Raw genomic sequence first — 46,120 nt, forward strand, 5'->3', positions numbered from 1 at the left:
GGGGAGACCCCGCGGCGGGTTCCGGCGCACCCCGCGACTGCTGTGACGCGGTCGCGTCAGTACCAGGCGCCCGACCCGCCGGCGGCGCATGGGCCCGTCCATCCGCCGTCCTCGGCCGGCGTGCCGGCCGTCTCCCGCCGGGAACGCCGTCGGCGGGAGCGGGAGCGGGAACGGAGGGCGTCGATCCGACGGGCCGCGGCCTGGGTCTGCGACCCGCGCTGGATCGTCGTCCTCGCCGTCCTGGCGGCGCTGGTGCTGGTCGGTATCGCGATGGTCAACATTCGTTGATCCCGATGCCCTCGCCCGGCGGACGGGCGCTGGTCACCGGGCCCCGGCTCGCCGGCCGCCGCGCCGGGTATCGCTCACCCGGGTTCCAGGAGCCCGGCGAGGCCCAGCTGGCCGGGCGTCGCTCCGCCGGCTCGGGCCGGCCGGCGTTCGCGGGCGCCGGCCGCTGGTCGGCGGGATGCGTCGGCCCGCTCCGCCGCGCGCCGCGGACCATGGCGGTGCGCACCGCGGCGCCGCGCATCTGGACCGTGCCGAGCACCATCTCGTCCACGGGGACGGTGAGACCCTGCTCGACCAGGGCCGATGCCGTCGCGCTGTCGCCCGCGCGCAGCACGTCCCGCACCCGCTCGAGGATTCCGCGCAGGGTCGCGATCTGCTGGGCGCAGCTGGGTGCCCCGAGCTCGGGAAGCCACTCCGGCCACGGATGAGCTGTAATCTCGTCGTCGGGCACGCCCAGTTCGCGTGCGAGCGCGAGCTGTGAGATCCGGTCGGGGGTTACGCCTCGATTCTCCCAGCGCCAGATCTTCTGCCGCTGAGCGGCCATGCTCGCGACGCCGAGCTCGCGGGCACGGACGGCGACGATGCGTGCCACAGCTTCGTAGGACCAGCCGTGTAGGGCGCGAAGCCGCCGCAGGGGGTGACTGGGCTGGGCCGTCGATTCCGTGAGGGAAAGGGGATGTTCGGTCGGTATGACGAACAATCGTCTCACCTTTTCTTCTGTGCCCCCGCCCTCCCATCGCGCTACGCGGTGCGCTGCCGCCGCTGAACTGCCGCACCTGGTCGTCCCCGACAAACGACAGGTGCGCGGCGGGCCGCGGTCGACGGCACCGGCCGGGCCCAGACAGGAATCGCCCCGGTGGCCGTCGACGAGCGACTTAAAACAACGGACACACAATACCATCCGCGATCACGGCCGGATTCGTTGTTTCCCTCGCGTTGCCCTCCACCCGCACCAGGTTCGCTCCGTCCCCGCACTGCTCCGGGCAGCGCGGCGCCGGACCGTCGGGGGTCTGCGCCATCATCTGCGGCTGTGAGCGCTGAGGTTCTTGCCCCGCCCGGCTTCGCCGCACGTTTTCGTCGGCCGTACGCGGTGGTGGACGTCGAGACCACGGGTCTGTCTCCGACGAGGGACAGGGTGCTGTCGATAGCGGTCGTCCTGACCGCCGCCGACGGCACCGTCGAACACCGCTGGTCAACCCTCCTGGATCCCGGATGTGATCCCGGCCCCGTCCATATTCACGGTCTGACCAGGCAGCGCCTGGCCGGGAGCCCGACGTTCGCCGCCGTCGCCGACGAGGTCGCCGGCCTGCTCGCCGGGCGGGTGCTCGTCGCGCACAACGCGGCCTTCGACTGGCGGATGCTCGCCGGCGAGGCCATGCGGATCGGGACGACGCTCCCGGTCGAGTGGCGGCTGTGCACGCTGACGTTGGCCAGTCGGCTCGGCCTGGAGCTGCCGAGCCTGCGCCTGGCCTCGCTCGCCGCCTACTGGGGCGTCGTCCAGCGGCGGGCCCATGACGCGCAGGACGACGCCGAGGTGCTGGCGGCCTTGTTGCCCCGGATCCTGCAACGTGCCGCCGACCAGTACCTGGAGCTGCCGCTCACGCGCTGCGGCGTCGACCGCGACGGCGTCACGGTGCGTCCGCCGCGCTTCGCCGCCGCGGGCCGCACGCCGCCGTGCCGTTATCGAAACCCCGGGCGGCTCGATCCCGGTGCGGCGCTGGTCCAGGGAATGCGCGTCGCTTTCAGCGGCCCCACGCGGACGGAACGCGGCGAGCTCGTCGGCCGGGCGGTCGCTGCAGGCCTGCATGTGACGGAAACCGTGAGTCGGCGCACAAGTCTTCTGGTGACCAATGACGCTCGCAGCGTGACACGGAAGGCCCGCACCGCCGCGTTGTTGAACACACCCGTACGAGGAGAGGAAGATTTTCTGGAATTGCTCGCGGCCGTTCGCCCAGGAATTCTCGTCCCGGCTGCCCCACCCGTTCGTCGTGACCGCCGGCCGCGGCGCCCGACCCCGGACGCGTGACGGCCGGGCGAGTCCGTGGACTCGCCCGGCCGTCACCGCGGGGCTGCTCGGTCGGCGGTGAAGGTCAGTGCCGAACGGAGGTGTGGCCCCGGCTGTGCACCGCACGCCAGACCAGCAGGGCGACGATGGCGCCGATGATCGAACCGATGATCCCGGACGGCTGCAGCGCACCCTCGCTCAGGTCATGCCCGAACAGCACGTAGCCGAGGAGACCACCGATGAAAGACCCGACAATGCCGAGCAGAACGGTTCCCGGGATTCCCATCGGGTCGCGCCCGGGGACGACCAGCCTCGCCACGGCGCCCGCGATGAGACCGAGAACGATCATGCTGATGATGAACCAGAGCACGTTGACCGCCTTCGTTGTGAGGTGAAACCCGTTACCGGGGTGCCGTCGCGCACATTTCTGGCGTGAAGTGCATCCGTCGAGAAGTGCGTCCGGGTGATTTGCCGACCGGAGGTGCTTTTTCGCCCTGCGCCGTCAAAAGTCTGGTACCCGGCGCCCTGGGCGACAAACACGCGCTAACGCGCGAATGTGATCCTCGCCCGACATGGCCGCCCTGCCGGGGTGGGAAAGCCTGGCGGGACGCCGGCTGCGTCCGCCGGCGGACGTCGTCCGCCGGGCCGGGCGTCCGCCAGACGCTCGGCGGGGATTCAGTCGTGTCCCTGGGTGACGAGGCGCGGGGGCGGTGGAACTCCGCCGGCCTGCGCTCCCGGCTTCTCGAGCCGGCGGAGCAGGTCCTCGGCCCACCGCACGACACCCGGCAGGTTCACGCCGTAGGCCCGCCAGCCGTCCGGCGTGGGCTGCCGGTCACCGGTGGGGGAGTCCAGGGCTTCCCGTCGCGCGTGGCCGGGGCATGGGCCGTCACCGGCCAGGCCCCCGTCCGCGGTGGGTTCGCACAGGTGGGGAACCAGCTCGGTCAGCCCGCGTCGCAGCAGGGCCGTCGCCCCGCGGGTGTTGCCGCGGGCCGCGTGGACCAGCCCGACCACGACCTGTGTCAGGCCTCGCCACAGGCCTCGCTCGGCCGCCGGAGCGGCCTTCCACGCTTGTTCGAGGACCTCGTGTGCCTGGAAGTACAGACCGGCGTCCAGCAGGTCCTGTGCGGCTCTCAGCGCCGCGCGCGGTGACGCGGGGAGGTCGTCCGGCAACGGTGGGACCCCGGCGGCTCCGTGGGGGAGAGGCCGGCCGAGCGCGTCGCGGGGCCGCGCCGTCGGCCGGAGGCGCCGCGCCGCGCCGGGGGGCGGGCCGGCTGTCATCCCGGCATCGCGATCAGGACGGCGATCAGCACCGCCAGTACCAGCGCCAGCACGGCGAGGGCCCAGACCCGGGCCGGCGGAAGACCGGCTCGCCAGCGCGGATCCGATCCGCTGGCACTGTCGGCGCGGACGTCGCCGCCGGTGCCGTCACCGGCGTCGCCTGTGGTGCGGACCGCGCCGGCGGTGTCGACGGCACCGCCGGTACTGCCTGGGCCGGGAGTGCTGACCGGGTCTGTGGGGCCGGCGGGGCCGGCGGTGCTGACTGGGCTGGTGACGGGACTGAGGTCGGCGGCGGCGGCGGCAGTGGTGTCCTGATCTTTGGTGAGGACGTCGGTGGACGCCTCGCCGGCGACCGTGCCGGCCATCGGGGGACCGGCCGCTGCCGGGTCGGTACCGCTGTCCTTACTGGCCTCCGGATCCGCCGCGGTGCCGCCGGCGCGGTTTGTGTTCGCCGCCGGCGCTCCCGCCGTGAGATGGCCCGCCCGAGGCTGGACCGTCGTGGGCTGGACCGCTGTGGGCTGATCGGCTGTGGGCTCGGCCGTCGTGGGCTGGTCCAGGGTCCGCTGGTCGTCGGCGTGATCACCGGGCCCGTCACCGGCCACCGTCGGTGACGGGCTGTCCAGGATGACCTCGAGGCCGTGATCGTCGCCGGTTGGGTCGGGGCGCCGGTTCGTCCCGGAGGTCCGGGACGGCGTGCTCGGGCCGGTGGCCGCCGCTTGGACCTCGTCGTCGAGGAACGTCGGGATGCCGGCCCGGGTGAGCCAGCCGGGGCCGCGGGCGCGGGCCATCGCCCCGGCCAGGCTGAGCGCGAACGAGCGGGCGGTCTGCGGCCGGCGGTCCGGATCCTTGGCGAGTGCCTGCTCGACGACCCGGGCGACGGGCTCGGGGATCCCGGCCAGCGGGCGTGGCGTGACGGTGAGGTGGTGGCGGGCCCACGCGTCGCTGGTCGCGGGCCGGACGAGGAAGAGCGGTCGGCGGGCCAGTAGCTCGTACAGGACGACCCCGAGCCCGTAGACGTCGGTCGCGGGGCTCAGTGAGCTCAGCGTGAACTGTTCGGGAGCCATGTAGCGCGGGGTGCCGATCGCCGAGCCCGGCGGACCGCCCGGACCATTGACACCGCCCAGCCCGCCGACGCTGCCCAGCCCCCCCGTACCACCCGGAGCACCTGTACCGCCCAGAGCACCCACACCCCACAGGGCACCGGGACCCGGTGCCCTCGGTGTCACCCGCAGCGTGTGGGCGATGCCGAAGTCCGTCAGCTTCGGCACTCCCAGCGCGGTGAAAAGGATGTTCTCGGGCTTGATGTCGCGATGGAGGATGTCCCGGGCGTGCACGTGCTCCAGGGCCGCCGCGGTGACGAGCGCCATGGCGCAGGCGGCCTCCAGCGAGAGGCCGGTGGTCGCCCGCACCCGCAGGCTGCCCCCGTCGAGGAGTTCCATGACGATCAGGGCCAGGTCCGCGTGGGCAATGTAGCGGTACACGCGGACGAGGTGCGGATGGTCCAGGCCGGCCAGAAGGAGCGCCTCGGACTCGGCGTCGAGTGCGACGGCTGAGGCGGGCCGCAGGACGCCGGTCACGCCGAAGGTGGCGTCCTCGTCGACAGCGAGCGGCATGACCTTCACCGCGACGCGGCGGTGTGCGTCGTCCTGGGCGGCCAGCACGACGCCGGAGGAGCCGCGGCCGAGCTCCGCCGCGAGAGCATAGCCGGGCAGGGCCGCCGCGACGACGTCCCGGTCGACGATCATCTCGCCGCCCCGCTCGGCGCCGCCGTGTTCCGCGTGGCCCCGCTTCGCGTCGCCCGGTCCCGTGCCGTCCCGTTCCGCGTGACCCGTGCGAACTGGTTCCGCGCGGTCCCTTTCTGCGTCGTCTCTTTCCGCGCGGCCCGGTCCGGCGTGCTGTCCCCGCACGGGCCGTTCCAGGCCGCTGCCCGCCTTCTGGTCACCGGTGTGGACCTCCCCCGAGGAATAACGGGCCCGCGCGCCGCTCGGCTGGCGCCGCCTGCCCCCGGCGTGCGCGCGGGCGCGCGGCGGGGCAGTGGCCGTCGCAGTGGCCGGGATCGGGCGATACTAGGCCTGATCAGCCTATTCTGCGTGTGTTCGGGCAGTGGCGGCACCCGCGGTGCGGCGGCTGTCCTAAATGCCCGACACCGCGCGTGGGTCGTGGTTCGACATGTGGTCCAGGTCACCTGGCAGGGTCGGGCCGCCGACGACCGTGTCCCGGTTGGACGGGTCTGGCGGCGGCTCCTCCGGCCCCCGGACACCGGGCGGAGGCGACCTGCCGAGGGGGGACACGTGAGGCGGTGCGCCCAGCCGACCGGGCGCGGACGGCCGGGCCGACTCCGGCCGGTCGGGGCCGTCGCACCGGATCGCGGTCAGCGCCGCGCGCGACACCGGTCGGGCGGCCGCGGCGTCGGGCTGTTCCGGTCCGAAATCCTGCGGCCCGTAAACCTCCGGCCCGTGGACCGTGAGATCCTTCTTTCTCGCGTTCTTCGCCCGGTACATCGCCAGGTCGGCGCAATGAAGCAGGGCCTCGGCCGAGGTCGGGCCGGTGTCCGTACCGACGGCGACCAGGCCCACGCTCACGGCGATCGTGTAGGTCGTCCGGGCCAGGCGGACGGGGGCCCGCACGGCTTCGGCCAGCCGCCGGCCGACCGCCTCGGGGTCTTCCCCGTCCGACTCGAGCAGGATCGCGAACTCGTCACCGCCGAAGCGGGCGACCGTGTCCGCGGCCCGGACCTGCGCGCTGAGCCGCGCCGCCGTGATCTTGAGTAGTTCGTCGCCGGCCGCGTGGCCGAGACCGTCGTTGACGTCCTTGAAGTCGTCCAGGTCGCAGAACAGGACGGCCAGCCTGCGAGGACGGCATTCCCGGGCGGCCAGGGCGCGCGTGAGCCGGTCGGCGAACAGCGCGCGGTTCGCCAGCCCGGTCAGCGGGTCATGGAAGGCCTGGTGATGCAGTTGCCGCTGTTTCTCCTCGACGCGTGCCAGCAGTCGGACGTTGTCCACCATCGTGATCATCTGTCGGACGAGAGCGAGGACGAGCAGCGCCAGCAGCACCCAGATCTCCTCTCGCTGACCAAGGTCGCCCCTGTCGGACTGGAGAAGGGTCCCCGTCCCGGCCACGATCAGCGGGAGATAGGGCAGGACCGCGTGCCACCAGCGGCGGCGCGGCCGGCTCCAGAACTCGGCCACCGGCTCGGCGTCACGGGCCCGGTCGGCCGGCTCCCGGCCGACCGGGAGCCGGCCGCCGCGACCCCGAGCTCCGTCGCCGTCGGCACGCGCCCCGAGGGAAGGCCGGTTCCCATCCTCGGCGCCCGCTCGGGCGGCGGCCGGCCGGAGCAGCGCGGCCAGCATGATGATCAGCGCGGCGACGGCGAAACCGAGGTCGATGATGCGCGGGACGTCGGTCCGCCCGCGGGCCTCCGCGTAGGCGTACGCCGACGACGAGAACGAGAACACCATGATTCCGATGCCGAGCATGGCCAGGCTGTGCGGTGATCGCGGCCGGCGGAACGCGGCCGTCAGCACGACGATGACGCTGAGCAGCCCGGCGACGAGCGGACTGACTACCAGATAGGGCAGGCTGGGCGAAGCCGCCGGCGCGAGCACGACGCTCTGCAGGACCAGTATCCAGAGCAGCAGCGCCACCGCTCCGACGACGATCAGGCTGTCGAGCATGGTGATCAGCAGCCATCGTCGGTCCCGGCCGTCGCACCGTCCGTGCAGGGCCAGGTCGTAGGGCTCGGACGGCATGCACAGCAGGCCCGCGAAGCCGGCACCCGCCGGGATCAGGTACAGCATGGTCGCGGGCGTCAGCCTGGGGATCGGCCCGCTGTGGTTGAACACGATGTCCCGGCCGATCGCGCCGGAGGCCACGCCGAGGGACAGCACCATCGCGCCGACCAGCAGCCTCCAGGCCCGCTCGGCGCCGCGCTCGCGCATCCCGGCCCACACGCAGGCGGCCCCGCCGACCATCAGGCAGCCGGTTTCGACGACACGGACGAGCAGGAGCTCGGGGCGTCCGTGCAGGATCGACATCGCGAACACGGTCGCGGCGATGATCACAAAGGCGGTGATCGTGGCGCTTCGGAACGCCTGGTCGCCCCCCTGCCCGGCGCTGTACGCCCAGCCCGAACGGATCCGGGCCTCGCCCTCTGAACGGGCCCGAGTCCGGCCCTCCGAACGGGTGGGAGTCGTGCGTTCCGAACGGGTGGGAGTCTCACCCTGAGGTGCGCCGTCCATAGCTGAACCGTCCGAACGCTCGCGCGGGGATCCGGAGGAACCCGGGGGTGGGCGAACCTCCGATCGCGCTGAACCGGCGTCCAGCCCGACCGGGGGTGATCCGGCGCCGGTCCGACCCATTGCGGGGCCATGGTATGTCCAGCTAGCCTAAAGGGCATGTTCAACTACTTTAGGTAAGTGATTTGTCGCGGAGTCCAGTGGATGTCACCAGTTGCCGATAGGTCGGCAGCTCCTGGTCGCGACGGTGTGGGCGGTGAACGGCCGCGCGGGACACATTCCCGGCCAGGGACACTGGACACATGTCCGCCACTCTCGTCGCCACCGATCTGACCGTGCTGCGGGGCGGCACCGTCGTCCTCGAAGGGGTGTCCCTGACCGTCGCCCCCGGTGATCGCCTCGGTGTGGTCGGGCCGAACGGCGTCGGCAAGTCGACGCTGCTGCGGGCCCTGGCCGGCCTGGTACGGCTCGACGGTGGACGGGTCGAGCTCTCGCCGCCCACCGCCCTGGTCGGGCTGCTGCCCCAGGAGCCCGACCGGCGCCACGACGAGACGCTGCGCGAGTACCTCGCCCGGCGCACCGGCGTCGCGGCGGCCCAGCAGGCGCTGGACGCCGCGACCGAGGACCTGACGGTCGGCGTCGCCGGCGCGGACGACGGATACAGCCTGGCGCTGGAGCGGTGGCTGGCGATCGGCGCCGCCGACCTGGACGTCCGCGCCGAGCAGGTCATCGCCGATCTCGGGCTGCCCGCCGCGGCACTGGACCGCCCGACGGCGACGCTGTCCGGCGGCCAGGCCGCGCGCGGCTCGCTCGCGAGCATCCTGCTGTCCCGCTTCGACATCACCCTGCTCGACGAGCCGACGAACGACCTGGACTTCGACGGTCTGGAGCGGCTCGAGCGGTACGTCGAGCAGATGTCGGGCGCGCTGGTGGTGGTCAGCCACGACCGGGAGTTCCTCGACCGGTCCATCGACGCCGTCGCAGAGATCGACCAGCATCAGCACGGCGTCACCCGTTACGCCGGCGGCTGGGACGCCTACCTGGAGGCGCGGGGCCTGGCCCGGCGCCAGGCCCGGGAGCGCTTCGAGCGGTACGCCGACCGGCGGGCCGGGCTGGTGGAGCAGGTCCAGCGCCAGCGTGAGCAGTCGGTGCGGGGGGCCGTCCGGGCGAAGCGGCGCTCGCCGGACTCAGACCGCTCGGCGCGCGGCGCGCGGATCGAGGCCGCCACCAAGAGCGCCGGACGGGTCCGCACGCTGCAGACCCAGCTCGACCGGATGGAGCGCGGCGACGAGGCGGTGGCCGAGCCGCGCAAGGAATGGCAGCTGCGCATGTCGATCGCCGCCGCCCCCCGGTCGGGCGATGTGGTGGCCACGCTGGACGGCGCCGTCGTCGAGCGGCCCGGCTTCCAGCTCGGCCCGGTCGACCTCACGGTCGCCTGGGCGGACCGGATCGTGATCACCGGCCGCAACGGCGGCGGGAAGAGCACGCTGCTGGCCGCGCTGCTCGGCCGCCAGCCGCTGACCGCCGGCCGGCACTCGCTCGGTTCCGGCGTGCTCCTCGGCGAGGTCGACCAGGCGCGCACCCACTTCCGCGGCGAGTCGACGGCGGCCGACGTCGCCGAGGCGGCGACCGGTTCCTCCCCGGCCGACGTCCGGACGCTGTTCGCGAAGTTCGGGCTGGGCCCGGACCAGATGACCAGGCCCGCGTCGTCCCTGTCGCCCGGCGAGCGGACCAGGGCGGCGCTCGCGCTCCTGCAGGGCGCCGGAGTGAACTGCCTGGTCCTCGACGAACCGACGAACCACCTCGACCTGCCCGCGATCGAGCAGCTTGAGCAGGCCGTCGAGGGGTTCGAGGGGACGCTGCTGCTGGTCACCCACGATCGGCGGCTGCTGGAGGCCGTGCGGGTGACCCGGCGCCTGAGCGTGGATGCCGGGCAGGTCACCGAGGCCCCCGCGTGACACCGGCGGGGCGGGTATTTTCGGGCGGAGCACGCCAGCCGCACAAGCCGGGCATCGTGCCGCCGGGCATAAGGATGTCGGGTACCGGGAGGTCGTCGCCATGAGCGGTGTCGAGCTGCTCGCCGTGGCGCTGGTGATGGCGGTCGGTGTCGTCGGTGTGGTCGTGCCGGTGATGCCCGGCCTGCTCCTCGTCTGGGGCGCCGGCGTGTGGTGGACGATCGCGGACGGCGGCGGCGCGGGCCGCTGGGCGGTGCTCGCGGTCATGAGCGCACTGTTCGTCGCCGGCGCACTGGCCAAGTACGTGCTGCCGGGCCGGGCCGCGTCGGCCGCCGGCGCGCCGTTCTCGACGATGCTCATCGGCGCGGTCTGCGCCGTCATCGGCTTCTTCGTGGTGCCGGTTCTCGGCCTGCTCGTCGGCGGGCTCGCGGGCATCTACCTCGCGGAGCTCACCCGCCTGCGCGACGCCCGGCGAGCCACCGCCTCGACCTGGGCCGCTGTCGTCGCCTTCGGTGTCGGGCTGCTCGTCGAGCTCGGTGCGGCCGTCGCGATGGCCGCGACCTGGGGCGTCGGCGAGCTCGTCAGCTGAACCCGTAGTCATCCGGGCCGGGTGCGCGGCGTGGGGAAGCCCGGCGCCGGAGAAAAGGGAGGCGCGCCGGGGAACTGTGGTTCGCGATGGCGGAAAGTGGCGTGTCGCGATTCATTCTATTCCCCGGCGCTGTCATCCGATGGTCGTGTGAAGCGACCGGATAAGTGGTTCAGTCGGCGGTTCGTCTGATCACCAGTCCCAGTCCCAGTCCCAGTCATCCTTCTTCCGGTGGTCCTTATCCCACCCGTCTTTCTCCCACTTGTCGTCCTTTCGCCACTCGTCCTTATCCCACCTGTCCTTCTCCCACTTGTCGTCCTTATCCCACCCGTCCTTCTCCCACTTGTCGTGCTTCCGGCAGTCCTTCTTCCTCCAGTCCTTGCCGTCCCAGCGCTGCTCGTGGTGGCATCCCTTGTCGTCCCAGTCGGTGAAGGCCTGCGCGGCGCCGGCACCCGGGCCGAGGCCCAGGGTCACGGCGGCGGCGCCGGTGGCGACCAACGCGAGGATCCTACGTGGCGCGGACTTTCCCATCATTCCCCCATCGCCGGTATCGGCGTGCGGCTGCCCCGCACCCAAAAAAGGGTCTCGCCACCCGGCGATCCTCCTAAACAAAGAATCTAGGTGCCATGAAATTATGGAGATTTGACCACGGCTGATTCCGGGTCGTGTCGGTGGCGGTGGAATCGGTCGCCGTGTTGCCGCGAATGGGTTTTCGTGGCGGTGGTCGGCATTCCGGCGGGCGTTGTCGGGCAGCCGGGTGTCGGGTCGGGTGCGGCTCTGGCGCCGCGCTATCGATCACCACCGGTGCCCGCCGCCGGGGGGCCGATCTCGCCCCGCGCGACAGTTACCGGGCTGTGGCCGCCCGGGTCGGGGCCGGAGTCACTCGACCCACCAAGCCGACGATGCCTATCGTGCCTGTCGGGAAGGTGGTCTGATGGACGTTGATCCGCTGGTGACGCTGGCCGGGTTGCTCGTGGGGTTCGTGGTGGGGCTGACCGGCATGGGCGGCGGCGCGCTGATGACGCCGATCCTGGTGCTGCTGTTCGGCGTGCAGCCGCTGGCCGCAGTCTCGAGCGATCTCGTCGCCTCGGCGGTGATGAAGCCCGTGGGCGCGACGGTGCACCTGCGCCGGGGCACCGTCCACCGCGGGCTGGTCGGATGGCTCGTGCTCGGCTCGGTGCCCGCCGGGTTCTGCGGTGTGCTGGTGCTGCGCGCGCTGGGCGACGGGGCCGCTGTGCAGGACAGGATCAAGGTCACGATGGGGGCCATCCTGATCGTCGCCGCGCTGGCGATGCTGGCGAAGGCGGAGATCGACCGCCGCCGGGGGCCCGGCAGCGCGGATGCCGCCGCGATCATCGTCCGGCCGCTGCCGACCCTGGCCATCGGCGTGGTCGGCGGCCTGGTCGTCGGCATGACCTCGGTCGGCTCGGGCTCGCTGATCATCGTGCTGCTGCTCTGGCTGTACCCGTCCATCCGGGGCTCCCAGCTCGTCGGCACCGATCTCGCCCAGGCGGTCCCGCTGGTGGCCGCGGCGTCGCTCGGGCACCTGATCTTCGGTGACTTCCAGCTCGGGCTGACCGGCTCACTGCTCCTGGGCTCCCTGCCCGGGGTCTACCTCGGCGCCCGGGTCTCGGCGGGGACGTCCACCAGCCGGGTCATCCGCCCGGCGGTCGTCGTGGTGGTGTCCCTCAGTGGCCTCAAGCTGGTTGGGCTGCCCACGGAGGCGCTGGGCGCCGTCCTGGCGCTGGTGGCGGTCGGCGTCGCGGGGTGGGCCGTGCGCCGCCGCGCAGCGGTGCCCGACGTCGCGGCAGACATCGAGGTGGGCATCGCGGCAGGCGCCGTGCCCGGCGTCGCGGCGGGTGAGGCGCCCGGCGCAGATGAGCCCGTCCCGACCGGGCTCGCGGGCGGGGCCGACGGCCCGTATCCGGCTCTGTCCCGGGGTCAGCCCTGACGGGCGACGCCGGTCAGCCGCGGGCGGTCGTCGCGACCTGGCGCACGGCGGGCAGGACGTCGCGGGCGAACGCCTCGATCGTCTCGGGCGTCGCGAAGTCGGTGAACTGCAGGTAGAAACGCTCGACGCCAAGGGCCGCCAGCTCACCGAAGTGCTCGGCGAGCGTGTCCGGGGTTCCGACTACCAGCCCGCCCCAGTTCCCGAAACGCTTCCGGGCCACCGCCGTGACGTCGTCCAGCTCCGCGCCGCTCGCCGCGAAACCGACCGGGTGCTGGGTCGACAGCCGCGCGCCGCCGGCGAGGGGACGCAGCTCGGCGAGGTCGCGCAGCCCGTAGGTCGGGCAGTTCCACCAGTCGGCGTGCCGGGCGACCATGGGCATTGTCAGCTTCCGGCCGGCACCGCCCAGCAGCAGCGGGATCCGTCCGTTGACCGGCACCGGGTGCTGCAACGCCCCGCGCAGGGTGAAGAAGCGGCCCTCGTGCGTCACCTCCTCGCCGCCGAACAGGGCGCCGAGCACCTCCAGGTACTCGGCGAGGCGGGCGGCGCGGGTCGGGTTGTCCTCGACCGGCAGGCCGAACCGCTCGAGCTCGGCCGGCGTGGAACCCCAGCCCAGGCCCAGCTCGAAGCGTCCGCCGGAGAGATGGTCCAGGCTGACGGCCTCCTTCGCGAGCACCGCCGGATGGCGGAACGACGCGCACAGCACCAGATGGCCGACGCGCAGCCGGCTGGTGGCCGCCAGCGCGGCCGTCGCGGTCGTCATCGCGTCGAAGCTGTCGCCGGCGGGCAGCCCCGGCGGGGCCAGGTGATCCATGAACGCGACGCCGTCGAACCCGGCCGCCTCCGCCGCCCGCACCCGGTCCAGCAGCCGGGGGAAGTCCATCCGCAGCTGGGGGAGGAACAGCCAGGCCTCGGGCAGCCCCCGGGCCGGGGCCGTTGGGGCCGGGACTGTCGACGTCGATGCTGCCGGGGCGGTCGGGTCACCGGAGACCATGGGTAACAACCTGGCAGAACGTGGCGCGACTCACCACCGGAGCCCCACACCGGGGATCCGGGCTCAGACCGAGGTCGGGCTGAGCGGCCATCCGGGCAGGTTGCGCACCGCCGTCCAGGCCAGCGCCGCGCCGGCGAGCCCGTACGCCAGCGGACGCGGCAGCGGCGCGGGGTGACCACGGTCGAACGCGCGGGCCTGCCGGACGACGAGGGCGACCAGCAGCGGCGAGCACACCAGGAGGAACAGGTTGTCGCGGGCGGCCGCGGCCGGCATGCCGTGCAGCAGGTCGTAGGTGAGGCGCAGCCCACCGCAGGCCGGGCAGTCCAGCCCGGTGACCGCCCGGACCGGGCACCGCGGCATCACGGACGACGGGTCGTGCGGGTCGGTGCCGGCCAGGTAGCCGAGCCCGGCGAGCAGGCAGCAGCCGGCACCCGCCAGCACCAGCCGCCGCCGGACGCGGGAGGCCCACGGTCCGGTCGTGGCCATGCCGTTCCCTCTCGCCTCCGGTCGGCGGGCGCCGGCCCGCGCGGCGGTCAGTCCCGCAGCGGACGGCCGTACTGGTCGCGGACGTTGCCCGTGAGTATCATCACGCCGTCCACCAGCGCCCAGACGCCCAGGCCGCCGCAGGTGAGGAGCTGGGCCACCGCGATGCCCGTGCTGCCGAGGTAGAAGCGTCCGACGCCGAAACAGCCGGCGAAGATCTGTAGCAGGCCGGCGACGATCTTCTGCTTGTCCGAGTAGGGCTCACCGGTGATCGGGTGCCGGCCGAAGGGCGCGGACTGGTCGAAACCACCCGGCCCGTAGCCGCCGGGGTACCCGGGCGGCGGCCCGTACCCGGGCGCGTAGCCCGGCGGGGGCGGGTATCCCGGCGGCGGGCCGTAGCCGGGTTCCGGCTGGCCAGAGGGGAACCCGCCGGTCGGGGGCCCGTAGCCGGGGTCGGGCTGGCCGGGCGGGTATCCGCCGGGTGGTGGTCCGTAGCCGGCGTTCTTCGAGAGGTCCGGACCGGGTTGGCCCTGGCCGGGATAGCCCTCGCCGTAGCTGGGCGGCTGTCCTGGCGTGGTCATCGGCGTTCTCCATCCGGATACCGGCGCTCGGGTTGGCGCGCCCGGGCGATGTTGTGGCTTCCGGAAGATACAGCTCGGCGGAATCGCCGGACCGGCCAGCCTTGCGTCGGATGGCGGACATCCCGCCCGCCGCATCGTGCCGCTCGGCGCGCCGACACCGGTCCAACGCCTGTCCGGTACCGGCCGAGCGCCGGTGCGATGCTGGCCGTTGCGCCCGTCCCACCGCTGCTGGCTAGCCGCTCGTGCGGGCGCCTCCACGCCGGCCGGCCGAGCCCGCCCGCGCCGGCGGGCCGCCGTGGTCCGCCCGCCCACCGGGCACCCGGCGCTCCGCCTTCGGCCCGACGGGCAGCACCGTCACACGGCTCAGGCTCGACGTCAGCCGCCACACCCGCCCGTACCCGTGCCGTGCGCGGAGGTGGTGGTCGAGGTCGCCGGTGGTTGGGAAGACGGCGGTGCACCCCAGGTCGTCGCGTGGGCACTGGTACAGCGTCATGGCTGGTCCTCCTACCGGGTGATCGGTCGTTGTTGGACCTGAAACCGGCCGGCAACGCGCAGCTTCGACGCTACGTCCCCGCCCCGGCGACCGCATGCCGCGCGGGGCAGACTGGAGACATGGCAAACGCGCCCCATGATCCCACTGACGCCCTCGCCGCCGCGGCCACGGGGGACCCACTCGCGGCGAGGACGGGGCGGCCGGCCGCCCCGTCCGCCGCCGAGTCCGAGGTCGTGGATCTGTGTCGGGACCTGCTGCGCTTCGAGTCGGTGAACCGCGGGAACGGCGACGGCCACGAGCGGCCCATCGCCGAGTACGTGGCCACCAGACTGGCCGAGGTCGGGCTGGAGCCGGTGCTGCTCGAGTCCGCGCCCGGCCGCACGAGCGTGGTGACCAGGGTGGAGGGCACCGACCCGTCCCGCTCCCCGCTGCTCATCCACGGCCACCTGGACGTCGTGCCCGCCGACCCGTCCGAGTGGCGCGTGCATCCCTTCTCGGGCGAGGAGGCCGACGGCTGCCTGTGGGGGCGCGGCGCCATCGACATGAAGGACATGGACGCGATGACGCTCGCCGTCGTGCGCGACATGGTCCGGTCGGGCCGGCGTCCGCCCCGTGATCTCGTCGTCGCCTTCGTCGCGGACGAGGAGGCCGGCGGCACCCTCGGCGCGCGGTGGCTGGTGGACAACCATCCCGACCACTTCGCCGACTGCACCGAGGCGATCAGCGAGGTCGGCGGGTTCTCCTACACCGTCTCGGACGACCTGCGGCTGTACCTGATCGAGACGGCGCAGAAGGGCATCGCCTGGATGAAGCTGACCGTCGCCGGCCGGGCCGGCCACGGGTCGATGATCAGCGAGGACAATGCGGTGACCAAGCTGTGCGAGGCGGTCGCCCGGCTCGGTCGGCACCAGTTCCCGATCGTGGTGACCCCGACCGTGCGCGTCTTTCTCGACTCGATCGGCGAGGCGCTGGGCATCGAGCTCCCCGCGGACGACCTGGAGACCACGATCGCGAAGCTCGGCCCGATCGCGCGCATGATCGGGGCGACGATCCGCAACACGGCGAACCCCACGCAGCTCGCCGCCGGACACAAGGTCAACGTGATCCCCGGCGAGGCCGTGGCCTACGTCGACGGGCGCTACCTGCCCGGGCAGGAGGAGGAGTTCCTGCGCCAGGTCGACGAGCTGCTCGGGCCGGAGGTCCGGCGTGAGTGGGTGGTGAACGACCAGGCGCTGGAGACCGGGTTCGACGGCCCACTGGTGGACGCGATGGCCTCGGCGCTGCGCGCGGAGGACCCGGCCGCCCGGGCCGTCCCGTACATGCTCTCAGGCGGTACCGACGCGAAGTCGTTCTCCCGGCTCGGCATCCGCTGCTTCGGGTTCTCCCCGCTGCTGCTCCCGCCGGACCTCGACTTCGCCGGCATGTTCCACGGCGTGGACGAGCGGGTGCCCGTCGACGCCCTGCGGTTCGGGGTCCGCGTCCTGGACCGTTTCCTCGCCGCCTCCTGATGGGAGCTGACCCGCGCCGGCGTGCGAACCGCCCTGCCAGGCGAACCGGCCCGGCTGGCGAACCGGCCTGACGCGCGAACCGGCCCGGACCTGATGGTCCGGGCCGGTTCGTGGGCCGCGCGCACGGGCCGGGAGGTCAGGCGGTGCGGACGGGGGATGCGGACGGGCCGTGCGGTCGGGGTGGACCCCGGGATCAGGCGGTGCCGGTGGAGGCGCTGCCCGACGCGGCGCCGTCCGGACCGAGATGGGCCGACTCGGCGCCCGGCGCCGGGTTGCCGGCCGGCGCCTTGCGGGCCTTCGGAACGGCGCCAGGCTGCCCCGCCGGCCGGGTCGCCGCCGAGGGGCCTCGGGAGGCCCAGTCGTCGGGCAGCGTCGGCATGAAGCCCTCGCCCAGCCGTTGCAGTGCTGACCGGGCGAAGATCTGCTGCGTGGTCACCGTCCGCTCGGAGCGGCCCCGGCCGATGAAACTGACCGTCCAGTGCAGCAGGGTCGTCACCCGGTGCTTGAACCCGATGATGTAGACGAGGTGCACGGCGAGCCACATCAGCCAGGCGACGAACCCGCTGAGCTGGACGCCCTTGATGCTGGCCACGGCGCTGAAGCGCGAGATCGTGGCCATGCTGCCCTTGTCCTTGTACTCGAAGTTCCGCATCGGCGGGCCACCGCGCAGCCGGGTGCTGATCGTCTTCGCGGCGTACTTGCCGCCCTGGATCGCGACCTGGGCCACACCGGGCAGCCGGTCGAGGGTGGCCATGTCACCGACGACGAACACCTCGGGGTGCCCGGGCAGCGTCAGGTCGGGCTGCACCTGGATGCGGCCCGCCCGGTCGAGGACCGCGCCGGACTGCTCGGCGAGCTGCTTGCCGAGCGGGCTGGCCGCGACCCCGGCGGCCCAGATCTTGCAGACCGACTCGATCCGGCGGCGCGTGCCGTCGGAGTCCTCTACGTCGATGCCGCGGGAGTCGACGTTGACGACCCTGGCCCCGAGCTGGATCTCGACGCCGAGCTTCTCCAGCTTGGAAGTGGCCTTGGCGGCCAGCTTCTCGCCGAACGTGCCGAGCACCGACGGGGCGGCGTCGAGGAGGATGATCCGCGCCTTCGTCGTGTCGATGCGCCGGAAATCCTGCCGAAGCGTGCGGTGCGACAACTCGGCGATCTGCCCGGCCATCTCCACACCGGTCGGCCCGGCGCCGACGACCACGAACGTCATGTAACGCGCGGCGTCGGCCGGATCGGGTGTCGTCTCGGCCACCTCGAACGCGCCGAAGATGCGCCCGCGCAGCTCCAGCGCGTCATCGATGCTCTTCATACCGGGTGCGTGCTCGGCGAAGTGGTCGTTGCCGAAATAGGACTGACCGGCGCCGGCCGCGACGATGAGACTGTCATAGTGCTGTACGTCCGTGCGCCCGAGCAGGTTGGACGTCACGGACTTCGTCGCGAGGTCAATGGACACGACCTCGCCGAGTTCCACCTTCACGTTCTCCTGGCGGCGCAGTACCTCACGCGTGGTCGGGGCGATCTCCCCCTCGGACAGGATGCCCGTCGCGACCTGGTACAGCAGCGGTTGGAACAGGTGATGTGTGGTCTTCGCGACGACAGTCACCTCGACGGGCTCGCGCCGCAGGGCCTGCGCGGCGAACAACCCGCCGAAACCCGAGCCGATGATCACGACCCGGTGCTTTTGGTGTTCGTCGCTCGTAGCGGTCACAATCGCTCCCCACGTGCCGATGGGTGTCTGACGGAAGTGGTGCACGGTCCGTCCGCCTCTCCATCTTCCGCCGTGAAGCCGGGGGGAGATCGTGTTGATACTCACGTCACGACGCGCGGCCTTCCGGACGGCCGGCGGCACACTCGTCCTGAAGTGTTGTGTCTATCCGGGCCGGGCTGGTGGCCGACGGCGTCAGGCAGGCCTTTCCGGACAGCCAACGGCGAGCATCAGGTCGGGAGATATCCCGGCAGACCGCCCGGACGGCGCCGCCGGCGTAGCACCACTCGGCGGGTCCCATCGGGGTAGATGCGGGAGCGTTCGAGCTCCCAGTCCCCGAACTCGGCGTGCAGGGTGAGGATCGCGACCGCGGTCCGGCGGTCGGTGCCCGGCGGCATCGTCAGCCGCTGGTACTCGAGCTCCCTGTCGGCCAAGGCACATGCACCTCCTGGTCGCCGGCCCGGTGTGCCGGCCGCCCTGCCGCCCCCGCGCGGCTTCGTCCGGCGGCCGTCATCCGGTCGCCAGCCGGCTCGCGCGGGCGCGGACCTGTTCCGCGAACCCGCGCCCACCTTGACGAACGACGGGTGTCCCGTGGGAAAACCTTGGCGTAACGGCTCATCGAGCACAAGCCATCATCAGCCGCGGGCCCGGCTTGGACGAGGCGGAACCGGTCAGCGAACGCGGGAACGGTCAGCGAACGCGGGAACGGTCAGGGAACATAGGACAGCGTGAACGCCAGTGTCGCGTACACGGTCATCGCCGCGGTCGAGACGGTGATCACCAGCATCCACACCTCGCGCCGTGCCGTCACCAGCGCGGCGACGAGCAGGAACGGGAAAGCCCCGTACAGGTATCGCTCCGACGAGTCGAGGTTGCTGCCCGTCAGCACCGCGGCGAGCACCAGGGCCGACCACACGGAGTAGGACACCGGCAGGGCACGGGCCATGACGACCAGCGCGACGAGCGCCAGCAGCAGCCAGGGAACGTGCAGCGCGGTGCCGAGCTCGCCGTGCAGGGCGCCCTTCGCCGCGTCGATGACGGTCAGCAGCGGATTGGCCGTGCTGCCGTGGCGGGCCGCGTCCCGCTGCATGGTCAACGGAGCGAGGCCGTCGCCGTGGATGGCCGCCGACCACAGCAGGTAGATCCCCGCCCCGGCCACGGGCGCGGCGACCGCGCACAGCCGCGCGAGCGCCTCCCGTGCGGCGGCGCGCGGTGCCGACGGGGCACCGAGGTCTTCCGGCTCAGCCGGACCGAGGCGGTCCGGCTGCGGGGCACCGAGGCGGTTCGGTGGTGGGGCGCCGAGACGCCGGGCCAGGGGTAGCGGCAGCCCCCGCGCGGCCTCGATCGCGACGGGGACGGCGAGAAGCAGGCCCAGCGGCCGGCACAGGCCGCCGAGCAGGCCGGCGACCACCGCCAGCTCCCAGCGCCGCGTCCGCGCGCCCAGGAACGCCGTGACGGCCAGCAGCCCCGCCAGGGCCTCCGCGTAGCCCATCACCAGGACGAACGCCGGGGGGGCCAGCGCGGAGATCCAGATCACCCGTCGCACCGTGTCGTCGTCGAACCCCTCGACCCGCGCGATGCCGACCAGAGCGAGGGCGAACACGACAGCGATCAGGTTCACCAGGACGAGCAGCACCTGGCCGCCGTGGCCGCCCAGGCCGGGCAGGGCGGTGAAGAGCCGGACCAGCAGGGGGAGCAGCGGGAAGAAGCGGCGGCTCTCGGCGCCGGCCGCGTCGTAGCCGTTGTCGGCGATGTTGAGGTACCAGCCGGCGTCCCAGCCGAGCAGGTCGGTGGTGTCCAGCGTGGCCCCGTTGTCACCGGCGACGGTGTCCGCGACGAACCTGGTCAGCGCCAGCGCCGCGCCCACCACGGCCCGCGCCGCGATCCAGGCGATGAGCACGTCCCGCAGGTACCAGCGCTGCGCCCAGGCCATGGCCGCCTGGGCTCGGGTCGGCGTGCCCGCGGATGTCGCCGGCCGGCCGTCGGTGGCGCCGTCCGGGCCGCGCGCGGACCTGCGCCGGCTGCCGCGGGCGTAGAGGCGTTCCTGGAGCGGGCCGGTCCGCCCGACCGGATCGAGGGCCGGCCCCGTAGCAGTCTCGAGCGGTTCCGGGGCTGCTGTGGCCGGTGTCGGTGCCGGTGTCGGTGTCGGTGTCGGTGGTATCGGAGCCGACGGCTCGGACGGCTCCGACGGCCGCGGGGACCACCGGTCAGACGTCCACCGGTCAGGGGCCCATGAGTCCGGTACCCATGCCGTCGCCTGTGGGCCCGGTCCCAGCGGGTCCAGTGCCTGCGGGTCCAGTGCCTGCGGGTGTGGTGCCGGCGGAGCTGCCGCCCACGGACTCGCTGTCCACGGACTCGCCGCTGGCTCGTCCGCGATTGGCGGTCCCGCGGACGCCGGCTCCGGCGACTGGCCCGGCTCCGGCGAGGCGGGGGTCGGCGTCGACGGGGTGGGCAGGTGCAGCGCCGGGTAGCTGGGACGTCCCGGCTCGAACCAGGAGCTCCCGGAGGTCGGCGCGTCCGCCCGGTGCGCCGCCGGCGGGACGGAGTACGCGGGCGGTGCGGGGTGCGTGGGTGGCGCGGTGGGCTCGGCGGGCCGTGTGGGTTCCGCCGCGCCGGACGAGGCCTCGTACGCCGGCCCGGCGAGGTAGACCGGGCCGATGCGGGGGCCGTCACCGCTCCCGGCGCCCCCGGCCGGCCCCGGTGGGGGCACCGCCGGCCCTGGCGGGAGCACGGCGGGCAACGCCGCCGGGCCCCCCTCCGGGTGCGGCGGGCCAGCGGCGTCCGCCTCGCCCGGAGCGGGCTCGCGCCGGCCCGGATCCGGTCGACGTCCGCCCGGGTGCCAGCCGCGCGGGGTGGTCACGACGCCCGGAACCGCAGCAGGGCGTAGTTCTCGTAGACCCGTGCCGGCAGACCCTGCTCCATCACCTCGTCGGCCACCGGCCGCTGCGTCTGCAGTGTCGCCCGGACCTGGGTGCACAGCTCCTCGTAGGTCCGGTAGGCGCCGGAGCCGGCCATGAACACGGTGTTCGTCCCGGCCTCCGCGATCGCCCGCTGGGCGATCGCCACGCCGTTGGCGGACTCGTTGCGCTCCTCGTAGTCGACCCAGTCGACCCGGTCCGGGGCGGCGTAGGTCGGCACCACGTACACCTTGAGCCAGGACGGCACGGTGCGCGCGAGGCCCGGCCCCAGCTGGTCCGGGCACACCAGCAGGATGTCGCCCGGCCTGGACAGCCGGGTGAGGACGTCCGCGGCCTCGCCGGCCTGGGACCGTTCCCGCCGGACGTCGCTCGTCCCGGCGATGACACCGACGAGCGCAGCGACCGCGACCACGCCGTGGAACACCCGGCGGTCGGCCAGCATCGTCGCGCCCAGTCCCACCACGAGCAGGAACGGGACGAACGCCGTCGCGGTGTACCGGTCGGCCCACGCGTTGCCCACCAGCTTGCCGGCCGCCACGGCGACGATCAGCGTCCCGGTGGCCAGGAGGAACAGCGTGCGGCCCGGCTCGAGGCCCTTCAGGTCGAGCAGGACGAACCGCCCGCCCAGCGGACGGCCGGCGATCCCGGCGGCGACCAGGCCGGTGATCAGGAACAGCAACAGCCGGCCGAGGGTGGTCGGCCCACCGGCCCACTGCCCGTACGCGTGGCTGACGGCGGCGAAGCTCGCCGGCTCGCCCCAGGGCGTCCCGGTGTGGGCGAGCTGGGAGCGGAAGTTCGGCAGCCACGGAGCGAACACCAGGCCGCCGGCGATGATCCCGATCATTCCGGCGAGCGGGCCGCGGGGGTGCCAGGTGGGCACGGCCCGCCGCGCGCCGCCGGCGGCGTCGGCGAGCAGCTCGGGCGCGGCCGTGGGCTGCTCGGACGCGTCCGCCGGCGCCGGCGCGGCCGGACGGCGCCCGCCACGCGAGTGTGCCCCGGACCGCCCGGCGCGGCCGCGCCGGGCGGTCCGCGCCGCCGCCACCCGGGGCCGGACGACGACGAGCCCGACCAGCCACGCACCCACGGTCACCAGCAGGTAGAGACACCAGTAGTGGGTCAGGGCCAGGCATCCCGACGCCACGGCCAGCAGCACCATGTTCTTCACCGACGGCACCCGCAGCACCCGCTCCAGGGCCAGCCCGCCGAGCGCCGTGAGCAGCACGATCAGGCTGTACATCCGGGTCTCGGTGCCGAAGTACAGTGCGAACGGCGAGGTGAGGTACAGCACCACCGCGACCTTCGCGCCGCGGTCACCGACGAGCCGGCGTCCGAGATAGAACACCGGCACCGCGGAGCCCAGGTTGATGACGGCGGACATCCCGCGCACCGACGCGGTGCCCTCGCCGAAGACGCTGATCCACAGGTGCAGCAGGATGTAGTAAAGGGGCGGCGAGCCGTCCTGGAGGAGCCCGTCCCACATGGTGGGCGCCGCACCGGACAGCGGCAGGCGGGCGATCGCCACGCTCTGTGCCTCGTCGAGCCACAGCGGCTGGCGTGCGATGAAACGCACCACCACCGCCGCGGCGATGATCAGCACCAGCGCGCCCCGGAAGATCCGGTGCTCGCGGTCGGGTCGAGCTCCGACCCTGTCGACCGGCTCGGGGGTGTGTTCCGCCGGCCGCACCGCGACGTCGGTCACGGTCAGTCCCTTCGGTACCGGGGGCACGACTGCGACGGCGAGGTCCGCGGGTGCGGACGCCCGGCGCGTGTTCGCGCCCGTTGCTGCAGGTGAACGCGGACACGTCCACGGGTGAAGCCTGGTCTTGACCGGTCCCGCGGCGGCCGCGCCGGCCGGGCCGGGACCACGCGCTCCAGGACGCTCGGGGGACGGAGCGCTGTCGGGACGGCATGTTCCTGGAACAGTGCACTGTCTGGGACGACCCGCTCCGGATCCGTGGAGTCGGGGACCGCACGGCCACTGCCCCCGCCGCCCGCCCGTCCCGCGCCGGGTGGGCGTGGGACGGGGCGGACGGGGCGGAGGGTCGTGACGCGGAGCGGGAGAGGGCGGTGGACGGCGGGTGTCAGGGCCGGGAGGCCGGCCCCGCTACGACCGGCCCGGGGAGGAGACCTCCTCGTGGTAGTCCTCCTCGACGTTGACCTCCCACACGTCGTGGCTCTTCCCGTCGATGATGTTCTCGACGGTGAGCATCGCGGTGAGCATCGAGTGGTCCTGGTTGTTGTAGCGGTGCATTCCGTTACGGCCGACGGGGTGGACGTTGGGAGCGTAGTCCTCGAGCCAGCCGCGGATGATGTCGACGTTCTTCTTGTAGTCCATGTCGTAGTACGGGTACGCCTTGGGCATCCGCACGACATAGCCGCGCTCGACCTGGTCCGCCTGGACGAGGCCCAGCTTGGCGAGCTCCTTGGTGCCGAGCGCGATCAGCTCCTCGTCCGAGGAGTTCCACATCTCGTCGCCCTCGAAGACGAAGTACTCCAGGCCGAGACAGGTCCGGCCGTCCTTCACCAGGAACGGCGACCAGGACGCGAAGTTCTGGATGCGGCCGACCTTGACGTCCGGCGCGTGGATGTAGATCCAGTTGTCCGGGAATCCGGCCGATTTGGGAACGACCAGCGCGACGGTGAGGAAGTCGCGGTACTTCAGGGCGTTCGCGGCGGCCAGGACGCGCGCCGGGACCGGCGGGTCCATCACGCGCACCAGCGACGAGAACGACATCGAGGAGATGAAGTGGTCGCCGGTGTACTGGTACTCGGTGCCGAGGTCGTCCCGGGACGACTCCGGCGCGCCGGCGCCCGGCCCGTAGCCGCCGGTGACCACTGTCGTGACACCGGTCGCGCGGCCGTTCTCGTGATGGATCTTGCGGACCTTCTCCTCGAAGACGATCCGGCCGCCCTGCTTGACGATCTTGTCCGCGGCCGTCTCCCACATCATTCCCGGCCCGAACTTCGGGTACTGGAACTCCTCGATGAGAGAGGTGATGTCCTTCTGGTTCCGCTTGGGCAGCACCGCGTTGGTGATGGCGTTCATCAGCGAGAGGCTCTTGATCCGCTGGGCCGCCCAGTCGGACGGCATATCGCTGACCTTCACACCCCAGAGCTTCTCGGTGTAGGTCTTGAAGAAGGTGCGGTAGAGCCGCCAGCCGAACCGGGCGACCAGCCAGTTCTCGTAGTTCGACTGGTCCTTCGGCGGGCGCAGCTTCGCCAGCGCGTACGAGCCGATGCAGCGTGCCGCCTCGGCGACCCCGAGCCCGCCGAGGGCGTTACCGGCCTTCAGCGGGTAGTCGAAGAACTTGCCGTTGTAGTAGATGCGGCTCGACCGCGGCCGGAGCAGGAAGTCCTCGTCCGGCAGGATCTCGTGCCACAGCTTCTCGACCTCGGGGACCTTGGTGAAGAAACGGTGGCCCCCGATGTCGAAACGCCATCCGTCCCGCTGGGCCGTACGGCTGATTCCGCCGACCACCGAGTCACCCTCGATAATCGTCACGGGGATCTCCCGCTTCATCAGCTCCCAGCCGGCGGAGAGACCGGCCGGCCCGGCTCCGATGACGACTACCTCTGGCTTTTCGGTCACTGTGCCGGACCTCTCCTCAACGACAACGTCCGTGGTCTGTAGGGGGGTGTGCGCGCGGCGAGATTTCGCGCCCGCGACTGGCAGGACCCCTCCCGGTGCCGGAACCTTCGCATCCGGCCTCGGGGGGCAGTCTCGCATGACAGTTACCGTCGCTTCACCGGACCCCCCGGCGCGGACGCCGCGCCGGGTTCGGCGTATGGCGTCCCGTCACCGTGACCGCATGTGGCCCGTTGGCGCCGACCTGGCCGCCGGCGGGGTGCGCGCGGGCCGGCGTGACGGCCGCTCTGGCATCGTGCGGGCATGTCCTGCGCCCTACCCGACTCCCCGGAGTCGAAGTCGGCCGAGCCGGGCCGGTCGCGCGACCACCCTCCCGGGGGGACCGCCGCGCCGGCCCGTGCATCAGGCGCCGGGGGCGTGGCGGGGGCCTCGCCCGGCACGGTGGCGCTCCTGCTGGGCTGGTGTGGGGTCGCCGTGGGGATCAGCCTCTCCGACGGCCGGTACAGCCCGCTCGCCCTGGTCATGGTGCTCCTGGGGTGTCTCGCGGTGGCCGTCGCCGTCGCCGTGCCGAGCGGCTGGGGTGGCCGGGGCGGCCCGCGGGCCCGGGCCGGCCGCGGCCGCCCGCGGGGCCTTCCGCTGCGGACCGCGGGCGTTCGGCTGGCCTGCGCGTCGTGCGGGATCGTGGTCGCCGCCGGGCCGATCCTGCGGCACCCGCGCTACTACGCCCACGGCCCGGCCGCGACCGCCGCGGACGCGCTGGCCGCCGCCGCCGGTCTGCTCGCCGGCCTGACGCTCCTGCGCTGCGCCGTGCCACCCGGCGGACGGTGGGCGTACGGGCCCGCACACGGGCGGGCGGCGGGCGGCCGGGTGTTCTGGGCCGTGCTCGGCCTCGCGCTCGCGGCGGGTGTCGCGACTGTCGCGGCCGCCCCGCAGCCGCGGATCGACGTGTTCCATCTCCTCCAGGTCTCCACCTCCGGGCTGGCCCGGGGCACGAACATGTACCGCCAGCAGTGGGCGCCGGATCGGGCCGGCTACACCGCCGGCGGGCTGTTCGACGTCTACCCGTACCTGCCGGGGACGTCCCTGCTGCTCGCGCCGTTCCGGTGGGTGCTGGGGGACGTCCGCTACGGGCTGCTGGCCGCGCTCGCCCTGGCGGCGGTGGCCGGCCGCGCGCTCGTGCGGCGGCGGGACGTCGCCAGGGTCGACGCGGTGGCCGGCCACGGCTCCGGCGTCGAACCCGACAGGTGCGTCGAACCCGACACCGACCCGGATCTCCGCGTCGGCGATCCCGGCTTCGGTGTCGGGGGGCATGGCGGGGCGGCGGTCGCCGCCGGTCTGCTCCCACTGCTCGTCGTCGTGTTACCGGAGTCCATGTACGCGCTGCAGCAGTCCTGGACCGAGCCGCTGCTGGTCGCGCTGCTCGCGGTGATGGTCTGGGCGGTCGCCGCGGGCCGGACGGCGCCGGCTGTCGTCGCGTTCGCGCTGGCCCTCGCGAGCAAGCAGCACGTGGCGTTGCTGGTCCCGCTCGCGGCCTGCTGGCCGGCGTTCGGCCCGCGCCGCACCCTGGCTGCCGCCGGTCTGGGGGTGGCCGTCGTCGCGCCCTGGGTCATCGCGGCTCCGGGCGACTTCGTCGACGACGCCGTGCGCACCAACCTCGGCTACGAGGTGCTGAACCACTCGCTGTCCATACCCGGCTGGGCGCACCATTTCGGGATCACCCTCGGCTTCGGCGCGACCGCCGTCGTGCTGGGCGCGGCCTACCTGCTGGCCTGGCGAGCCCGCGGCGGGGCGGCCGGGTTCTGCGCGGGGTCTGCGCTGGTCCTCCTCGCTCTCGACGTCATGAACAAGCAGACCTTCTTCAACCACTACACGCTGCCGATGGGGCTGCTCGTGCTGGCGGTGGCCGCGGGCGCGGCGGCCCCGCCTCAGCGCAGGGTGGAGAACCGCTCGAGGGAGGCACCCTCGTAAAGATCGCGCTTCTCGACCTGCAACGCCCGGTCCCGCAGGGACGCCAGCTGGTCGGAGAGCACCGCGCACGCGCCCTCCAGAAAGCGGTACCCGTCCGCCCGGACGAGCAGGACGGCGTGATCGGGCCCGGCCAGGTCGTTGACCTCGGCCGCGAAGGCCGCCCCGTTCGCGCGCTTCATCCGGTCGGCGTAGTCGACCCAGTCGACCAGCGCCGGCCCGGCCTCGTCGGCGTAGACGATCTCCCGGATGTCGATGTCGCCCCGGCGCTGGATCGCCCGGTGCACGGCCGGGCCGAGCTGGTCCGGGCAGTAGGCGACGACGTCCCCCGGCCGGGCGAGGTCGGCGATCCGGTTGGCGATCTCGCCCGCCTGGGTCCGCTCCGTCCGGGCGAGCTGGTACCCACCGAGCAGGCCGCTGATCGAGGCGACCACGACCACCGCCACGAACGCCCGGTGCACCGGCAGCTGCGCTATCCCGAGCGCCGCGAGCAGCAGGCAGGCGGGCAGCGCGATCCCGGTGTAGCGCTCCGCGTAGGCGCTGCCGCCGAACATGTTGACGAAGTACGCCAGCACCAGCGGCGCGAGCCAGATCGCGGCGAGGTACCTGCCCGGCGCCCGCCCGGAGATCTTGACGTGCAGCTCCCCGCCGAGCGGACGGGCCGTCAGCCCGATCAGCGCCCCGCCGAGCAGGATGATGCCCAGCAGCGCGCCGGTCGACTGCGGGCCGGCCCAGTCGAAGACCGTGTCGAGCAGCACCTGGGCCTGCACCCGGGGTGCCCAGGGTGTCCCCGTGTGCAGCATCTGGAAGAGGAACACCGGCATCCAGGGCGCGAACAGCACCGCCGAGGCGGCCATCGCGACGAACGCCCGCAGCGCCGGGCGGCGGTAGTGCTCCCGCCGCCGCGCCTGCAGGAGCAGGAACGCCGCCACGGTGAACACCACCAGGAACGTCCAGTAGTGCGTGTAGACCAGGGCGGCCGTCGCCAGCGTCAGCGCGGCGAGCCGTGGCAGGTCCGGCCGGTTCAGCGCCCGGACGGCGGCGAAGCCGAACACCAGCACGAGCAGGACGACCAGCGAGTACATCCGCGTCTCGCTGCCGTAGCGGATCGCGTACGGCGAGCAGGCGAACAGCAGGAGCGCGGCGAGCCCGACCCGCTGCTCGGCCGACGGCCCGCCGTTGCCGAGGGCGGTCGCCGCCCGGCCCACGTACCGCCCGGCGAGCCAGGCCAGCGGGAGTGTGGCGAGGGAGAGCACGCCCGACAGCGCCCGGACGGCGATGTCCCCGTCACCGAACACGCTGATCCAGACGTGCAGGAGCAGGTAGTACAGCGGGGGTGACCCGTCGTGCCGCAGCGCCTGCAGCAGGTCCGGCACCGGCCGGGACGCGATGCCGACGGTGAGCGACTCGTCGAGCCACAGGTGGCTCGGGGTGGCGAACCGCAGCACGGCACCGGCGGCGACGGCCAGGAGTGTCCCGGCCAGGAAGAACTGGTACGAGGCCGCGACGGTCCAGTCCCGGGCCCGGCGGAACCGGGCGATCAGCCGCGCCGGCTCGGCCCGCGATGGGTAATCGGTCCGCTGGGCGGGCACGGTCTGCTCGCCCGGCTCCGCCTCCGCGGCGGGCGGCGCCTCCGCGCTCGGCTCGGTCTCCGCAGCGGTCATGGTCTGCGCGTCCGGCTGGGTCTGCGCGTCCGGCTGGGTCTCCGCGGGCAGCCCGGTGCGCGGGAGCCGGCCGGTCAGCACCGCATGGTCGTTCGGTGGGTCCTGCGCCGACCGCGGCCGAGGCGCCACAGCCGCGGCTCCCGGCCCCGAGGCTGCCGGCTCCGCGGTAGTGCCCGTGACCTGGCCGGTCGGCAGGTCGTCTGCGCTCACCATCCGCACGCTACCCATCCGCACGCTACCCATCCGCACGACGCACGATCTTGCCGTGGTGTCGTGTGCGGGTTGTCAAGGGGGTCATGGTCTGACCGGTTCCTTCGTGGCCGGCGCGAGAACGGCCGCCCCGGCGGTGGCACCGTCAGCGAGGCCGGCGCCGAAGCCGGCCTCGCCGGGTTGGTCGTCGGTGTCGTCCATCGGCCCGAATGGCTCCGCGGACTCGCCGGCCAGCAGCGCCGGGAGGAGGGTCGCCCGCCGCCGGCCACCCGCGTCGCGGACCGCGGCCCGCAGCGCCGGGCCGTTCACCGACACGACCGACAGGTGGCTGCGTGCCCGCGTCATCGCCGTGTAGATCAGCGGCCGGGTAAGCATCCGGCCGGCCTCCGGTGGGAAGACGCCGACCACGGCGGCCCACTCGCTGCCCTGGGCGCGGTGCACCGTGACGGCCCACCCGTGGCGCAGGTCCACGACGCCGTGCGAGGGGACGTCGAGCTCGCCGCCGGGGAAGGCGACCCGCAGGCCGCCCCGTTCGCCGAGCGCGACGACCACGCCGATCTCACCGTTGGCGAACCCCAGGTCAAGGTGGTTCGCGGTGGCCACCACCCGGTCGCCGACGTCGAAGCCGGAGACCTCGCCGCGGCCCGGGTTGAGCGCGTTCTTCAACGCCGCGTTGAGCGCGCCGGTGCCGGCCGGCCCGCCGTGCACGGGCGTCACCACCTGCACGTCCTCGGTGGGTATGCCCAGGGCCCGCGGAATCGAGTCGGTGACGAGCTGGACGACGCGGTGCGCGGCCTCGCCGGAGGAGCGCGCCGCCACGACGACGACCTCACGGCCCGAACCGGGTGGCGGCAGCTCACCGCGGCGGACCGCCGCGGCCATCGTGGCGATCGCGCCGCCGTCGGCCTGCCGGTAGAGCCGGGTCAGCTCGGTGACCGGCGCGACCTCCGCCTCCAGCAGGTCGGCCAGGACCTGACCCGGTCCGATGCTGGGGAGCTGCGCAGGGTCGCCGACGAGGAGCAGGTGGGTGCCGTCGGCGCAGGCGTCCAGCAGGGCGGCGGCGAGTTCGGCGTCCAGCATGGACGTCTCGTCGACGACGACCAGGTCGGCCTCGATGGGGTTGTGCTCGTCGCGGGCGAACCCGCCGCCGCGGCCCTGCGCGCCGAGCAGCCGGTGCAGGGTGCTGGCCGGCGCGCCACACAGCTCCTCGAGCCGTTTCGCCGCCCGGCCGGTCGGCGCGGCGAGCGCCACCTCGACGCCGGCGGCCTCGGCGAGCCGGACGACCGCGGCGACGGTGCGGCTCTTGCCCGTGCCGGGACCACCCGTCAGCACGCTCACGCCGACCTCGAGCGCGGTGCGGGCGGCTTGGAGCTGGACCTCGTCCAGCCCGGCCACGGCGCGGTCGGCCGCCGCGCCCGGTTCGGCGCCGCCGGGGACCGTGCCCGCGCCGCCGCCAGCCGCATCGGACCCAGCCGCGTCGTAGGCGGAGCCGGCCGCGTCGTTGCCGGGCGGCTCGTCGTCCGGTGCGTGGTCGTCCGGTACGTCGTCGTCGAACATCGACGTCGGCGCCGGCGGTTCGGGTGGCGTGGCGACTGCCGGCCGCTCCTCGCCCAGTCCGCTGCCGGCGCGCCGCCGGGCCCGCCGCCCACCGGCCTCGGGCCGGAACGGTTCGGCGGTCGCGAGCAGGCGCTCCACCCCGTCCGAGATCGCCTGCTCGGCCATCGCGTACCGCTCGAGGGCGAGACGGTCGTCGACCTGGATCACCCGGCCGGAGTCGAGCGCGGCGGACAGCGCGTCGAGGGGTTCGGTGACCCCCTCGCGGACCGCGGCCCGGGTCACCTCGGCGACCGGGGCGGCGGTGTCGCCGGCGCGGCTCGCCGCGCGACCGAGCAGGTGGATGAGGACCGCCGGCCCGCGGCGGGGGTCCGCCCTGTCCAGCCCGAGGTGGCGGGCGAAGCGATCGGCGTCGCCGAGTTCGGCCTCGCCTCCCTCGAGCAGCGACCAGGGGTCCGCGCGCAGCGCCTTGGCCACCGTGGGGCCGAGTGCGTCGGCCAGGCCGCGGGCAAGCCGCGCCGGCAGGCGCGCCGCGACCAGCATCTCCACCGCGGCGTAGGTGGGTTCCGCCGCGCGGAACGTGTCGAGCAGGCGGCGAGCCCGCGGCCCGGAGACACCCGGCACCGAGGAAAGGCGGTGCAGGTCGACGTGTTCGCGGTGTTCGATGCCGGCCTCCTCCAGCCGGCCCGCCGTCGTCCGGCCCAGGCCCGGCCACAGGCCGGCGCCGCAGAAGGCCTTGAAGACTACGGCGTCGTCCGGGGTTGGTCCCAGGCCGGACGACGGCGGGCCGGCGGCGCGGTCCTCGACCGCGGCGGCGGTCCGAAACGGGGAGTCGGCGGCGTCTTCGGGCATGGCGGAAGCGTAACGACGCCGGCCGCCGCCCCTAGCCCGCCCGCTCGGTAGCGTGGTGGGGCGGGTGGTCCGTGGGTAGTCCGATCGCGCATTTCGGTGCCAGCCGCCGAACGATCGAATCCAGGCGTTCGGCCAGGTCAGCGGGCCTGGCCCGGCCGGGTCGACCGGGCCGCGCGCGCCCCGGCACCCCACTTGCGGGCTGGCTGGTGTCGCCTGGTGGTACGCACCCGCAGGCCGGCCTGCCGCCACACCACGAAGGGAAGGTCCGAAGTTGACCACCGTCCTGCTGGTCCGGCACGGCCTCACCGCGGTCACCGGCAAGATCCTGCTCGGCTGGACCCCGGGCGTCGGGCTCGACGAGCGGGGCCGCCTGCAGGCCGAGGCGCTGGCCGGGCGGCTCGCCGGCATCCCGCTCGCCGCGATCGTGTCCAGCCCGCTCGACCGCTGCCAGCAGACGGCCGCGGAGATCGCCCGGCGCCGCCCGGAGGGCCCGTCCGCGCCCGCCGGGGTGCAGAAGATCGACACCGACGAGCGGATAGGGGAGTGCCACTACGGCGACTGGACGGGGCAGGAACTCACGACCCTGGCGAAGGAACCGCTGTGGAAGGTGGTGCAGGCCCAGCCGAGCGCGGTGACGTTCCCCGGCGGGGAGGCGCTGCGTGACACCCAGTCCCGCGGCGTCACGGCGGTGCGCGAGTGGAACGAGCGCCTCGGCCCGGACGCGACCTGGCTGCTGTGCTCGCACGGCGACGTGATCCGGACCGTCCTCGCCGACGCCCTCGGCATGCACCTGGACATGTACCACCGGATCACCGTCGACCCGTGCTCGCTCACGGTCGTCCGCTACGGCGACCACCGGCCGTTCGTGCGCCGCGTCAACGATGTCGGCGGAGCCGTCGCCGACCTGCTGCCCGTACCGCCGTCGCCGGCGGGCGACGGGAAGCGTCCCCGCGAGGACGAGGTCGTGGGAGGTGGCGCCGGCGCCGAGCCGCCCGTGGACGGTGCCCGGCCGGGCACGGTCTCCGAGGCGGCCGTGCCCGGATCGGGCGGGGCCACATCCCCGGTCGCGCCGCCGACGTCCAAACTGGAACCGTGAGCCTCTCCGCGGCCGGTGCCGACCCTGGGCGGCGTGCGCCGCTGGACCCGCTCGACAGCGGCGGGCTGGGCGTGAGCGAGGCGTTGGCGCTCCTGCGCACCGGCGAGCTGGAGATCACCGGGCGGCTGGTCGACGCCAGCAACGCCACGCTGCTGTGCGAGATCCGGGCCGACGAGCTCTGTGGGCGGTGCGTGTACAAGCCGGTGCGCGGCGAACGCGCCCTGTGGGACTTCCCGGACGGGACGCTGGCGGCCCGTGAGCTGGCCGCCTACGAGGTCGCCGAGGCGATGGACCCGGGCATCGTCCCACCGACCGTCGTGCGGGACGGCCCGTTCGGCGCGGGGATGGTCCAGCTCTGGATCGACGTCGACACGACCGTCGACCTCGTCGCGCTGACCCGGTCGGACGACCCGCAGCTGCGGCGTATCGCGCTGTTCGACGCCGTCATCAACAACGCCGACCGGAAGGGTGGCCACCTGCTCCCGGCGCCGTCCGGGCGGGTGCACGGCATTGACCACGGCGTGACGTTCCACACGGACGACAAGCTGCGCACGCTGCTGTGGACCTGGCGGGGCCAGCGGCTGGACGCGGCGGAGACCATGCTCCTGCAGGGCGTGCGCGACGCGCTGGGCGCGGATCTGGGGGAGCGGCTCGAGCCGCTGCTCACCACGACCGAGCTACGGGCACTGGGAGCCCGGGTCGACCGGCTCCTGGCCGAGGGCCGTTTCCCGTTGCCCTCCGGGGACTGGCCGGCCATTCCCTGGCCGCCGTTCTGAGCCGGCGGACGCGGCCCGACGGGGCCGCCGGCCGCGACACGCCCGGGCGGGGGTTGTGCCCTGCTCGTCGCCGGCCTGCCCGGCTTGTCCCGCGGCCGGCCCGGCCCCGGTTACCCTGACACGCATGCAGGCGTGGCCCTTTCCTCAGCTCCCCAAGCTTCCCGGACAGGGTCGCAACCTCCGCGTTCTCGACACGGCGCACGGCGGAGTGCGGACTCTGGACCTCGGGCCGACGGTCCGGCTCTACGCCTGCGGGATCACCCCGTACGACGCCACCCACCTCGGGCACGCCTTCACGTACCTCACCTACGACCTCGTCCAGCGCGTGCTGCGGGACGCCGGCCACGAGGTGCGGTACGTGCAGAACGTCACCGACGTCGACGATCCGCTGCTCGAGCGGGCCACCCGTGACGGCATCGACTGGCGCGACCTCGCCCGCCGCGAGATCGACCTGTTTCGGGCCGACATGACGGCGCTGCGCATCCTGCCTCCCGACCACTACGTCGGCGTCGTCGAGGCCGTCGGGCTCATCGTCGACATGGTCTCCCAGCTCGTCGAGCGCGGCGCCGCGTACTCCGTCGACGGCGATCTCTACTTCTCCGTCGCCGCGGCGCCGGACTTCGGCCAGGTGGCCCACCTCGACCCCGCGCAGATGCTGGTGTCCTGCGCCGAGCACGGCGGTGATCCCGGCCGGCCGGGCAAGAAGGACCCGCTCGACCCGCTGCTGTGGCGCGCGGAGCGGCCGGGGGAGCCGTCCTGGCCGTCGCCGTTCGGCCCGGGGCGGCCGGGCTGGCACGTGGAGTGCTCCGCGATCGCCCGGCACTATCTCGGCGCCACGATCGACATCCAGGGCGGCGGGAGCGATCTCGCCTTCCCGCACCACGAGTGCAGCGCCGCGCACGCCGAGGTCGCGAACGGCGCCCGGCCGTTCGCCCGCGCCTACGTCCACACCGCGCTGGTCAGCCTGGACGGCCACAAGATGTCGAAGTCGCGGGGGAACCTCGAGTTCGTCTCGAGGCTGCTCGCGCGCGGAGCGGACCCGGCCGCGATCAGGCTTGCCCTGTTGCAGCATCATCACACCGTGGAGTGGGAGTGGACCGCGGCCGCCATGCCGGCGGCAGTCGAGCGGCTCGACCGGTGGCGCGCCGCCGTCGTGCTGCCGTCCGGCCCCGACTTCCGGCCGGTGCTGGCCGAGGTCCGGGACCGGCTCGCCGACGACCTCGACGCGCCTGGAGCGCTCGCCGCGGTCGACGCGTGGGCGGCGGCCGCACTGGCCGCTGGCAGCGGCAGCGGCGAGGCGGACGATCAGGCGCCGGCCACCGTCCGCGACACCGTCGACGCACTGCTCGGTGTCGACCTTGGGCCTGTCCTACCGAGAGGAACCTAGCCGATGGGGGCGCACCACCGCCGGGAGTCCCCCGGCGCCGCCATGGACCGGCCGACCTTTGATGAGGCACCGCAGGGATACGACCCCCGGCAGGTCGACGAGTACCTCGGGGTCCTGTGGCGGTACGCGAGCGAGGTGACCTCCCGGGCGGCCGCGGCCGAGGCGGCGCTGCGCCACGAGCGCGACCGTCGGGAGGCCGAGGCCCGCCTCGCAGAGGGCCTGCCCGCCCAGGCCGGTGGGCGCATCGGGCTGATGCTCGAGATCGCGCAGCGCGAGGCCGAGGACATCATCGCGGGCGCCCGCCACCTCGCCGAGTCGGCGCTGGAGGAGGCGGTCGCGCAGGCGGGGGCGAACCATCCGATCGTCCGGGAGGCCCGGGAACAGGCCGAGAAGCTGATCCTCGACGCGGTTGAGGAGAGCCGGCGGCTCGCGCTGACCCGGCACGAGGACCTCGAGGCCGAGATCGTGCGCGGGACGCACTCGCTCGAGGCACTGCGGCGCCAGCAGGGCGAGATCATCGGCGCCGTTCTGCGGTTGCGCCGGCTGCTCGGCGGGGACGAGATCGACCGGGCGGTGACCGACCTCGCCCGCGCGGGCGTGTCACCCGATGGCGTCGCCGCCGACAGCGGCCTGGACGGCCGGCGCGGCGGCCGGGCCGACGCCGGTGCTCCGGCGGGCCCGAACCTGGCCGGAGCGCCGTCGGTGGATTCGTCGGCGGCCCCGTTCACGCCGGGCCGGCCGGCGGCGGGTCCGGGCCACCCGGCCGCGCCGGAACAGCCGGGTCCACCAGGGCAGCCCGGCTCGCAGCCGCAGCCGGGCGGGGCGGCGTCGAGCCTGCACTTCCCGGCTTCAGACCACGCCGGTCACACCGGGGGCGTCGACAGCACGGGTGACCCCTTGCGTGGTCCGGGCGGCACGGGCCACGCCGGCACCGGTCAGGCCGGTGGCGTGGGGCCGGGCGGCAGCGCCTACGCCGCGGCCGGGTACGCGGCGGGGCACGCCGCGGCGAGCCCCGCCGGCACCGGTCACCTCGGCACTGGTCACACCAGCGCTGGGCACGCCGGTACCGGACACACGGGCACGAGCCACCTCGGCGCCGGGTCCGTGGGCGCCGGGCACGTGGGGGCCGGGCATGTGGGAGCGAGCCGCGCCGGGGCGACGAGCTCCGGGGGGAGCACCGGTGGAACATGGGCCGCCTCGTCCCGGCTTACCGCCGAGACGGGCCCGGCGGCGCCCTCGGCCGCCGCAACCGTGGGCTCCGCGACCGTGGGTGCGCGGCGCGGCCCGGGGCGCCATCGCCAGCAGCAGCGGGACGTCCCCGAAGCCGAGCCCTACCCGACCGACCTGGCCGGCGGCTTCGTCCCCGGCGGGCCGGCCGCCGGGGGAGCCGGAACCGGCCCGGTACGCATGCCCGCCGCGGGCTACCGCCCCGCCGCCGAGGAGGACATCCTCGACGCGGAGATCGTCGAGGAGTAGACCTCGCGCGCGGGCGCGGTCACTCCCCCCGGCGGCGCAGGTAGCGCTCGAACTCCCGGGCGATGGCGTCGCCGCTGGCCTCGGGCAGCGCCGTCTCCGGTTCGCGCGACTCCAGCGAGCGGACGTACTCGGCGACCTCGGTGTCCCCGGCGGCGAGCTCGTCGACCTGCCGCTCCCACGCCTTGGCCTTGTCCGGCAGCTCGCCGAGCGGGATCTCCATGTCGAGAAGATCCTCGACCCGGCGGAGCAGCGCGAGGGTGGCCTTCGGGCACGGCGGGTTGGCGACGTAGTGCGGCACGGCGGCCCAGAACGACACCGAGGCCAGCTCCGCCCGCGAGCAGGCGTCCGCGAACACGCCCACGATGCCCGTCGGCCCCTCGTAGCGGGAGGCCTCGAGGCCCAGCCGCGCGGCGGTGGCCGGATCCCCGGCGGTACCGCTGATCGGGACGGGGCGGGTGTGCGGCGAATCCGCCAGCAGCGCCCCGAGCGTGATGACCATGTCGCTACCGAGTGCGTGGACGGCCTCGATGAGCTCGTCGGTGAATCCCCGCCAGCGCATGTTCGGTTCCAGGCCCCGTACGAGCACCAGGTCGGATTCGGACTTCGCCGGCCGCGCCACCGAGAGCCGCGTGGTCGGCCAGGCGATCTTGCGTGACGCGCCGTCCGCACCGCTGACCGTCGGCCGGTTGACCTGGAAGTCGTAGTAGTCGTCCGGGTCGATCGCGCCGATGACGCGAGCACCGAAGACGTTCTCCAGGTGTTCGACGGCCGCCGACGACGCGTCGGCGGCGTCGTTCCACCCCTCGAAGGCGGCCACGACCACCGGCGACCGCAGCTGGCCGACGCCGGAGAACTCGATCACCTACCACCTCCTGCCGCCCCGCGGCGGCCCCCTGCCCCCGTGACAGTGCAACCGTACGTCCTCCCGATCCGGGAGAACGCCCGCTGTCCAGTCTGCCGCGTGATCGCAACCTCCGCCTCAAGGGCATCGACGCCCCCCGTCCGTGACCGGTAGGCGGGCGGGGATCGATCCATCGTGTCCATCCCGTCGCAGAGGTTATGTCGGGCGGGACCTGTCAGGTCGATATCGGGTATGTGCCGCGTTCCACCGACGGCGGAACCGGGGTGCCCGCGCCCGTTGCGACCACCACCGCCGGAGGTCGCCGCGTCCGGCCCGGACCCCGGCCGCCGGCCCGCCCCGGCGCCCGCGGAGGGCCTTCCGTCCCACCCCGGTACCCTTTCAGGGTGCGTCCCCAGCTGCTCCCTGCCCCGGCCGAGCGGGCCCCCGCGGCCGTTGGCGCCGTGGGCGCGGTGTGGCCGTCCGCGGGCCGCTCCCCGATTGGTTCCCCGGAGGACGACACACTGTGAGCGACCTGCCGGCGGCGGTCCTGTTCGACATGGACGGGCTGCTCGTCGACACCGAACCGCTGTGGACGATCGCGGAGAACGAGGCCGCGGCGCGCCTGGGCGGGCGGTTCACGCCCGAGATGAAGCTTGCCATGATCGGCCACGGTATCGACACCGCCGTCCCGATCATGGTTTCGATGCTGGGGCGCCCCGTCTCGGACGAGCCCGCGACCACCGAGTTCCTGCTGCGCCGCTCCGCGGAACTGTTCCGGGAACCGGGTGCGGTCGTCGCGCAGCCCGGGGCGCTGGAGCTGTTGGGCGCCGTCACGGCGGCCGGGGTGTCGACCGCCCTGGTCTCCTCGTCCTACCGTGCGCTGGTCGACGCGGTGGTCGCCGTGCTGGGCGCGCACCACTTCACCGTGACGGTGGCCGGCGACGAGGTCGCCCGGCGCAAGCCGTTCCCGGATCCCTACCTCGCCGCGATCCGCCTGCTCGGCGCCGATCCCGCCGCCTGCGTGGTCCTGGAGGACAGCCTCACCGGGGCCGCGGCGGGCATCGCGGCCGGCTGTGCGACGGTCCTCGTCCCGTCGATGCCGATCGCGGCGGCCGATTTGCCCGGCCAGGTCGCGGCTCGGGTCGACAGCCTGCACGCGGTCGACCTGGCCACGCTCGCCGGGCTCGCCCACCGTCCGGACCCGGCCCGCGCCGACTCCGGCTGAGACCGGGCCGACCCCGGCTGAGGTCCGGCCCGCGTCCGGCGGCGGGCTCGCGGGTCAGGTCGTGGCGATCGCCCGCAGGATGTCCATCCTGGCGGCTCGACGCGCCGGGAAGACCGCGGCGAGCACGCCCATGATGGCGCCGGCGATCATCACGGCGATGATCGTTCCGACGGGATAGGCGAAGGTCGTCACCCCCTGGCTCTTCAGTGCCCCGGTCAGCGCCCAGCCGAAGAAGCTGCCGACCAGCACACCGAGCACCGCACCGAAGACCGAGATGATCATCGACTCGACGATGACCATCATCCGCATCTGTTGCCGGGTCATGCCGATAGCCCGGAGCATCCCGATCTCCCGGGTGCGTTCGATCACCGAGAGTGCGAGGGTGTTCACGATGCCGAACAGGGCGATCACCACCGCCAGGGCCAGCAGGACGTACACGAACCCGAGCAGCTGGTCGACCTGTTCCTCCTGCTGGGCCACGAACTCCGACTGGTCGCGGACCTCGACGCTGCCGAACGGCTTGATCACCTTGTCGATCTCGGCCCGGACCGCGGCCGGGTCGGCGCCGTCGGCCAGCTTGAGCATCACGAACAGGTCGAGGTTGTTGTTCGAGTGCTTCTCGAACTCGCTGGTCGCGATCATCGCGGGACCGGCGATCGCGCTCTTCTCGTAGGTGCCCACCAGGGTCAGCTCGGTCGGGCCGTCCGCGAACGTGACCGGGACGGGCGCGCCGACCCGCAGCCCCCGCTCGGCCGCCGTCACCTCGTCGACCAGGAGGGAACCCGCGCCGAGCGCGTTGACGTCGCCGTCCACCTGCTTGATGGAGAGGACCTGCAGCAGGCCAACCGGATCGCCCGCGAGGACCGACGAGTTCGTGTCGCCGATCTTGACCACCCCGCCCCGGATGCCGGTGGCGACCGCCACGCCTGGCTTGCCCTGGAGCCCCGCGGCCACCTGTGGGCTGAAGGGGGCCAAGTTGGATGTGGCGATGTAGAAGTCGGCACCCAGGCTCTCCGACACCGTCTCGCGTACCGACTCCTTGATGGACTGGCCGAGCACGGCGAACGCGCTCACCAGGGCCAGGCCGATCATCAGCGCCGACGCGGTGGAGGCGGTGCGCCGCGGGTTGCGGATGGCGTTCTCCTGGCCGAGCCGGCCGGTCGTCCCGAACATCGCGCGCAGCGGAATCCCCACGACCTGGGTGATCGGCGGGGCCAGCAGCGGCGAGAGGGTGGCGATGCCGAGGAAGACGAACGCCGCGCCGGCGCCGACCATGCTCGTGTTCGGATTCTCCCCGCGGGCCAGGCCCGCCACCAGGCAGATCACTCCCAGCACGGTCAGCGCGCCGCCGCCGAGCGCCCGGGTGCGCAGCGACCTGGTGGGCAGCACGTACGTCTCGCGCATCGCCGCCACCGGCGGCACCGACGCCGCCTTGCGGGCCGGCACGAACGCCGCGAGACCGGTGATGACCAGGCCGACGCCGTAGGCGAGCAGGAAGGTCCGAGGCTGGAAGACCAGCGGGCCGGACGGCAGCGAGATCCCGAACGCGCCGACGGCCGCCCGCAGCCCCATCGCCAGCAGGGCGCCCAGAGCGAGACCGACCGTGGCGCCGATGAAGCCGACGATCAGGGCCTCGATCTGGACCGAGAGCTGCACCTGGGCCCGGCTCGCGCCGATCGCGCGCAGCAGCGCCAGCTCACGGACGCGTTGCGCGACCAGCATCGTGAACGTGTTGAAGATGATGAAAGCGCCGACGAACACCGCGATGCCGGCGAAGACCAGCAGGAAGGTCGAGAACCCGCTGACGGCGTCCTGGATCGCGCTCGCGCTCTCCTCTGCGAGCTGGGTGCCGGTGATCGCCTCGACCCTGGTGGGGAGCACCGCGGCGACCCTGTCCCGCAGCTGCTCCTGCGAGACGCCGTTGGCGGCGGCGAGGCTGATCGAGGTGAACTGGTCGGGCGCGAGCAGCAGCCGCTGCGCCGTCGCCGTGTCGAACGTGGTGACGGCGGCGCCGCCGAGGCTGTCCTGCCCGCCGATGCGGAAGGTGCCGACGAGGGTGAACTCCTCGGGCTGGAGGCGGGTCTGCACCGAGATCCGCTGGCCGAGCGTGAGGTGGTGTTTGTCCGCGGTCGACTTGTCGACCGCGATCTCCTGGCCGTTCGGTGGCCGACCGTCGGCGATCTCCTCCGACCCCGTCGCGGTGCCACCGGTCCAGTTCGTTCCGATGCCCGGTGCGCCGCCGCTGTTGAGCGGGTCGCCCGACGCGGGGTCGATCAGGACCGCCTGGCCCCGGACCATCCCGGTCGCCGCGGTGACTCCGTCCACCTTGGCGACGGTGGGGACCAGGGCGGCGGGCACCGGCAGCCGGTCGGCCTGGTCACCCGTGCCGACCGCGTTGACGGCCCGCACGGAGACGCTGACGTTCTTGTTGATGTCGGTGAACAGGGTGTCGAACGTCCGGTTCAGCGTGTCGGTGAGGACCAGGGTGCCGGTGACGAAGCTGACACCCACGACGACCGCGAGCGCGGACAGGACAAGCCGTACCTTGCGGGCCAGCAGGCTCCGCAGTGTGGCGCGCAGCATCCGTCAGGCCCACCCGGTCGGATTCGCCCGGCCCGCGCCCCGGCCGGTGCCCCGCTCGTAGCCCCGGGTGCCACCGTGCCCGGACGCGTCGTAGGGCGAGCGGTCGTGGTCGTCCGGAGCCCGGTACCCGCCTCCGTGGCCGGGAGTGCCCGTGTGCCGCCCGGCGGAGCCGTACCGGTCATGGCCGAACGGGCCGGTGTCCGCCGGATCCGTGTACCGGCCGCGGGCGTCGATCTGGCTGGCGTCAAACCGGCCGGTATCGGACTGGCTGGACTCGAAGTGACTGGCGTAGCCGCCGGTGCGGGGGTCGCCCCGGTGCGGCCCGGGGCTCGGGTACTCCCCGGTGTGCGGCCCGCCGCCCGGGTAGCCCCCCGCGCCGTAGCCCGTGGACTGGCGCTCGTCCGCCGGCCCGGAGTAGTCCTCGTTGTGGTATCCGGCCGGTGGGTAGTGGTCGGCCGGGTAGCCGCCGGTGGCGTAGCCGCGGTCGTCGTACTCGGGGCCGCGCGGCTCGGGCGGCTCCGGCGGCAGGTCGTCGTAGTCCGCTTCGGGCTCCGGTACGGCCTCGCCGCGCACGAGCGCGTCCAGGTTCTTCATCCGGTCCAGGACGGCGTCCGGTGTGGGCTCGGCCATCGCGTCGACCAGCCGGCCGTCGGCGAGGAAGATCACCTCGTCGGAGTACGAGGCGGCCGTCGGATCGTGGGTGACCATCACGATGGTCTGGCCCAGCTCGCGGACCGAGTCGCGCAGGAACGACAGCACCTCCGCGCCCGACCGCGAGTCGAGGTTCCCGGTCGGCTCGTCGGCGAAGACGATCTCCGGGCGGGTGACCAGGGCCCGGGCACAGGCGACCCGCTGCTGCTGGCCGCCGGACAACTCGGGCGGGCGGTGGTTCAGCCGGGGCGCGAGGCCCACGGCGTCGACGACCATCCGCATCCACTTCTGGTCGGGCTTGCGGCCGGCGATGTCCAGCGGCAGCGTGATGTTCTCGGCCGCGGTGAGCGTCGGCAGCAGGTTGAACTGCTGGAAGATGAAGCCGATCCGGTCCCGGCGGAGCTGGGTGAGCTGCCGGTCGTTGAGCCGGGACAGGTCGACGTCGCCGATGAAGACCCGCCCCGTGGTCGCGGGGTCCAGCCCGGCGAGGCAGTGCATCAGGGTCGACTTGCCTGAGCCGGAGGGGCCCATGATCGCGGTGAACCGGCCGTAGGGGAAGGTCAGGTCGATGCCCCGCAGCGCGGTGACGGCGGTGTCACCCGAGCCGTAGACCTTGGTGAGTCTGGAGGCCCGCGCGGCGGACCCCCGGCCGCGCCGTGGACCGCCGCGGGCACCGTCGCGGTCCGATGCGGTGCGTCGGGCCATGCGTTCCTCCAACTGTCGCGAACTACCTCACCGATCGGCGGCCGGCTCCCGCGGAGCGCCGGGATCCAGGCCCCGAAGGGACAACGCCGGAGAGGTGATCCGCATCCTCCCGCCGCCCACGTCCGCCGCCGACGGTAACCGCCCCCGACACCACCCGGGACGCCGGATCTTCCCCACCGGTGACCGCCCGGGCACGCCGATGCCGGGCCCGCCCGCGGGGCCGCCGTCCGAAGGTGCCCTCGGGTACCCGAACGGGTACCCCCACGTCTGGTGCGCCACGTTGCCGGTGGCCAGGTCGGGACCCATGCGCCGCGATTCGATGGACGGTCGGGCGGCTCAGCCGTCCGCCTCGCAGACGGTGGGGGCGGCGTCGTCGACGGGCAGCTCCGCGCGGTTCTCCGGCAGCGGGGGAGGGGTGCCGCCGAATGCCGGGCACCTCGACTTGTGATCGCACCAGTCACACAGCCGGCCCGGCGTGGCCCGCCAGTCGCCCGTCCGGTGCGCCCGGGCGATGGCCGCCCACAGCGCCTCGATCCGGCGCTCGGTGGCGCGCAGCTCCGACTCCTCCGGCGTGGCACGCAGCCAGGTTCGGTCACTCAGGTAATACAGCCGGAGCTCGCGCGGGATGACGCCACGCGAACGCCACAGCACGAGCGCGTAGAACCGCATCTGGAACATGGCCGCGCCCTCGAACGCCGGGCCGGGGGAGCGGCCCGTCTTGTAGTCGATGACGCGCAGCGCGGTGCCCTGGGGGGTCTCGGCCGAGTCGAGGCGGTCCACGTAGCCGCGCAGCCGCAGCCCGGAGGCCAGGACGTGCTCGACGTAGAGCTCCCGGGCGGCCGGGGCCAGCCTGGTCGGGTCCTCGAGGGTGAAGTAGCCGGCGAGAAGGTCACGCGCGCTGTCCAGCCAGGAGCGCAGGGCGCCGTCGTCGTCGAACAGGCCACCGAGCGCCGGGTCGCGGGCGAGCAGGTCGGCCCAGACCGGCTCGACGAGCTCGGTCGCGGCCGGCTGGGTCCGGCCCGGGGCGGGCAGGTCGAACAGCCGCTCGAGCACGCCGTGCACCACCGTGCCCCGCGTCGCCGCCTCGCTCGGCGCTTCCGGCAGCCGGTCGACCACGCGGAAGCGGTAGCGCAGCGGGCAGTTGACGAAGTCGGCGGCCCGGGAGGGGGATAACGACGCCGTTATCGGCGGCGCCTGTGGCGCCGCGGCCTGTGGCGTCGGCGGCGAGGCCGGGGCCGCCGCGGGGTCGCGGCCCTCATGCCAGCCGGGCCCGACCTGGACCGGCCCGGTCGGGCAACCTTCGGCGGCCGAGCCCGGGGCCTGGGCAGGCGTTGTGGTCATGGCGTCGACCCTAGAACCCGCCACCGACACGATCGGCGCCCGCCTCGGGGCACCCACGGTGTCCCGATGTGCCTCCCCCGCCGAGGGTCCGGGCTCCGCCCCGGGCGGATTTCCGCAGACCTGACCCCGGCCGTCGGCTCCGAGAACAATCATGGCGGCTGAGTGATCTCATAGACGCGCTCAGTCGCCACACATCGTCTCGGCCGGCCTGGCGGAGGCTGGCCTGGTTTCCGGATCCGGGTTTTCGGGGGTTCGACCTCTGGAATCGGGCCCCTGAGGCCCGGGGGGCGGGGCCCGTTCCTGAGGTGGAGTCCTACAAGCCTGATCCCAGCCGGTGACCCCCAGCGCAACCGTGGCGGCGTGACGGGCCTCGAGCCGCGGGCGCCCTGGCCGCCTCCTCGGGCCGTGGGCCCTGGCCGCGTCCTGGGGCCGTGGCCGGGCCTCCGTGGCCCCCGAACAAGCCCGCTGCCGGCCAGATGACAGCGCAATCCGTAGCGGGAGCGCTATCCGCGGCGGACACCACGGAGGATGGTCCGTAGCATCTACACCTATGGAGGATCAGCCCGGCGCGGCGCGACACGGCGTCCCCGGCGGAGTGGAGCCGCCGGAGCGGCGGCCGGCGCCGCGTCCGCCGGGTATGCGGGTCGGGCACGTCCGCGGCGCCCCGATCTTCGTCTCGCCGCTGGCCGTCGTCTTCGCGGCGTTGGTCGCGTCCCTGCTCATCGACCCGATCCGGGACCATCTGACGATCGCCGCGACCGACGGGCATGTGCTCGTACTGTCCCTGCTCGTCTCGGCGGGGTTCCTCCTGTCGCTGCTCGCGCACGAGATCGGGCACGCGCTGACCGCGCAGCGGTTCGGGCTGCACGTCCGGTCGGTGACCCTGCACGGCTTCGCCGGTTTCACCGAGTTCGAGCCCGAGCCGGCCACCGCCGCCCGCGAGTTCCTGATCGCCTTCGTCGGGCCCGCCGTCAACGGCGTGATCGGGGGGCTGTGCTTCCTGGGCCTGCTGGCCGTGCCGGATCACGGCAGCGTCGGGGCAGTGCTCTTCTTCATCGGCTTCACCAACGCCGCGCTGTTCGTGTTCAACCTGGCGCCGGGTCTGCCTCTCGACGGCGGGCGGGTCGTCGTCGCGGCGGTGTGGGCCATCGGGCACGACAAGCTGCGCGGGCTGCGGGCCGGCGCCTACGGCGGCTTCGTCGTGGCCGGTGCGCTGGTGGTCTGGGGCGCGACGAAGAACTCCGATGGTTTCGGCGCGCTCTACTCCTACGTCCTGGCCGGGTTCGTCGCCTTCGGCGCCTACCAGTCGCTGCGGTCGGCCAAGGTCCGCGAGCGGCTGCCCGGGCTGTCGGCGGGCCGACTCGCCCGCCGTACGCTGCCGGTGGAGGCTGCGGTCCCGCTCGGTGAGGCGCTGCGCCGGGCCCAGGAGGTGGGCGCCACGGCCGTCGCGGTGATCGACCGGGACGGCACCCCTGTCAAGATCATGAACGGCGCCTCCGTCGACGCCCTGCCGGAGCACCGCCGGCCGTGGATGGCGGTGGACGAGGTCAGCCGGAGCATCGGCCCGGGGATGACCCTGCAGGCCGAGCTCGAGGGCGAGGACCTGCTGGCGGCCGTCCAGCGGGCCCCGGCCGCGGAGTACCTCGTGGTCCAGCGCGGCCGGCCGGTCGGCGTGCTGGCCATGGTCGATCTCGTGGCCAGGATCGATCCGGCGGCCGCGGCCCGTATGGTCTCCCATCGGTGACGTTCGTTCGCCGCTGACGGCCGCCGGGCCCGGCCCGGCCCTGACGCACCCGGCACGCGTCACCCGCACGCCCCCGTGCGACCAGCTTCCAGCGGACAGGGCGCGCGCCGGCCGTGGACGGCCTCGGGGCGCGCGCCGAGAGGACGACGAGATCAGTACTGACCCGACCACGCCGGACGCGGTCGCGTCCCGCCCGCCCCTGCCGGACCTCGCGGAGCTTCCGCCCCTGCCGGACCCCGCGGACCCCGAGGCGCCGGAGATGCCCGAGGCGCCGGAGGTGTCCGAGGTGTCCGAGGTGCCGCGGCCGACCGGCGCGGCGCGGCGCCGCGGGACGTTCACCAAGGGCGACCGCGTCCAGCTGACCGACCCCAAGGGCCGACGGCACACGGTCGTCCTCGAGCCGGGCCGGCAGTTCCACACCCACCGGGGGGCGATTCCGCACGACGACCTGCTCGGCCGGCCCGAAGGCGTCGTCGTGAGCAGCACCGGGGGCACCGACTACCTGGCACTGCGGCCGCTGCTGGCCGACTTCGTGCTGTCGATGCCGCGCGGCGCGACCGTCGTCTACCCGAAGGACGCGGCGCAGATCGTCATGTACGCCGACGTCTTCCCCGGCGCGCAGGTGCTGGAGGCCGGTGCCGGTTCCGGCGCGCTGTCCTGCGCCCTGCTGCGGGCCGTGGGCGACGGCGGCCGTCTGGTCTCCTACGAGCGGCGTCCCGACTTCGCGGAGGTCGCCCGGCGCAACATCGAGACCTTTTTCGGCGGACCACATCCGGCTCATACACTGCATGTCGGTGATCTGGCCGAGTCGGCCGAGCGGGGCATGGACCGGGTGATCCTCGACATGCTCGCCCCGTGGGACGTGCTGCCCGCGGCCGCGGCGGCGCTCGTCCCCGGCGGCGTGCTGTGCGCGTACGTCGCGACGACCACCCAGCTCTCCCGGACGGTCGAGGCGCTGCGCGAGTTCGGCTGCTTCGCGGAGCCCGCGGCGTGGGAGACGATGATGCGCGACTGGCACGTCGAGGGCCTCGCCGTGCGCCCCGGTCACCGCATGGTCGGGCACACCGGTTTCCTGGTGACAGCGCGCCGGCTGGCGGACGGCGTCACTGCTCCACCGAGGCGGCGGCGCCCGGCCAAGGGCTCCTATCCGGAGCCGGCGACCGCTCCGGAGCCGGCATCCGCCGACCGCCCGGCCGAGCAGGGTCAGCCGGCGGGAGCGGGCAGCTTGCCGGGCCTGTACGGCCAGCCCGATCGCCAGGTCATCGCGGAGCCTCAGACCGAGCCGGAGCCTCGAGTCGACGCCGGCTCCGACGGCTGACGCGATGCCGGGCGCGGCCGGGCGATCCGCGGGGGCGCCCGCTCAGGCGAGCCCGCCGGCGGCTCCCCGGCCGTGCCGGGTGGCCGCCACCGCTGTGGGGCGGGCCCGCCCCACCCGGGGCAGGACGGCGCCCGCGCGGCGGGCCCGGGCGCCGGACCCCACGGGTGGGGCA

34 protein-coding genes and 1 pseudogene are annotated in these 46,120 nt (G+C 73.8%); 14 read left to right on the plus strand and 21 right to left on the minus strand.

The annotated features are described in order from the left end of the window. Positions 1-288, plus strand: a pseudogene (locus FMEAI12_RS15440) (serine/threonine protein kinase); the annotation flags it as partial. On the opposite strand, the gene FMEAI12_RS39930 reads toward FMEAI12_RS15440, so the two are convergent. After that, entirely contained in the window at positions 275-877 is a 603-nt protein-coding gene (locus FMEAI12_RS39930; protein ID WP_368672077.1) for an XRE family transcriptional regulator, read from the minus strand. The pseudogene FMEAI12_RS15440 and the gene FMEAI12_RS39930 sit on opposite strands and share 14 nt — an antisense overlap. A 438-nt stretch (positions 878-1,315) precedes the next feature. Between FMEAI12_RS39930 and FMEAI12_RS15450 the strand changes: the two genes are divergently transcribed. Further along, entirely contained in the window at positions 1,316-2,311 is a 996-nt protein-coding gene (locus FMEAI12_RS15450; protein WP_200835302.1) for a DEDDh family exonuclease, read from the plus strand. A 64-nt stretch (positions 2,312-2,375) separates the two neighbouring features. On the opposite strand, the gene FMEAI12_RS15455 is transcribed toward FMEAI12_RS15450, so the two are convergent. From FMEAI12_RS15455 to FMEAI12_RS15470, 4 genes are all read right to left on the minus strand, one after another. Further along, positions 2,376-2,660 carry a GlsB/YeaQ/YmgE family stress response membrane protein gene (locus FMEAI12_RS15455; RefSeq protein ID WP_235014031.1) on the minus strand — a complete coding sequence of 95 codons (285 nt, stop codon included), beginning with the start codon at positions 2,658-2,660 and terminating at the stop codon, positions 2,376-2,378. A 305-nt stretch (positions 2,661-2,965) separates the two neighbouring features. Next, a complete protein-coding gene (locus FMEAI12_RS15460; RefSeq protein WP_235014032.1) occupies positions 2,966-3,460 on the minus strand; it encodes a DUF309 domain-containing protein in 495 nt (164 codons plus the stop codon). 104 nt (positions 3,461-3,564) lie between these two features. Further along, complete coding sequence (locus FMEAI12_RS15465; protein WP_112106560.1) at positions 3,565-5,313, minus strand: serine/threonine-protein kinase; 1,749 nt, start codon at positions 5,311-5,313, stop codon at positions 3,565-3,567. A 387-nt stretch (positions 5,314-5,700) separates the two neighbouring features. Beyond that, the gene (locus tag FMEAI12_RS15470) at positions 5,701-7,806 is read right to left on the minus strand and encodes a diguanylate cyclase (protein WP_235014033.1); all 2,106 of its coding nucleotides are present in this window, start codon (positions 7,804-7,806) and stop codon (positions 5,701-5,703) included. A gap of 299 nt (positions 7,807-8,105) precedes the next feature. On the opposite strand from FMEAI12_RS15470, the gene FMEAI12_RS15475 reads away from it, so the two are divergent. Both FMEAI12_RS15475 and FMEAI12_RS15480 read left to right on the plus strand, forming a co-directional pair. Next, positions 8,106-9,761: an ABC-F family ATP-binding cassette domain-containing protein gene (locus tag FMEAI12_RS15475; protein WP_071063596.1), complete on the plus strand. Its 1,656-nt coding sequence runs from the start codon at positions 8,106-8,108 to the stop codon at positions 9,759-9,761. Positions 9,762-9,861: 100 nt separating this feature from the next. Then, positions 9,862-10,347: a DUF456 domain-containing protein gene (locus FMEAI12_RS15480; protein WP_112106561.1), complete on the plus strand. Its 486-nt coding sequence runs from the start codon at positions 9,862-9,864 to the stop codon at positions 10,345-10,347. A gap of 189 nt (positions 10,348-10,536) precedes the next feature. Here FMEAI12_RS15480 and FMEAI12_RS15485 read toward each other — a convergent pair whose 3' ends face one another. Next, positions 10,537-10,878: a hypothetical protein gene (locus FMEAI12_RS15485; RefSeq protein ID WP_368672078.1), complete on the minus strand. Its 342-nt coding sequence runs from the start codon at positions 10,876-10,878 to the stop codon at positions 10,537-10,539. A 400-nt stretch (positions 10,879-11,278) separates the two neighbouring features. Here FMEAI12_RS15485 and FMEAI12_RS15490 point away from each other — a divergent pair, with 400 nt between their 5' ends. After that, positions 11,279-12,295, plus strand: coding sequence for a sulfite exporter TauE/SafE family protein (locus FMEAI12_RS15490; RefSeq protein ID WP_112106562.1), 1,017 nt, complete (start codon positions 11,279-11,281; stop codon positions 12,293-12,295). Between the two features lie 13 nt (positions 12,296-12,308). On the opposite strand, the gene FMEAI12_RS15495 is transcribed toward FMEAI12_RS15490, so the two are convergent. The 4 genes from FMEAI12_RS15495 to FMEAI12_RS15510 all read right to left on the minus strand — a co-directional run bounded on the left by FMEAI12_RS15495 (position 12,309) and on the right by FMEAI12_RS15510 (position 14,843). Then, a complete protein-coding gene (locus FMEAI12_RS15495; protein WP_112106563.1) occupies positions 12,309-13,286 on the minus strand; it encodes an LLM class flavin-dependent oxidoreductase in 978 nt (325 codons plus the stop codon). Between the two features lie 63 nt (positions 13,287-13,349). Further along, entirely contained in the window at positions 13,350-13,772 is a 423-nt protein-coding gene (locus tag FMEAI12_RS15500) for a DUF2752 domain-containing protein (RefSeq protein WP_112106564.1), read from the minus strand. Positions 13,773-13,819: 47 nt separating this feature from the next. Further along, a complete protein-coding gene (locus FMEAI12_RS15505; protein WP_071063590.1) occupies positions 13,820-14,350 on the minus strand; it encodes a TM2 domain-containing protein in 531 nt (176 codons plus the stop codon). A gap of 232 nt (positions 14,351-14,582) precedes the next feature. Further along, positions 14,583-14,843 (minus strand): hypothetical protein, encoded by a 261-nt coding sequence (locus tag FMEAI12_RS15510; RefSeq protein ID WP_071063588.1) that lies wholly within the window; start codon positions 14,841-14,843, stop codon positions 14,583-14,585. A gap of 119 nt (positions 14,844-14,962) precedes the next feature. On the opposite strand from FMEAI12_RS15510, the gene FMEAI12_RS15515 reads away from it, so the two are divergent. After that, on the plus strand, positions 14,963-16,351 hold the full coding sequence (locus FMEAI12_RS15515; RefSeq protein WP_071063586.1) for a M20/M25/M40 family metallo-hydrolase: 1,389 nt from the start codon (positions 14,963-14,965) through the stop codon (positions 16,349-16,351). Between the two features lie 193 nt (positions 16,352-16,544). Here the strand turns inward: FMEAI12_RS15515 and FMEAI12_RS15520 are convergent, their stop codons facing one another. The 5 genes from FMEAI12_RS15520 to FMEAI12_RS15540 all read right to left on the minus strand — a co-directional run bounded on the left by FMEAI12_RS15520 (position 16,545) and on the right by FMEAI12_RS15540 (position 24,563). Beyond that, a complete protein-coding gene (locus tag FMEAI12_RS15520; protein WP_049796003.1) occupies positions 16,545-18,080 on the minus strand; it encodes an NAD(P)/FAD-dependent oxidoreductase in 1,536 nt (511 codons plus the stop codon). Positions 18,081-18,286: 206 nt separating this feature from the next. Beyond that, on the minus strand, positions 18,287-18,490 hold the full coding sequence (locus FMEAI12_RS15525) for a DUF5703 family protein (protein ID WP_018499906.1): 204 nt from the start codon (positions 18,488-18,490) through the stop codon (positions 18,287-18,289). Positions 18,491-18,765: 275 nt separating this feature from the next. Next, on the minus strand, positions 18,766-20,916 hold the full coding sequence (locus FMEAI12_RS38205; RefSeq protein WP_235014034.1) for a mannosyltransferase family protein: 2,151 nt from the start codon (positions 20,914-20,916) through the stop codon (positions 18,766-18,768). Then, positions 20,913-22,673: a glycosyltransferase family 39 protein gene (locus tag FMEAI12_RS15535; RefSeq protein ID WP_112106566.1), complete on the minus strand. Its 1,761-nt coding sequence runs from the start codon at positions 22,671-22,673 to the stop codon at positions 20,913-20,915. Before FMEAI12_RS15535 ends, FMEAI12_RS38205 begins: the two co-directional genes overlap by 4 nt. Positions 22,674-23,078: 405 nt before the next feature. Beyond that, positions 23,079-24,563 carry an NAD(P)/FAD-dependent oxidoreductase gene (locus FMEAI12_RS15540; RefSeq protein ID WP_112106567.1) on the minus strand — a complete coding sequence of 495 codons (1,485 nt, stop codon included), beginning with the start codon at positions 24,561-24,563 and terminating at the stop codon, positions 23,079-23,081. A 300-nt stretch (positions 24,564-24,863) separates the two neighbouring features. Here FMEAI12_RS15540 and FMEAI12_RS15545 point away from each other — a divergent pair, with 300 nt between their 5' ends. Beyond that, entirely contained in the window at positions 24,864-26,528 is a 1,665-nt protein-coding gene (locus tag FMEAI12_RS15545) for a glycosyltransferase (protein ID WP_235014035.1), read from the plus strand. Here the strand turns inward: FMEAI12_RS15545 and FMEAI12_RS15550 are convergent. Together FMEAI12_RS15550 and FMEAI12_RS15555 are read right to left on the minus strand one after the other, a co-directional pair. Next, positions 26,486-28,402 (minus strand): glycosyltransferase family 39 protein, encoded by a 1,917-nt coding sequence (locus FMEAI12_RS15550; RefSeq protein ID WP_112106583.1) that lies wholly within the window; start codon positions 28,400-28,402, stop codon positions 26,486-26,488. The two genes, FMEAI12_RS15545 and FMEAI12_RS15550, sit on opposite strands and share 43 nt — an antisense overlap. Before the next feature lie 81 nt (positions 28,403-28,483). Beyond that, on the minus strand, positions 28,484-30,805 hold the full coding sequence (locus FMEAI12_RS15555; RefSeq protein ID WP_112106568.1) for an AAA family ATPase: 2,322 nt from the start codon (positions 30,803-30,805) through the stop codon (positions 28,484-28,486). 271 nt (positions 30,806-31,076) lie between these two features. Between FMEAI12_RS15555 and FMEAI12_RS15560 the strand changes: the two genes are divergently transcribed. The 4 genes from FMEAI12_RS15560 (at position 31,077) to FMEAI12_RS39485 (ending at position 35,540) form a co-directional block, all read left to right on the plus strand. Further along, a complete protein-coding gene (locus FMEAI12_RS15560) occupies positions 31,077-31,901 on the plus strand; it encodes a histidine phosphatase family protein (RefSeq protein WP_112106569.1) in 825 nt (274 codons plus the stop codon). Beyond that, positions 31,898-32,677, plus strand: coding sequence for an SCO1664 family protein (locus tag FMEAI12_RS15565; protein ID WP_112106570.1), 780 nt, complete (start codon positions 31,898-31,900; stop codon positions 32,675-32,677). The genes FMEAI12_RS15560 and FMEAI12_RS15565 overlap by 4 nt, the downstream gene beginning before the upstream one ends. Before the next feature lie 124 nt (positions 32,678-32,801). Beyond that, positions 32,802-34,064 (plus strand): cysteine--1-D-myo-inosityl 2-amino-2-deoxy-alpha-D-glucopyranoside ligase, encoded by a 1,263-nt coding sequence (gene mshC / locus FMEAI12_RS15570; protein ID WP_200835303.1) that lies wholly within the window; start codon positions 32,802-32,804, stop codon positions 34,062-34,064. Positions 34,065-34,067: 3 nt separating this feature from the next. Next, positions 34,068-35,540 carry a DivIVA domain-containing protein gene (locus FMEAI12_RS39485; protein WP_112106572.1) on the plus strand — a complete coding sequence of 491 codons (1,473 nt, stop codon included), beginning with the start codon at positions 34,068-34,070 and terminating at the stop codon, positions 35,538-35,540. Positions 35,541-35,559: 19 nt separating this feature from the next. On the opposite strand, the gene FMEAI12_RS15580 is transcribed toward FMEAI12_RS39485, so the two are convergent. Continuing rightward, positions 35,560-36,402, minus strand: a complete 843-nt coding sequence (locus FMEAI12_RS15580) for a PAC2 family protein (protein ID WP_020462373.1) — start codon at positions 36,400-36,402, stop codon at positions 35,560-35,562. A 502-nt stretch (positions 36,403-36,904) separates the two neighbouring features. Here FMEAI12_RS15580 and FMEAI12_RS15585 point away from each other — a divergent pair. Then, the gene (locus FMEAI12_RS15585; protein ID WP_112106573.1) at positions 36,905-37,606 is read left to right on the plus strand and encodes an HAD family phosphatase; all 702 of its coding nucleotides are present in this window, start codon (positions 36,905-36,907) and stop codon (positions 37,604-37,606) included. Between the two features lie 54 nt (positions 37,607-37,660). Here the strand turns inward: FMEAI12_RS15585 and FMEAI12_RS15590 are convergent, their stop codons facing one another. The 3 genes from FMEAI12_RS15590 to FMEAI12_RS15600 all read right to left on the minus strand — a co-directional run bounded on the left by FMEAI12_RS15590 (position 37,661) and on the right by FMEAI12_RS15600 (position 42,886). Next, positions 37,661-40,189: an ABC transporter permease gene (locus FMEAI12_RS15590; protein WP_112106574.1), complete on the minus strand. Its 2,529-nt coding sequence runs from the start codon at positions 40,187-40,189 to the stop codon at positions 37,661-37,663. A 3-nt stretch (positions 40,190-40,192) separates the two neighbouring features. Then, a complete protein-coding gene (locus FMEAI12_RS15595) occupies positions 40,193-41,545 on the minus strand; it encodes an ABC transporter ATP-binding protein (protein ID WP_112106575.1) in 1,353 nt (450 codons plus the stop codon). Between the two features lie 336 nt (positions 41,546-41,881). Next, positions 41,882-42,886 (minus strand): PD-(D/E)XK nuclease family protein, encoded by a 1,005-nt coding sequence (locus FMEAI12_RS15600; RefSeq protein ID WP_112106576.1) that lies wholly within the window; start codon positions 42,884-42,886, stop codon positions 41,882-41,884. 550 nt (positions 42,887-43,436) lie between these two features. Here FMEAI12_RS15600 and FMEAI12_RS15605 point away from each other — a divergent pair. Together FMEAI12_RS15605 and FMEAI12_RS15615 are read left to right on the plus strand one after the other, a co-directional pair. Next, positions 43,437-44,630, plus strand: a complete 1,194-nt coding sequence (locus tag FMEAI12_RS15605; protein WP_112106577.1) for a site-2 protease family protein — start codon at positions 43,437-43,439, stop codon at positions 44,628-44,630. 259 nt (positions 44,631-44,889) lie between these two features. Then, entirely contained in the window at positions 44,890-45,948 is a 1,059-nt protein-coding gene (locus FMEAI12_RS15615; RefSeq protein ID WP_112106579.1) for a tRNA (adenine-N1)-methyltransferase, read from the plus strand. Positions 45,949-46,120 lie beyond the last annotated feature (172 nt).

Origin of the sequence: Parafrankia sp. Ea1.12 (assembly GCF_900465275.1) — a bacterium.
Classification (GTDB): domain Bacteria; phylum Actinomycetota; class Actinomycetes; order Frankiales; family Frankiaceae; genus Parafrankia; species Parafrankia soli.

What these genes read in the sequence shown, in the direction of transcription:
- FMEAI12_RS15465 (WP_112106560.1), bottom strand. Translation starts at nt 5,313, where the DNA reads ATGATCGTCGACCGGGACGTCGTCGCGGCGGCCCTGCCCGGCTATGCT.
- FMEAI12_RS15470 (WP_235014033.1), bottom strand. Translation starts at nt 7,806, where the DNA reads ATGGACGGCGCACCTCAGGGTGAGACTCCCACCCGTTCGGAACGCACG.
- FMEAI12_RS15475 (WP_071063596.1), top strand. Translation starts at nt 8,106, where the DNA reads ATGTCCGCCACTCTCGTCGCCACCGATCTGACCGTGCTGCGGGGCGGC.
- FMEAI12_RS15480 (WP_112106561.1), top strand. Translation starts at nt 9,862, where the DNA reads ATGAGCGGTGTCGAGCTGCTCGCCGTGGCGCTGGTGATGGCGGTCGGT.
- FMEAI12_RS15485 (WP_368672078.1), bottom strand. Translation starts at nt 10,878, where the DNA reads ATGATGGGAAAGTCCGCGCCACGTAGGATCCTCGCGTTGGTCGCCACC.
- FMEAI12_RS15490 (WP_112106562.1), top strand. Translation starts at nt 11,279, where the DNA reads ATGGACGTTGATCCGCTGGTGACGCTGGCCGGGTTGCTCGTGGGGTTC.
- FMEAI12_RS15495 (WP_112106563.1), bottom strand. Translation starts at nt 13,286, where the DNA reads ATGGTCTCCGGTGACCCGACCGCCCCGGCAGCATCGACGTCGACAGTC.
- FMEAI12_RS15500 (WP_112106564.1), bottom strand. Translation starts at nt 13,772, where the DNA reads ATGGCCACGACCGGACCGTGGGCCTCCCGCGTCCGGCGGCGGCTGGTG.
- FMEAI12_RS15505 (WP_071063590.1), bottom strand. Translation starts at nt 14,350, where the DNA reads ATGACCACGCCAGGACAGCCGCCCAGCTACGGCGAGGGCTATCCCGGC.
- FMEAI12_RS15510 (WP_071063588.1), bottom strand. Translation starts at nt 14,843, where the DNA reads ATGACGCTGTACCAGTGCCCACGCGACGACCTGGGGTGCACCGCCGTC.
- FMEAI12_RS15515 (WP_071063586.1), top strand. Translation starts at nt 14,963, where the DNA reads ATGGCAAACGCGCCCCATGATCCCACTGACGCCCTCGCCGCCGCGGCC.
- FMEAI12_RS15545 (WP_235014035.1), top strand. Translation starts at nt 24,864, where the DNA reads ATGTCCTGCGCCCTACCCGACTCCCCGGAGTCGAAGTCGGCCGAGCCG.
- FMEAI12_RS15550 (WP_112106583.1), bottom strand. Translation starts at nt 28,402, where the DNA reads ATGGTGAGCGCAGACGACCTGCCGACCGGCCAGGTCACGGGCACTACC.
- FMEAI12_RS15555 (WP_112106568.1), bottom strand. Translation starts at nt 30,805, where the DNA reads ATGCCCGAAGACGCCGCCGACTCCCCGTTTCGGACCGCCGCCGCGGTC.
- mshC (WP_200835303.1), top strand. Translation starts at nt 32,802, where the DNA reads ATGCAGGCGTGGCCCTTTCCTCAGCTCCCCAAGCTTCCCGGACAGGGT.
- FMEAI12_RS39485 (WP_112106572.1), top strand. Translation starts at nt 34,068, where the DNA reads ATGGGGGCGCACCACCGCCGGGAGTCCCCCGGCGCCGCCATGGACCGG.
- FMEAI12_RS15590 (WP_112106574.1), bottom strand. Translation starts at nt 40,189, where the DNA reads ATGCTGCGCGCCACACTGCGGAGCCTGCTGGCCCGCAAGGTACGGCTT.
- FMEAI12_RS15595 (WP_112106575.1), bottom strand. Translation starts at nt 41,545, where the DNA reads ATGGCCCGACGCACCGCATCGGACCGCGACGGTGCCCGCGGCGGTCCA.
- FMEAI12_RS15600 (WP_112106576.1), bottom strand. Translation starts at nt 42,886, where the DNA reads ATGACCACAACGCCTGCCCAGGCCCCGGGCTCGGCCGCCGAAGGTTGC.
- FMEAI12_RS15605 (WP_112106577.1), top strand. Translation starts at nt 43,437, where the DNA reads ATGGAGGATCAGCCCGGCGCGGCGCGACACGGCGTCCCCGGCGGAGTG.
- FMEAI12_RS15615 (WP_112106579.1), top strand. Translation starts at nt 44,890, where the DNA reads ATGCCCGAGGCGCCGGAGGTGTCCGAGGTGTCCGAGGTGCCGCGGCCG.